This window comes from Rathayibacter sp. VKM Ac-2926 (assembly GCF_022815565.1).
GTDB lineage: Bacteria > Actinomycetota > Actinomycetes > Actinomycetales > Microbacteriaceae > Rathayibacter > Rathayibacter festucae.
Genome location: NZ_JALGRS010000012.1, coordinates 55,557 through 111,811, shown reverse-complemented (window position 1 = coordinate 111,811; position 56,255 = coordinate 55,557). Strand labels below are relative to the sequence as shown.

Genomic DNA, 56,255 nt, shown 5'->3' with positions numbered 1-56,255 from the left:
CGGCCAGGGCGAGGAGGGCGGCGGCGACGGCGACGGCGGTGAGGAGGAGACCGGTGGCAAGATCCATCACCCCGCCGAGGACTCCCTCCGCCCGCCGCGCGTGGACGGTGCTGCGCAGGGCGAGCCGGCTGGCGGTGCGGTAGCGGCGCGACGCCTCCTGCTCGGCGCCGATGCCGCGGAGGACGCGGTAGCCGGCCAGGAGATCGGCGGCGCGCCCCGCGGTGTCGGCCGCCGCCTCCTGCTCGTCCTCGCTGCGGCGGCGCAGCCCGCGCCCGGCGAGCTCCGTCGCCCCGAGCAGCAGCGGGGCGCCGACCAGCACGGCCAGGCCCAGCGGCCAGGAGATGCCGAGCAGGACCGCGCCGCCGAAGAGCACCGCGGCCAGCTGGCCGACCGGGTGGACGCCGATCTCGACGGCGGCCGAGAGCCGGTTGACGTCCGAGGTGGCGAGCGAGAGTGCGACGCCCGGCTGATCGGAGGCGCGGCCGCCCCGCGCGGGCCGCAGCAGCAGGTGCTCGGCGACGAGGCCGCGCAGGCGGTGCTGGACGACCAGCATCCCCAGCTCGGCGAACCGCGAGCCGAAGCGCCAGGAGAAGGAGAGCAGGGCGAAGTCGGCCGCCAACAGCGCGAGGTGGAGCAGCAGCTGCAGCGGATCGCCGGTCGCGACGGCTCGGTCGATCGCCAGCCCCATCAGCACGGGGACGAGCGCCTCGCCGATCTGATGGCTGATCACGAGGACCAGGGCCGGTACGGAGTAGCGGCGGGCGCCGGTGAGGACGCGGAGGGTCAGCCGGGCGGGGGTGGTGGTGCCGTCGCGGCGGATCGGCCGGGCGTCGATCGGCTCGGGCGGCGCCTGCAGCAGCGGACCGCGCGGGTTCCTCGTCCGCGGTCTCCCCTGGCGCTCCCGCCGGCGCCGCGTCATCGGCGCTGCCCGGCGCGCTCGCGGCCGACCGGGGCGACGAGCGGAGCGCCGGTGACCGGATCGGGGATCACGACGCAGCGCAGGCCGAAGACGTGCTCGACCAGCTCCGCGGTGACGATCTCGCGGGGAGCGCCCTGGGCGACGACGGCGCCGTCCTTCATCGCGACGAGGTGGCTGGCGTAGCGCGCCGCCTGATTGAGGTCGTGCAGCACCGCGACCAGGGTCCGGCCCTGCTCGTGCAGGTCGGTGAGCAGCTCCATCAGCTCGATCTGGTGGGCGATGTCGAGGAAGGTCGTCGGCTCGTCGAGCAGCAGCAGCGGGGTCTCCTGCGCGAGCACCATCGCCACCCAGACCCGCTGCCGCTGCCCGCCCGAGAGCTCGTCGACGGGGCGGTCGGCCAGCGCGGCGACGCCGGTCGCGGCCATCGCCGCGGTCACCGCCTCCTCGTCGGCGATCGACCACTGCCGCAGGAACCCCTGGTGCGGGTGCCGGCCGCGCGCCACGAGGTCGGCGACCGTGATGCCGTCGGGGGCGAGCGAGGTCTGCGGCAGCAGCCCGAGCACGCGCGCCACCTCCCGCGGCTTCGCGGCGGCGATCGCCCGGCCGTCGAGCAGGACCTGCCCGGTGCTCGGAGCGAGCAGGCGGGAGAGCGCGCGCAGGAGGGTCGATTTGCCGCAGGCGTTCGGTCCGACGATCACGGTGAAGGAGCCGTCGGGGATCTCGAGGGAGAGCGCACGCGAGATCACGCGGCGGTCGTAGCCGAGGGTGAGGTCGACGGCGGCGAGGCGGGCGGTCATGAGCGTCTCCGTGCTTCGTGGATGAGGAGGCCGACGAGGTAGAGGCCGCCGACGACGACGGTCACGACGCCGACGGGGAGCGAGCCGGGCAGGACGTGCTGGGCGGCCGTGTCGGCGCCGAGCAGCACCAGCGCGCCGACGAGCGCGGAGGGGATCAGCGCGATCCCGGCGGTGCGGGCGAGGCGGCGGGCGATCTGCGGAGCGGCGAGGGCCACGAAGGCGATCGGGCCGCAGGCGGCGGTCACCGCGGCGGTCAGGGCGACCGCGCCGATCACGAGCAGGACGCGGGTGCGCTCCACGGGAGTGCCGAGCGCGCGGGCCGCGTCGTCGCCGAGCTCGAGCTGCCGCATCGGTCGGCCGAGGAGGCCGAGACCGGCGAGCGCCACCGTGATCACGGCGGCCGCGGGCAGCAGCTGATCCCAGCCGACCGGGTTGAGCGAGCCGGCGCCCCAGACGGAGGCGACCATCGCGATCTCCAGCTTCGCCCGCAGGACGAGGTAGGTGCTCAGCGCCTCGAGCATTGCCGAGACGCCGATGCCGACGACGATCAGCCGGAAGCCCTGGACGCTGCGGCGGTAGGCGAGCAGGTAGACGAGCGCGGCGGCGATCAGGCCGCCGAGGACGGAGCCGGCCGCGACGGGCGGCGAGCCGGCGCCGGCGCCGAGCACGATGATCGCGAGCAGGCCGCCGGCGTAGGAGCCGGAGGTGAGGCCGATGATGTCGGGACTGGCGAGCGGGTTGCGGGTGAGCGACTGGAAGACGGCGCCCGCGACTCCGAGTGCCGCGCCGAAGAGGACCGCGCCGAGCACGCGCGGCAGCCGCCACTCGACGACGACCGTGCGGGCGATGCCGGAGCGCTGCCCGAGCAGGGCCGCGACGACGTCGGGGGCCGAGAGCGGCAGCTCGCCGAGCCCGAGCGCGACGACCGCCAGGGCGAGGACCGCGGCGGCGAGCACTGCGCCGACGAGGAGGGTGCGCCGGCGGACCCGCACCGAGAGCGGGCCGCCGCGGAGAACGAGCGTCACAGGGTGCTCGCCTTCGCGCGGCGCACCAGATGGATGAGCACGGGGGCGCCGACGAACGCGGTGACCACTCCGACCGGGACCTCGCCCGGCCAGAGCGCCACGCGGCCGAGCACGTCGGCGAGGAGCAGGAGGGTCGGTGCGAGCAGGACGGAGAGCGCGAGGATCCAGCGCTGGTCGGGGCCGGCGATCCAGCGGGCGACGTGCGGCACCGCGAGCCCGACGAACCCGACCGGCCCGGCGATCGCCGTCGCCGACCCGGCGAGCAGCGTGATCGCGAGGACCGAGAGCAGCCGGGTCCGGCCGAGACGCGTGCCGAGGGAGGCGGCGAGGTCGTCGCCGAGGCCGAGCGCGGTGAGCGAGCGGGCGGCGGCGAGGGCGATCACGACTCCCACGAGGACGAAGGGGGTGGCGGGGAGCACGACGTCGAGGCCGCGCTCGACGAACGACCCGGCGTTCCAGCCGCGCAGGGCGGTGAAGGTGACCGGGTCGAGCAGCATCATCGCGGTGGTGACCCCGCTCAGCACGGCGGCGACGGCGACGCCGGCGAGGGTGAGGCGCACCGGGTCCGGGCCGCCGCGGCCGACCGAGCCGATCAGGGCGACCACGGCCGTGACGACGAGCGCGCCGAGGAAAGCGAACGGCAGGTACTGCGCGGGCGAGCTCGCGCCGAGGGCGACGCCGATCGCGACGAACAGCGCCGCCCCGGCGTCGACGCCGAGGATGCCGGGGTCGCCCAGCGGATTGCGGGTGAGCGCCTGGATCACGGCGCCCGACACTCCGAGCGCGGCGCCGACGACGAGGCCGGCGAGCGTCCGGGGGAGGCGGAGGTCGACGACGACCTGATCGGCGATGGAGCCGTCGTAGGCGGTGAGCGCGTGCCAGAGCTCGGCCGGGCCGAGGTGGTTCGAGCCGACGAGGACGCTCAGCAGTGCGGCGACGACGAGGGCGGTGAGCGAGGCCGCGAGACCGAGGCGGCGGTTCCGCCGGACGGTCGGCACCGCCGCCTCGGTCTCGAGGAGGATCGTCATGGAGTCGTCAGCCCTCGATGCTCTGCGGGGCCTCGCCGGCGACGGCGTCGACGAGCCTCGGCAGGAGCTTCTCGAGGACGAACGTCTGGCTGAGCGGGGTGAGGAAGTAGATCGCGCCCGAGAGCTCGGGGTCGGTGAAGACGGCGTGACCGCCGGTGACCGCGGAGAGGCTCGACGTGGTGCCGAAGTCGAGCACCTCCTGCACCCCCTCGGCCGACTCGGTCGCGAAGACGATCACGTCGGCGTCGATGAGGCCCATGTTCTCGGGGGAGATCAGCGCCTGCTGGTCGGCGCCGGGGGCGTACTGCTCGAGCCCGGGCGTGATGGTGAAGCCGAGGTCGGTGAGGAAGTCGGTGTTGAGGCCGTCGGGGTAGACGTACATGCTGCCGTCGTAGGGCACGCCCTGCGAGAAGGTGGCGGTGAGCCCGGCGAACTCGGGGTGCGCGGCGGCGGCGTCTTCGTAGGCGTCCTCGACCCCGGTGATCAGCGCCTCGCCCTCGGCCGAGCGGCCGACGGCGCGGGCGACCTGGCGGGTCTGGTCCTGCCAGCGGGAGAAGTAGAGGCCGGAGCCCTCGACGCTGGTGACGGTCGGCGCGATCTCGGCGAGCTTGTCGTAGATCTCCTCCGTCATCCCGGCATTGGTGCCGACGATCAGGTCGGGCTCGAGGGCGGCGATCCTCTCGTACTCGGGGCCGTCGGTCTGGTCGAGCACGGTCGGCTCCGCGTCGCCGAGCAGGTCGGTCGCCCAGGGCCAGACGGCGTACGGCTGCTCGCCGTACCACTCGGTGGTGGCGATCGGAGTGACGCCGAGCTCGAGCAGGATGTCCTGCTCGGTGAGCCCCACCACGACGACGCGCTGCGGCTCGGCCGAGACGACGGTCTCGCCGTACTGGTGCTCGACGGTAACCGGGAAGGAGTCGGACGGCTCGGTCGTGTAGTCGGGGTTCTCGGCGCTCGCCGCGGCGGTGCTGCTGCAGCCGGACAGCGCGGCGACGCTCAGGGCGAGTGCCGCGGAGGCGGCGAGGAGGCGGGCGGGCAGGGCGCGAGGGGTCATGGCTCTTCCGTGGATCGGGTGGGCGGGGGAGGCGGACGTCAGGTTAGCCTTGCCTTACTCGATCCGCCATCGCCTCGAGCGGACACCGATCAGGGAGGGGGGACACCGTCGTGTCCGTCAGCGAACATCCGCGGTCCGGTGGTGCGGCTCAGACCGCTGCCGATGCCGTCGAGTGGACAACCGCCGTCTTCTCCGCTTCCCGATCGCGCGTCGTCCGCGGCACCGGCTTCGACGCTCACGTGCACCAGGAGGACCAGCTCGCGTGGATGGCGTCGGGTTCGATGGAGCTCGGCGTCCTCGGCGACCGCTGGCACCTGCGGCGTGAGCAGATGGCGTGGATACCGGCCGGGGTGCCGCACGAGATGGCCTTCGTCGAGCAGGGTGAGCTGATCAGCGTCTATGCGGATCCAGCGCTGCGACCGCGCGGCGACCGGTGGGGTGGAGCGCGGACTCTGCGGCTCGAGGACCTCGCCGGGTCCCTGGTGCTGCACCTGGCCGACGCCGATCCGCCGGCGGCACGTCGCCGGAGGTGCTGGCTGCTGCTCGGGGAGCTGCTCGACGAGGCGCCCGACGACGCGGCGGCGGTGGCGCTCCCGCGAGACCCGCGGGCCCGCGCGGTGGCGACGGCGCTGCTCGAGGACCCGGCGGATCCTCGGGAGCTCGCCGAGTGGGCGGCGCAGATCGGAGTGAGCACCAAGACCATCGCGCGCGCGTTCGCCGCCGAGACGGGCAGCACGTTCCGCGAGTGGCGGGTGCGGGCGCGGATGCACTCGGCGATCGGGATGCTCGTGCGGGGGGACGCCGTGCAGACCGTGGCGCCCGCGGTCGGGTACGACTCGGTGAGCAGCTTCATCGTGGCCTTCCGTGCTCGGCTGGGGCTGACGCCCGCGGTCTACGCGGCGCGGGCGCGGGGCTGATCGGCGGGGTCGGCAGGGCGCGGCCTCGCCGTGGTCGGGGGTGCGGGGCTACCCTTCGACGCATGCACCGGATCTTCACGACGAGCGTCGCCTCCGTGTACCCGCACTACGTGGCGAAGGCCGAGCGGAAGGGGCGGACGAGGGCCGAGGTCGACGAGGTGATCGTGTGGCTGACCGGCTTCTCGGACGAGGAGCTGCACCGCCACCTCGAGGCTGGGACGACCTTCGAGGACTTCTTCGCCGCGGCGCCCATGAACCCGAGCGCGGCCCTGATCACGGGAGTCGTCTGCGGCGTTCGCGTCGAGAGCGTCGAGGATCCGCTGATGCAGCGGATCCGCTGGCTGGACAAGCTGGTCGACGAGCTGGCGAAGGGCAAGGCGATGACGAAGGTGCTGCGCGGCTGACCGGCGGTCACCGCTGCAGACCGCGACTCGTGCCCGAGGCCGCGATGCAGGCGTCCCGCAGTCGGCCGAGATGCTCCCGCCATCCGGCCTCGTGCTCGAGGCGGAGTCCTTCCTCCGCGCGGATCTCGGCGAAGCCCTGCTCGACGATGATCACTTCCGCTCCTTCCGCCGACGCCGCCGTGGTCACGGTCACCGTCACTGTCAGGAAGCCGCTCCACCCGGGCTCGGTCCACTCGAAGGAGAGGCGCGTCGGGGCGTCGACCGCGAGGACGCGGCCGGTCGCCTCGAACGTGCGCCCGCCGTCCGTCCAGGTCTCACGGAGTGGAGAACCGGTCACTGCATCGAACTCGAGGTCGGGCCACCAGGTGGACCGGTCGACGAGGAGACGCCAGACCTCCGGGGGCGTCGCCGGGAGGTCGATCGAGGCCAGAGCGGAGTCGTCGCTCGGTGTGCCCTCACTCATCGCTGCCCGTGCTGCCGTCGGACCCCTGACCCGGTCCTGAGCCGGATACCTGTCCGGCTGGTCTGCGTACCGGCGGACCACGTCGGCGTCGGACGGCCACCACGAGGAGCGCGATCACGGCGACGACGGCGAGCCAGGGGAGGAGGAAGCCGAGGCCGATGAGGGCGCCGTTCGCGGCGACGACCAGACCGTTCCAGCCGGCGAGCAGGCCGTCGAGGAAGCCGGTGGGCCGGGCGGTGACGGGCGACGACTGCGGAAGGATCGTCACCGTGAGGGTCGCCAGCGACACCTGACCCTCGAGGGCGGCGAGCTGCTGCTCGGAGGACTCGAGCGAGGCCTGGCGATCGGCGAGGGCGGACTCCGCGGCGAGGAGGTCGGCGAGGCTGCCGGCCTGGGCGATCAGCTCGGTCAGCCGGTCGACGGAGGCCTGGGCGGCGTCGACCCGCGCGCGGAGGTCGATCGCCTGGGTGGTCACGTCGCGCCGGTCGATCGAAGAGCCGGTCACCGTGCCGAGGGCCGCCAGCGACTCTCGAGCGTCGGCGAGCCGGTCGGCGGGGACTCGGATCGAGACGCTCCCCGCGCCCTCGGGGAGGGGCGCGTACTGCGACGGGTCGAGAGCGGGATCGGTTCCGGCCGCCGACGCGCTGGTGCTGGAGCTGATGGTGGAGCTGGAGCTCTCGACGTAGCCGCCGAGCGCGGCTGCGGTCGCGCTGAGCGCGGCGATCGCGTCGGCGACGGAGCCGGCCTCGAGCGTCGCGTTCGCCGTGGACACGACCTCCCTACCGGTCCCCTCCGCGGACGCGTCGCCGGGTGCCTCCGCCGCGCCCTGTGCCGAGCCGTCGGCGAACTGGGGTGCGGACTCCGCGCCCGACTGCCCGAAGTCGAGACCGCCCGCCTCACTCGAGGACCCTGCCGCGCTCGACGCGGACCCCGCACCGGCGCCGCCTCCGATCAGGGGGCCGACGACGACGGCGATCACGAGGAGGCCCGCGGCGACGCTCCCGATCGCGGCGACGCGTCGGCGACGGGCTCCGCTCTCGCGGCGCGCGGCGCTGATGGAGCGGAAGACCCGCGCCTCGAGTGCCGAGACGCGGTCCTCGTCGAGGGTGTCGAGCTCGGGCGCTGGGCGATCGGACGCGTGGATCTCGGCAGGCTGGAACTCGGAGGCCTGGAGCGCATTCACCCGTTCGTCGGTGGGTTCGGTCATGACGTCTCGGCTCCTCGGAAGTCGTCGACCACGAGTCGGAGGCGTCGACGGACGCGCGACAGGCGGTTGCGGACGGTGGCGTGCGAGACGCCCAGGGTGAGCGCGGCCTCCTCGTAGCCGCGCCCCTCGGTGGCGCAGAGGCGGAAGATCGCGCGGTCGAGCTCGGCGAGCCCGGCCGTCTCGCGGAGGATCGCCTCGGCGAGCGCGGCGGTGACGATCTGCTGCTCGAGGTCGTGCGGCGAGGGCGTCTCGTCGTCGGCCTCGACGGTCCGCTCCCGGTCGCGGAGGCGGGAGCGCAGGCGGTTGGCCGCTTGGAAGCGGCAGATCGTCGCGAGCCAGGGGAGGAGGGAATCGCTCACCAGCTCGAGCCCGCCGAGTCGGCTCCAGGCGAGGACGAAGGTCTCCTGCGCGACGTCCTCGGCGTCCCGGGGGTCGCGGAGGATTCCGTGCGCGAGCCAGTAGACGGGGCGGACGTAGGCGCGATAGAGGGAGCGGAAGGCGAGCTCGCTGCCGGCCGCCGCGCGGCGGACGAGTTCCGCGTCGGTCTCCTCCGGCGGCAGCTCCGACGGCGGCTCTCGCGGCGGCTCGGCCGGCCCAGCCGGCTTCTGCACGGCCGTCGTTCCCCTGACAGACGTGCTCTCCTGAGTGGGCGTCATTCGCGGACCTCCTCTCCCTCTCACTCTGACAGTGTCGGGCGGGCGCGGATCGTCTCAGAATCCGATCCGGCCGCCGAGGAGAGCGCCGCCGCTACGACAGATCCGGGATCACGATCTGCTGCAGTGCCCAGGTGTTGCCGTCGGGATCGGCGAAGTACACGAACTCGCCCCAGGGCTGCGAGTCGACCTCGGACACCTCCGCGCCACGAGCCAGCAGCTCCTCCCGGGCCTTCGCCGCGTCCGCGACGACCATCTGCAGGCCCTTCTGCGAGCCGGGCACCATCTCGGTGATGCCGATGCCGAGAACGATGGAACAGGCAGACCCGGGAGGCGTCAGCTGCACGAAGCGCAGCCCCTCGTGCACGGTGTGGTCGTGATCGGCGACGAAGCCGATCCGCTCGACGTAGAACCGCTTGGCGCGATCGACGTCGGTCACCGGAACGGCGACGAGCTCGAGCTTCATGTCCATGGTGTCTCTCCTGCTCCGTGTCCTTCGAGCGCCCGGCTGAGCTCTCGGGGTCGACGCTAGAGCGGCATCAGGTCGGTTCACGTCCTGATGGAGGAGCAGGATGTCGGCATGGCCGCGACCACCTCCCGTGCACTCGCTCTGCTCGCCCTGCTGCAGACCCATCGGCAGTGGTCGGGGCCGGTTCTCGCGGCGCGCCTCGGCGTGACGGAGCGGACTCTGCGCCGTGACATCGAGCAGCTGCGCGAGCTGGGCTACGCCGTGGCGGCGACCCGCGGCGCACTCGGCGGCTACCGGCTCGAGCCGGGCAGCCGCGTCCCCCCGCTGCTCCTCAGCGACGACGAGGCCGTGGCCGTGGCGGTCGGGCTCCGGCTCGCGGCCGACGAGGGGCTCGCCGACGGCGAGCGGACGACGCTGAGCGCCCTCGCGAAGTTCGAGCAGGTGCTGCCGAGTGCTGTGCGGGAGCGCGTCAGCGCGGTCGGCGGGGTGCTCCGGTCCGCCAGGCCGCGCGCCGCGTCGATCCCGCCGGAGATCCTCGGCCGGATGGCGCTGGCCTGCCGCGACCACGAACGGCTCCGCTTCCACTACGTCGCGGCGGACGGGGCCGAGAGCGACCGCGTCGTCGAGCCGCACGCGGTGGTGTCCACGCATCGCTCCTGGGTGCTGGTCGGCTGGGACCGGCAGCGCGAGGACTGGCGGACGTTCCGGCTCGACCGGGTGAGCCGGCTCCTCGAGACCCGCGTGCACTTCGAGCCGCGGCCGCTCCCCGAGGACGACGCCGCGGCGTTCGTGGCGTCGTCCGGGCGGACGGCGCGGTACGAGCTGGTGGTCGATCTGGTGATGCCGATCGACGAGGTGGTGCGGGTCTTCGGGCGATGGTCGGCGGGATCCGTCGCGCTCGACGCTCGGTGGACGCGCTGGCCGGTGGAGGCGGAGACGGTGGCCGGTCTGCTCGCGGCGCTGGTCTGGATCCCGGTGGGCGTGGAGCATCGGGTGGACGGGGATCCGGACACGCTCTCGGCGGTGCGCGCGGCTCTCGAGCGGATGCACGCCGCTGCGTCGAGGTGACGCCGTCCCTCCACAGGAGAGGAGTCGCGGCGGCTCTCCACGGATCCGCCGACCGGCTCCCACGGCGGGCGGGGAGACGACGACCGTAGCCGCATGACTCCTACCGATCGCCTCGCCACCGCCCGCCACAGCCCCTCCCGGGAGCCGGAGCTCCTCCGCGTGAGCGGGCTGCCCGACCTGCTCGCCGCCGTCCCCTCGATGATCGGCCTCCATCCGGAGGACGCCCTCGTCGTCGTCCCGTTCCTCGGGAACCGGGCGGGAGGCGGTTTCCGCTTCCCGATCCCTCACCGACTGCGCCGAGCGGAGATCGACCAGCTGGCGGGCCGGTGCGAGCGCTTCACGGCGTCGATCTCGCGGGCGACCGCGGTGCTGGCCATCGTCTACACGCGGCAGAGCTACGAGACCGCGCGCGGCATCCCGCTGCTCGACCTCGGCCGCACCGTCCTCCGGCGGCTCGAACGGACCGACCTCGGGATCGTCGGCGTGGCCTGCGTCGCCGCCGACGGCTGGGGGCGCTACACCTCGATCGAGGAGAAGCGCGAGCCGCGCCCGCTCGCCGAGATCGAGGAGAGCCCGACCGGCGTCCTCGCGCGCGCGGCGGCTCCCGAGCCGCTCGACGTGACGGCGCTCGCCGCACTGCCGACGGTCTCGGACTCCGATCGTGCGACGGTCGAGGCGATCGTGCGTCATCCTGCCTCGGGGGCGCACGACGTGATCGGCCTGGTCGAGCGCTGGCTGCACGGCCCGCCGGCACCGCGTCAGGAGGCCACGCTCATCCGGGTGCTGCAGTCCCCGGCGCTGCGCGATCAGGCGACCCTGCAGATCGCGCTCGGCTGCGAGACGGCGTTCGAGGAGCGGCGGCGACAGAAGCGGCTCGAGGGGGAGCAGGCGCGCACCGGCCGCTCGATGGACGAGCTCATCGAGAGCGACGCCGACGCGGGACTCGAGGACGCGCACGACCTGCTCTCCGCGTCGCTGATGATGGGGACGGGGCCCGGCCCGGATCTCGAGCGGACCGAGCGAGCGACAGGTCGGCTCGCTCGGGCAGCAGCGCTCGCGCCCGCCGAGGCGCGGCCGCCGGTGCTGACCGTCCTCGCCTGGTGCTGGTGGGCGCTCGGCGTCTCCTCGATCGCCACCCGGCACCTCGAGGAGGCGCTCCGGATCGACCCGCACTACTCGCTGGCGAGGCTCCACCGGTCGGTGCTCGAGATCCGCGCCGTGCCCGACTGGGTGCTCGACTCCGCGACGCGTTCCCTGGACCGGGCGGCGGCGCACGTGTGACCGGCGCGGCGAGCACGGGGTGACGAGGTGCCGAGGGCTGCTCTTGCCTCCTCGGACGAGCGAGAGTAACGTGCAACCACATGGTTGTAAGAATCGAGGACGAGAGCGACGTCGACCGGCTGTTCCAGGCGCTGGCCGACAGAACGCGGCGCGACATCGTCGCACGGGTGCTGGAAGCGGAGCAGTCCGTGACAGTGCTCGCGGCACGCTACGAGATGTCCTTCGCCGCGGTGCAGAAGCATGTCGCGGTGCTGGAGCGGGCGGAGCTCGTCCGCAAGCGCCGCAGCGGGAGGGAGCAGCTCGTGAGCGGAGAGGTCGCCTCGCTCAGGAGGGCGGCGCGACTGCTCGAGGACTACGAGCTGCTCTGGCGCGATCGCGTCGACCGCATCGCCGACGTCCTCGCCGAGGACGAGGTGCGACCACCGGAGGAACGAAGGAAGGGACGTGCAGGATGACCGTCGTGGAGTCCGTCAAGGACATCGAGAACCTGACCATGACCATCACCGCCGAGTTCGAGGCGCCCGTCGAGCGGGTGTGGCGGATCTGGGTGGATCCGCGGCGGCTCGAGCGCTGGTGGGGACCGCCGACCTGGCCGGCGACCTTCGAGACGCACGAGGCGGTGGAGGGCTCTCGGAGCCGGTACTTCATGACGGGGCCGGACGGGGAGAAGGCCCGCGGCTACTGGGTGGTGACGAAGGTCGAGGAGCCGACGCGGTTCGAGTTCGACGACGGCTTCGCCGACGAGGAGGGGCACCCGGACGACTCGATGGGGGTCACCCACGCGGTGGTCACCCTCGCCGAGGTGGACGGACGCACCCGGATGACCGTCCGCTCCTCCTTCGAGACCCTCGAGCAGCTCGAGCAGATGGTGCAGATGGGCATGGAGGAGGGGATGAACCAGGCGATGGGTCAGATCGACGCGCTGCTCGCGGAGTGAGCAGGGCCGAGAGTTCGCGGCGGTGGGCGCGCCGTCCGGCGACCGGCCGTCTCAGGTCTGCGGCGCCGAGTCGGTGAGGTCGGCGGCGTACGCGGCGACCGATCGGCGATAGCGCGGCAACGTCGGGGCGAGCGCCTCGAGGGCGGTGCGCAGCGCCTCGTCGGTGCGACCGGCGCTGTGCAGAGCGAGCGCGAGGAAGACCTCGCGCGCCGCACCGATCGACGGGTGCTGCTGGGCGGAGGAGAGGAGGGCGATCGCCTCCTCGGTCCGGCCGAGGTTCCGGAGGGTCGAGGCGTACTGGATGCTCAGTCGGGCGAGCCGCTCGTCGTCGAGACCGGCGGCGACGGCGCGCTCGTACTCCTCGGCCGCCTCCGCCTCGTGGCCTGCGCTGTCCAGGGCACCGCCGAGCTCGAAGTGCGCGACTCCGTCGCTGCCCGGGTAGCGCGCGGCGAGCACTCGCATCCGTTCGACGACACCGTCCGGATCCTCGAGGCCGTCGAGCCGGTCGACGGCGCGCTGCCAGAGGAGGAACTCGTCGTCCGCGTCGTCCTCGGACGCCGCTCCGAGCTCCTCGAACAGCGTCACCTGCAGGCCGTCAGGGGAGCGCAGGCGGGAGTTGAGAGAGCGCCACGGCGTCTCCCGCGGGGAGGCGACGAGTTCGGCTCCCGCGGCGGCGAGGGCCGCGGTCGCGGCGGCGGCGTCGTCGACCTCGAAGGCGACGCGGAGGAGGTCGCTCGTGTCGCCGTCCGTCTCGAGGCCGTCGATCATCCGGACCTGCGCGGGGTTCGCCAGCTCGAGGGTGGCGATGCCGGCCTCGAGGATCGCGACGCGGGCGTCGCCGTCGCCGTCGAAGGCGGCGCGCTCGGTCAGACCGAGGGCGTCCCGGTAGAAGCGGAGAGCCGCGTCGAGGTCGTCCACCTGGACGACGAGACGCAGCTGGCGGACGGCGGAGGAAGTGGAGGCGGTCACGTGCCGACGCTACCGGGTCTCGATACGCCCGCTGCGCGGGCTACTCGATCAGCATGGGCTCGCTCATGCGGATGCGGTGTCATCCGACGCCGTGGGGGAGTCGGGCGCGGTGAGGGTCTCACTGCTGGTGCCCTCGACCTCGGCGGCCGCGGCGCGGCGGCCGGCCTCGATCACGGCGGTGGAGGCGGCGGCGCCGGCGACGAGGGCGAAGAGCGCCCAGCCGGCGCCCCACTTCCGCTTCCCCACGAGGCCGTCGAAGGAGAGCGCGCCGGGGCCGTCGGCCACGATCGCGGTCGCGGCGGCCGCGAGCAGGCCGTTGTACTCCCAGCCCCCGCCGCTGTTCCAGAGGCCGTTCGCCCAGTGCACCTTGCGGACGGCCGTGACCATCGTCGCGATCAGCCCGGCCGCCGCGACCGGCGTCGCCAGGCCCAGGGCGAGCGCGGCGCCCCCCGCGGTCTCGGTGACGGCGGCGGCGACCGCGTTCCGGCGCGCCGGGTGCAGCTCCAGGCTCTTCATCATCTGTTCGGTGCCGTCGAGGCCCGGGCCGTCGAACGAGCCGCGGAGCTTCTGCAGTCCGTGTCCGACGAACAGACCGCCGACGGCGAGACGGAGAACGAGCGAGCCGACCTTCATGGTGACCTCCGGGAGGGGTGGGGTGGTGTGGGACGTGTAGAGCGAGCGTCGCGGCTGGACCGGGCCGGGTCAAGGGGTCGCGCCGACCTCTGGAATCGAGCAGACAAGGCCTAGGCGGTCAACCGGTTCGCCTCCTATGATCGGAGCAGATCGACTCGAAGGAGAGCACGCATGACCGGACGCCTCACTGGCAAGACCGCCCTCGTCACCGGAGCCGGCTCCGGCATCGGCCGGGCCGTCGCGGAGCGCTTCGCGCGCGAGGGCGCCCGGGTCGCCTTCACCGACCGCGACCTCGCCGCCGCGGAGGACGCAGCGGCCGCCTTCCCGGACTCCGTCGCCGTCCGGCTCGACGTCTCGGACGAGAGCAGCGTCGAGCAGGCCTTCGCCCGCCTCGCGGCCGACGGCTTCGCGGTCGACGTGGTCGTCGCGAACGCCGGCGTGCAGCTCTTCGGCCAGGACGCGAAGATCGCCGACCTCGACCTCGACGTCTGGCGCCGCACGATCGACATCAACCTCACCGGCACCTTCCTCACCGTCAAGCACGCCGTCCGTGCACTGCGAGGCCGCGGCGGCTCGATCGTCCTCACCGGCAGCCCGACCGGGCTCAACGGCGAGGGTCAGGACTTCACCGCCTACAGCAGCTCGAAGGCCGGCATGCACGGCCTTGCCCGCACCGTCGCCGCCGCCTACGCGGGCGAGGGGATCCGCGTGAACACGGTCGTCCCCGGCTACACGGAGACCCCGCTGGTGACCGCGATCTCGGGCGACGCCGAGGCCCGCGCGGCGATCACCTCGCGGATCCCGCTCGGTCGGCCCGGCTCCGCGGCGGACGTCGAGGGAATCATGGTCTACCTCGCCAGCGACGAGTCGAGCTACGCCACCGGCGCGCTCTTCCGCGTCGACGGCGGCATGACCACCCTCTGATCGTGCCCGCGATCGAGATCCGGCCCGCCGCGCAGACGGTCCCGGCCGGGCTCCTCCAGGACGCCGAGCGCGACGAGCGGGCGGTCCGCTGCGGCCCGTGGTCGCTGCGGTTCTCCGACGGCCGGCTCGACGACCTCCGGTTCGGCACGGCGCGGATCCTCCGCGGGGTCCGCTTCGTCGTCCGCGACGAGGACTGGGGGACCTTCGCGACCGTCCGCGCAGCGCTCGAGATCGAGGGCGGCACTCTCGTGGTCGAGGGCGAGAGCGCTCAGGGCGAGGCCCGCGTCACCTGGACCCTGCGCGCCGACTTCTCCGGAAACTCGCTCACGATCGCACTCGAGGCACGCGCGAGCACGCCCTTCCTCCGCAACCGCCTGGGGCTGATCGTGCTGCACGGCACGGAGAGCGCCGGAGCGACCGTCGAGGCGCGCCACCCGGGCGGCACCACCGACCGCTTGGCCTTCCCCGAGCGGATCGCGCCCCATCAGCCCGCGCAGGACCTCGCCGGTCTCGCCTGGACCGCCGACGGCGTCCCGGTCGAGCTGACCCTGGAGGGCGACGTGTTCGAGACGGAGGATCAGCGCAACTGGACCGACGCGTCGTTCAAGACCTACTCGACGCCGCTGAGTCTGCCGTTCCCGGTGCCGGTCGCCGCGGGGGAGATCGTCCGGCAGAGCCTGCGGATCGACTGCGGCGGCGCGCCGCCGACCGTCACACGGGAATCGATCGCGTCCCCCTCCGTCCTGCGGACCGGCAGGGCCGGGTACCCGCTCCCCGAGATCCGCACCTCCGCCGCGAGCGCGTCGACGGGCCTCCGGCCGGATGTGCGACCGGCGCTCGATCTGCTGGTCGAGTGCGACGTGCGCTGGACCGGCTGGCGTCGCGCGTTGCAGCGCGCGCTCGAGGACGCCGGCGGACGCCCTGTCGATCTGCGCGTCGTCGCGTCCGGGCCGGAGGACGTCCGCACGGTCCTCGACGAGCTCGGCGACGCGCCGCTCGCCCGCCTCGGCGTCTTCGCCGCCCAGGGTCACCGCAGCACACCCGAGCTGCTCGAGGCGGCGCGACGGGCGGCGGCCGAGCGCGGCGCCGAGGTCGTCGGCGGGGTCCGCTCGCACTTCACCGAGCTCAACCGCGGCGCGGACGCCCTCGCGAACGGGGAGGCGTCGCTCGCCTTCAGCATCACCCCCTTCATGCACGACCGCTCGGGGCACCAGCTCGTCGAGTCCCTCGGCGTGCAGCGCACGGTGGTCCGCGACGCGGCGGCGATCGCGGACGGCCGACGCCTGCACATCGGTCCGGTCACGCTCGGTGCGCGGATGAACGCGGTGTCGACCTCGCCGTTCGACCCCGGCGCCGCCGACATCGACGGGTCCGGCTACGGCCCGGAGATCGTCCCGGGAGCGACCGACGAGCGCCAGCACGCGCCTGAGTTCGCAGCCTGGGTCGTCGGCAGCGTCGGCGCGCTCGCGGTCCCGGGCGTCGCCTCGCTCGCCTACTTCGAGCAGTGGGGACCGCGCGGTGTCGTCACGGCGGCCGGCGTCACGGCCGCCGGCACAGTGCTCCAGTGGGCGGCGGCCCTCACCGGGTCACCTCGTCTGGACGCGGACGCGCCGGGACTCGTCGCGCTCGGAGCTTTCGCCGCAGACCGCCGGGTGGTGCTGCTCGGCAATGCGGGCGGCACCGCGGTGGCGGTCGATCCGACGGGGATCGAGCGCTGGGAGGCGGCCGGGGGAGCGGACTGCGAGTCGTTCGTGCTCGAACCGGGCGGAGCCGCGCGGGTGCTGCTGACGCCGTAGCCGCGTCCGCGGACCGACGTCTCGCGCCGCAGGAACCGCTCGACGCGGGCGTCCCGCGGCGCGTCGACCGACGTGCGACGCCAGAGCCCGCCCCGACCACACGGTGATGAGGATCCGTCGGTATCGTCGTCGGCGGCGCGCGAGCGCGGGACCCCCGCCCGCGCCGCGCGCCCCTGAACGAGAGGGACCTCCGTGAAGCATCGACGCCGCGCCCACCTGACCGCCGCACGCTCCGCACTGGCACTGTCGGCCCTGGCGCTGTCCGGCGTGCTGGCGCTCGCCGGCTGCTCCGCCCCCGCCGAGGACGCGAAGACCGAAGAGCCGACCTCTCCGCTGATCGACTACCTCGGTGCGCTCTACGGCGGGGACCTCTCGCCCGAGGAGCAGGAGGAGAAGTACAGGGAGCAGGACCGCAAGCGCGAGGAGCTCGTCGCGACCTGCATGCAGGAGTCGGGCTTCGACTACACCCCGAGCGTGCAGTCGGCGTCGTTCTCGTCGTCCGACGCCGACGCCTACAAGCCGGACGATCGCGAATGGGTCGCGCAGTACGGCTACGGCGTCGTCGACTCTCCCGGTCGCTACGACTCGGCCGAGCCGGAGGACGAGTACGTCGACGCCAACTCCGAGTACTACGACAGCCTCTCGGAGTCCGAGAAGGCGGCCTACTCCGAGGCGCTGCACGGCCCGGCGGAGCCGGAGGACGCCGCTGCCTCCGAGGACGGGTCGTACGAGTACGACTGGACGACGGCGGGCTGCTTCGGCGCCGCCCAGCACGAGCTCGAGGGGGAGGATCCGGCGTCGGCGGAGAAGCACAAGCCGGTGATGGACGCGCTGAACGAGTTCTACACCGATCTGCAGTCGGTCCCCGAGCTGGCGGATCTGGATGCGGCGTGGTCCGCCTGCCTGAGCGACGCGGGCTACCCCGGCTTCGCCGCCCCCTACGACGCCGTGAACTCGATCAGCGACAAGCTGACGGCGGTCTACGACGCGGCCGGCGACCAGGTGATCGAGCCCACCGACCCGAAGCTCGTCGCGGTGAAGGACGAGGAGATCGAGCTCGCCCTCGCCGATCTGGACTGCCGGGAGAAGACCGACTACTCAGCGGTGCACAAGAAGGTCCAGGACGCGCTGGAGCAGCAGTTCATCGACGACCACCGCGCCGAGCTCGACGCGCTGAAGGCCGACGCCGAGCAGGGCGAGTAGATGCGCGTTCCCCGCCGCTCGGGCTCCGGCGATCCGACGCCGTCCGACTCGGCGCCGACCGGTCGGCCGACCTCCGATCCGACACCGACCGATCCGCTCGACCTCCTCGCGGTCACCGGGCCCGCCGACGGTCCCGACAGCGGGTCCGACGCTCCGGGACGTCGCAGCCGCTTCGCCGCACTCGCCGCCGTCGTCTCGCGCAACCGCGTCCTCTGGATCGTGGCCGCCGCCGCTCTGCTGAGCCTCGTCGCGGGCCTGCTCGTCGGGAGGCTCGTGGTCTCGCCCGCCGAGGCCGCCGCGAACGCGGAACCGCCCGCCCCCGGCCTGATCACCGCGCCGGTCGAGTCCGGCGAGCTGAGCAACGACGTGACCCTCCGCGGCGAGGTGCGCTACGCGGACGCCGTCGAGGTGACCATCGACACGACGGGGATCCAGGGCGCGGCGGTGGTGACCGGTCAGGTCCCGGCGGCCGGCACCGAGCTGTCGCCGCTGTCGATCGCGCTGGAGATCGCCGGCCGCCCCGTCATCGTCCTCCCCGGCGATCTGCCGGCCTACCGGACCCTGCGGTTCGGGGTGTCCGGGCCTGACGTGGTGCAGTTCAAGTCGGCGCTGCGCGGCCTCGGGATCGACGCCGGCGACCCCGCCGACGACGTCTTCGACGAGACGGCCGCGAACGCGGTCACCGAGCTCTACGCCCAGGCCGGCTACGCGGCGCCCGCGACGCAGGAGGACGGCGAGGACGTCGTCCGCGCCGCCCAGGAGACGCTGCGCGCGGCCGAGCAGGGGCTTGTCGCCGCGCAGAAGGAGCTCGACGCCGCTCGGGCGGGCTCCTCGCCCGTCGAGGTCCGCGAGGCGGACAACGCGGTCGCGAGCGCACGACGCGAACTGGAGGCCGCCCGCGCGGCCGAGCCGCCGGACGGCCTCCGGATCGCGGACCTCGACGACGCGCTCGGCCTCGCCGAGCTCCGGCGGGCCCAGCTGGGTGCGAGCACCGACACCGGCGCCCAGCGCGGCGCCGTCGAGTCGGCGCAGTCCCAGGTGACGCAGGCGCAGGAGGACCTGACTCGAGCCCGCCAGTCCGTCCTGCCGGCGCTCCCCGCGGGGGAGGTGCTGTTCCTCACGTCGCTCCCGCGGCGGGTGGACGCCGTCACCGCCAAGCGCGGCGGCGTCCTGTCCGGGGCGGCGATGACGGTCTCCGGCGCGCAGGTCGAGCTCTCCGGCTCCGCCGCCGAGGCCGACGCGCGGCTGCTCTCGGTCGGCCAGAAGGCCTCGTTCGAGCTCCCTGACCGGTCGTCGCACGGCGCCACGGTGTCGGGCGTCGATCCCGCGAAGGACGGCAAGGGGCGCTGGACGGTGACGCTCACCCCCGATCCGCTCTCGCCCGAGCAGGTCGAGCAGCTGCGCGACACCAACGTCAAGGTCACGGTCGCGGTCGGAGCGACCGAGGGTGCCGTGCTCTCGGTCCCGGTCGCCGCGCTGTCCACCGGCTCCGGCGGCGAGAGCCGGGTCGAGGTCGTCGACGGTGATCCGCGCGATCCGGGCGCCGCCACCCGGCTCGTCGTCGTGACCACCGGTCTCGCCGCGAAGGGCGCGGTCGAGGTGTCGCCGGTGGACGGGACGCTCGACGAGGGCGACCTGGTCGTGGTCGGCCGGTGACCGCTCCGCTGGTCGAGCTGCGGGACGTCACCCGCTCGTTCCCCGGCCCGCCCGAGGTGCAGGCGCTGAAGGGCGTCAGCCTCCGGATCGACGAGGGCGACTACGTCTCGATCGTCGGCCCCAGCGGCTCGGGCAAGTCGACGATGCTGAACATCCTCGGGCTGCTCGACCGGCCGAGCGTCGGCGAGTACCGGCTCGACGGTGCGCTCACCGGAGCGCTCGACGAGAACACGCGCGCGGCCGTGCGGGCGCAGCGCATCGGCTTCGTGTTCCAGTCCTTCCACCTGCTGCCGCGACGCACGGTGCTCGAGAACGTGATGCTGCCGATGCTCTACAGCGGGACACCGCGGGCCGACCGCGAGGCGCGCGCCCGCGACGCCCTGCTCCGGGTGGGCCTCGGGCACCGGCTCGGCTTCCTGCCGACGACGCTCTCGGGAGGCGAGCGCCAGCGCGTCGCCGTGGCCCGCGCCGTGGTCGCCCGCCCGAGCCTCCTCCTCGCTGACGAGCCCACCGGCAATCTGGACGGCTCGACGACCGCGGACGTGATGCGGCTCTTCGAGGAGCTGACGGACACCGGACTCACCCTGGTCGTCATCACGCACGACCTCGCCGTCGCCCGGCGGGCGCGCCGGTGCCTCCGCATCGCCGACGGACGGATGCAGGAGGTGACCGCATGAGCCCGGCACTCGCGGCGCTGCGCCGGCGGCTCGGGCGCCGGCGACCGCGCTCGGCCGCCGCGTCCGCGCTGCTGCGGCCCGTCCGCCGAGCGGACCGCTTCACCGCCGCCGACCTGCTCGCCGAGGCCACCTCCGACATCGGCACGCGGCCGGCCCGGCTGGTGATGACCCTGCTCGGCACGGTGCTCGGCATCGGCGCCCTCGTCGCCACGATCGGCTTCGCGCAGACGACCGCCGACCAGCTCGCCCGCCGGTTCGACGCGTTCGCCGCCACCCAGGTCGTCGTGCAGCCGGCCGAGGCGAAGGACTCCACCGGGGACAGCGTCGCCACCGGGCGCCTGCCCTGGGACGCCGTCGACCGGGTGCTCCGGCTCGCCGGCATCGAGCAGGCGGCCCTCGTCGGCGAGGTGTCCCTCCGCGAGGGCGCGACCGTCACCGCCGTCCCCGTCAACGACCCCTCGGCGCCCGCCGCCGCCCCGCCGCGGGTGTTCGCCGCCTCCGCCGATCTCCTCGGCACCCTCGAGGGCGAGGTGACCGCCGGGCGGATGTTCGACTCCGGGCACGACGCGCGCGCCGACCGCGTCGTCGTCCTCGGCACCCGCGCGGCCGAGCGGCTCGGTGTCGAGCGCGTCGACTCCCGGCCGTCGATCCTGATCGACGGGGTCGCCTACTCGGTCCTCGGGATCTTCGCCGACGTCCAGGCCCGCGCCGAGCTGCTCGACGCGGTCGTCCTCCCCACCGGCACCGCGCGGGCCGACTTCGCGCTCGCGACGCCGGGAGACCTCCAGGCGCGCATCGACATCGGCGCCGGCCCGCAGGTCGCGGCGCAGGCACCGCTGACCCTCGCCCCGGACGCGCCCGACTCCGTCTCCGTCTCGGCGCCCGGCGGTCCGTCCGAGCTGGCCGGGGACGTCCGCGCCGACGTCGACCTCGTGTTCCTGATCCTCTCGGTGGTGGTGCTGCTCGCGGGCGGCGTCGGCATCGCCAACGTCACCACGCTGTCGGTGATGGAGCGCGTCGGCGAGATCGGCCTGCGCCGGGCGCTCGGCGCCACGCGACGCCGGATCGCGCAGCAGTTCGTCGTCGAGTCGGCCGTGATCGGCCTCCTCGGCGGTCTGCTCGGTGCGGCGACCGGCGTACTCGCGGTGCTCGCGGTCTCGCTCGCGCAGCAGTGGACCCCGGTGCTCGACCCCGGGGTGGCGTTCGGCGGCGCGCTCCTCGGCGCGCTGATCGGACTGCTCGCGGGCAGCGTGCCGGCGCGGCGCGCCTCCCGCATCGAGCCGATCGCGGCCCTCCGCGGGACGTGAGCGCCGCCGCCGGCGCCCGGGTCGCGATCGGGGCGCCGGCCCCGTTCCGCTGCCCGGGTGCCGCCGGAAGCGGCGACGCTCAGGCGTCGAGCGTCCAGCCCGGGCGCACCCAGTGGCAGGTGTAGCCGCCGGGGTGCTTCCGGAGGTAGTCCTGGTGCTCCTCCTCCGCGTCCCAGAACTCGCCGGCCGGCTGGACCTCGGTGACGACCGGGCCCGGCCAGCGGCCGGAGGCGTCGATCTCGGCGATCGTCTCGCGGGCGACGCGCTCCTGCTCGGGCGAGAGGGCGACGATCACGGAGCGGTAGCCCGTGCCGATGTCGTTGCCCTGCCGGTTCCGGGTGGTCGGATCGTGCGCCTGGAAGAAGAACTCGAGCAGGTCGCGGTACGAGGTCTTCTCGGGGTCGAACTCGATCTCCACCGCCTCGGCGTGGTCGCCGTGGTGGCGGTAGGTCGCGTTCGGAGTGGTCCCGCCGGAGTAGCCGGCACGGGTCTCGAAGACGCCCGGCAGGTCCCGGATCAGCTCCTGCAGGCCCCAGAAGCAGCCGCCGGCGAGGATCGCGCGCTCCTCGGCCATCAGACGGCGACCGTCTCGGACAGCGGCGAGTGACCGCCGGAGCGGGTGGCCGGAGCGGAGGGCAGTTGGGTGGACCGGGCGCGGGCGCCGGTGTCGTGCAGGGGAATGAGCATGGGTTCTCCTTGTCCTCGTCCATTCCACCACCTGAGCGCGGTCCTCGGGGGACCGGCGCAGGACCTAGCCGAGCAGCGTGTAGGTGGAGGCGTCCAGGTACACGGTGCCGTCGGTGCAGACCTCGATCGCGGCGGGCGCGCGGACGGCGGCATCGGCCGCGTCGATCACCTCGGCGACCAGGAACGTCGACGTCGCGGTCGGGCAGCCGAAGGCGCCGGGGGAGTGCCAGGCGACCCGGACGTCCGCCTGCGCCGCCGGAGCGAGGGCGAGCAGGCCGTCCGGGTTCGGGCCGTCGGCGGAGGCGACCGCGCCGAGGCGGCTGCCGTCGGCCCCGGCGGCGTAGACCCCGGGGATGCCGGCGAGCGTGCAGGTCCGGTCGGTCGTGTTCGTGAAGATCAGGTCGAAGGCGCTGCTCCCCGCGCCGGACGCGTCGGGGTCGGCGCGGTACTCGAGCGAGAGGTCGCTTCCGACGCAGCGGACGGTCGAGGGCTCGGGCGCAGGCTCGGGCGCCGGTGCCGGCGGCTGCGACGAGGTCGGCAGCGGGGCGGGAGTCTCGGATGCCGCCGTCGGCGCGGCGGTCGGCTCCGCGGTCGGGACGATCGAGGCGGGTGCCGACGCCGTCGCCGTGGGCGAGGCGGTGGGCGTCACCGTGGCCGTCGCGCTCGGCCGCGGCAGCGGCGAGGTGGAGGAGGCGATGTCGGCGCGCCCCGCGCAGCCGGTGACGAGGAGGCCGACCGCGGCGAGGGTCAGGGCCGCCGCGGCACCGCGGCGCAGGAGGTCGCTCATGGGCCGAGTCTGCCACCGCGGGGCGCGATCAGCAGCCCCGGACCGAGGGCCCCGGACCGACGGCCCTCGATCAGCTCCCGGTGTCCGCCAGGCGCCGGGACGCGGTGCTCATGTGCGCCTCCATCGCCCGCGCGGCGGCGGACGGGTCGCGGGCCTCGATCGCCTCGAGCACGGCGCGGTGCTCGGTGAAGGCGTCGAGGGCCTGCTCGGGGCTGCTGAGCGCGCGCTCGACCCAGAGTCGCAGCAGCGAGCGGATGGTCTGCAGCAGATCGCGCAGCACCACGTTCTCGGCGCTGACCGCGATCTGCAGGTGGAAGCGCACGTCGGCCTCGACGAACGCCGCGATGTCGTCGAGGTGCGACTCCATCGCCGCCAGATGCGCGCGCAGGCGCTCGAGTCCCTCGTCGTCGATCCGGAGCGCCGCCAGCATCGCGGCCTGCACCTCCAGGGTGCCGCGCACCTCGATCAGCTCGGCCGTGCGCCCCGCGGAGAGCATCAGGCCCCAGCTCAGCGTGGTCGGCAGAAGCTCGGAGGTGCTGTCGCGCAGGTAGGTGCCGGAGCCGGGCCGCACCGTGACGATGCCGAGGATCTCCAGCGCCGCGAGCGCCTCGCGCACCGCCGACCGGCCGACGCCGAGGCTCTCGGCGAGCTGGCGCTCCGGGGGGAGGCGGGACCCGGGCACGAGATCACCGCGGGTGAGCAGCGAGGTGAGCTGCTTGGCCACCTCGGCGACGGCGGTGCCGCGGGGGAGGACCTGCAGCTCCAGGCGCACGAGGGACGGATCGTCTTCGGGGTACGCCGGCATGGTCCGACCGTAGCAACCGCGCCGGCACCCCACCCGCAGCGACGCGACCGGAGAACCGGTTGACAAGCGGCACCCGGCACGGCATTCTCTAATTGGTCAACCGGTCAGCCAATTCCCCCGAAGGCGGCCCGAGCCCACCGCACCACCCAACACAGTCGTTGACACGGATCAGGAGATCGACGTGGACCTTCCCTCCCGCACAGGCGGAACCGCGACGGCGGACGCCGCCGTCGAGAAGAGCGCCATCAGGAAGGTGTCGATCCGGCTCGTGCCGTTCGTCGCCCTGATGTTCTTCATCAACTACCTCGACCGGACGGCCATCGGCTTCGCCGCGCCGAACGGCATGGAGGCGGACCTCGCCCTCTCGGCGGCCCAGTTCGGCTTCGCCTCGGGCGTCTTCTTCATCGGCTACATCCTGCTGGAGGTGCCGAGCAACCTCGCGCTGCACCGCTTCGGCGCTCGCCGCTGGCTCGCCCGCATCATGGTCAGCTGGGGCATCGTCGCGCTGCTCTTCACCTGGGTGCAGAACTTCGAGCAGCTCGTCGCCCTGCGCTTCCTGCTCGGTGTCGCCGAGGCGGGCTTCTTCCCGGGCGCGATCCTCTTCCTCAGCCTCTGGGTGCCGGCCAAGCACCGCTCGAAGATCCTCGCGCTCTTCTACCTGGCGCAGCCGCTCACGACGGTCATCGGCGCTCCGCTCGCCGGCCTGCTGATCGAGCAGGACGGCATCCTCGGCCTCGAGGGCTGGCGCTTCATGTTCCTCGGCGTCTCGCTGCCGGCGATCGTCATCGGTGTCATCGCCTGGTTCTACCTCAAGGACAAGCCCTCCGACGCGAAGTGGCTGACCCGCGAGGAGCAGGTCTGGCTCACCACCGCGCTCAAGCGCGAGGAGGACGTGAAGACCAAGGGCGTCACCACCCACCCCAAGATGTCGTCCGCTTTCAAGAGCGGCCGCGTCTGGATGCTGAGCTTCGTCTACTTCGGCTTCATTTACGGCCTCTACGCCCTCGCCTTCTTCCTTCCCACGATCATCGAGGGCTTCCAGGAGCAGTACGGCACCACCTTCGGCATCTTCGAGAAGGGCCTGATCACCGCGATCCCCTATGTGCCAGCGGCCATCGCCCTCTACCTCTGGTCGCGCGACGCCACCCGCCGCGGCGTCCGCACCTGGCACATCGTGATCCCCGCGATCGCCGGTGGCCTGTCCATCCCGCTCGCGCTCTTCGCCGGCTCCCCGGCGGCCACGATCGCCGTGATCACCGTCACCGCGATGGCGATCTTCTCGGCGCTGCCCAACTTCTGGACCTTCCCGACCCGGTTCCTCACCGGCGCGGCGGCCGCGGCGGGCATCGCGCTGATCAACACCGTCGGAAACCTGGCCGGCTTCTCGGCCCCGTACATCACGGGCGCCCTGAAGGACGCGACCGGCGGCTACGAGGTCCCGATGTTCATCGTCGGCTTCTTCCTGCTGCTCTCGGCCGTGCTGATGTCCCTGCTGGCGCGCCGCTACAAGGACGCACCGCTCGACGCCCCCAGCGTCGACGTGATCGCGCACTGAGCACCCCGCGCGATTTGCCGACCGTCCGACGCCCGACGCCCCTCCTCGAACAGGACTCCTGATGACCCGGCTCTACAACGACCCGTCCGACTTCGCCGACGAGATGATCGACGGCTTCGTCGCCGCGAACCGCCGCTTCGTGCGGCGGGTGCAGGGCGGCGTGGTGCGCTCGACCGTGAGTGCGCCCGGCTCGGTCGCCCTCGTGGTGGGCGGCGGCTCCGGCCACTACCCGGCGTTCGGCGGACTCGTCGGGCAGGGTCTCGCGCACGGCGCGGCGATGGGGAACCTCTTCGCCTCGCCGTCCGCGCAGCAGGTGCACTCGGTCGCCGCGGCGGCCGAGCACGGTGGCGGCGTGCTGCTGAGCTACGGCAATTACGCGGGCGACGTGCTGAACTTCGACGCGGCCGAGCGGCGCCTGCGCGACGAGGGGATCGACGTCCGCACCGTGACGGTGACGGACGACGTCTCGAGCGCGAGCGTCGCCGAGAAGCACAAGCGCCGCGGGATCGCCGGCGACCTGACGGTCTTCAAGGTCGCTGGCGCCGCCGCGGAGGAGGGTGCGTCGCTGGACGAGGTCGAGCGCATCGCCCGCCTCGCCAACGAGCGCACCCGCTCCTTCGGCGTGGCCTTCTCCGGCTGCTCGCTGCCCGGGGCGTCCGAGCCGCTGTTCACCGTTCCGGAGGGGCGGATGGCGGTCGGCATGGGCATCCACGGCGAGCCCGGGATCCGCGAGGACGACGTGCCGACGGCCGACGGTCTCGCCGAGCTGCTGGTCTCGTCCCTGCTCGCCGAGCTGCCCGACGGCGTCGACGCGGCCGAGGGCTCGCGCCTCGTCGTCGTGCTGAACGGGCTCGGATCGGTGAAGTACGAGGAGCTGTTCGTCGTCTACGCCGGCGTCGAGCGGCGCCTGCGCGAGCGCGGCCTCGAGGTGCTCGAGCCCGAGGTCGGCGAGCTCGTCACCAGCTTCGACATGGCCGGCGTCTCGCTCACCTTCTTCTGGGTGGACGACGAGCTGGAGCGCCTGTGGGCCGCGCCGGCCGAGGCGCCTGCGTATCGCAAGGGCTCGGTCCGCCCCGCCGAGCAGGCGGCGGTGACCGAGCAGGAGACGGCCGCGGTCGTCATCGGCGAGGCGAGCGACGACTCCCGCGACGCCGCCCGCACCGTGCTCGCCGCCCTCGAGGCGACGCAGTCCACGATCGACGAGAACGCCGACGAGCTCGGGCGGATCGACGCGGTCGCCGGCGACGGCGACCACGGCATCGGCATGCAGCGCGGCGTGCACGCGGCGGTCACCGCCGCCCGGGCCGCGCTCGAGGCCGGCGCCGGGGCGGGGACCGTGCTCGCCCACGCCGGCGACGCCTGGTCCGACCGGGCCGGCGGCACCTCCGGAGCGCTCTGGGGCGCCGCGCTCGCGGCGGTCGGCTCGGCGCTCGGCGACACCGCCGCGCCCACGGCCGCCGCGGTGGTCGAGGGCGTCGACGGCGCGCGCGCCGCGATCCTCCGCTTCGGCGCGACGCCGGGGGACAAGACGATGGTCGACTCCCTCGTGCCCTTCGCCGACGTCCTCGGCGAGGCCGTCGCCGCGGGCGACGAGCTGCCCGCGGCGTGGACCCGGGCCGCCGAGGCCTGCACCGCCGCCGCCGCCGCGACCGCGCGGCTGCTGCCGAGGATGGGCCGCGCCCGGCCGCACGCCGAGAAGAGCCTCGGCACCCCCGACGCGGGCGCGCACTCGCTCGGGCTGATCGTCACCGCGATCGGCGCGGTGCTGCGCTCCGGTGCCGCCGCCGCCCCCGGCTCTGTCGGCAGCGGCGCGTAGCGTCGACCCCGTCCCCGAATCCGCTTCCAGCAAGGAGAGAACACCCATGAGCGCACCCTTCCGCCTCGTCGTCGGCTCCGACGACGCCGGTCTCGACTACAAGGAGATCGTCAAGGCCGACCTGGAGAAGGACTCCCGCGTCGCGTCCGTCGTCGACGTCGGCGTCGACGCCTCGTCGCACACGCCCTACCCCAGCGTCGCCATCGCCGCCGCCGAGATGGTCGCCCGCGGCGAGGCCGACCGCGCGATCCTGATCTGCGGCACCGGGCTCGGCGTCGCGATCGCCGCCAACAAGGTGGCCGGCATCCGCGCCGTCACCGCGCACGACTCGTTCTCGGTCGAGCGCTCGATCCTCTCCAACGACGCGCAGGTGCTCTGCATGGGCCAGCGCGTCGTCGGCATCGAGCTGGCCCGCCGCCTCGCGAAGGAGTGGCTCGGCTACGAGTTCGACACGTCCTCCGCCTCCGCGGAGAAGGTGCGCGTGATCGAGGCGTACGAGGCCGGCAACCCGGTCGCCGACGACGCCGCCACGGTCGGCTCGTGCTGAGCCGCGCCGCCGGGGACGCCCCGGCGTTCACCGTCGGCGTGAGCCTCAAGATGTACTTCGGCCACGCGCGGACGCTCGAGTGGATGCGGCGCATCGCCGAGATCGCGCGGACGCACGAGGCGACCGCCTCCGGAGCCGTCGAGCTGTTCGTGGTGCCGACCTTCCCTGCGCTGGTGCCGGTCGGCGCCCTCGCGGCGGAGGCGGGCGTCGCGCTCGGTGCCCAGGACCTGTTCTGGGAGGACGCGGGAGCGTTCACCGGCGAGGTCAGCGGAGCGGAGCTGCGCGAGGTCGGCTGCCGGCTGGTCGAGATCGGCCACGCCGAGCGGCGCGCGCTCTTCGGCGACGACGACGAGCGCGTGCGCGCGAAGGTCGCGGCGGCGTTCCGCAACGACCTCGTGCCGCTGCTCTGCGTCGGCGAGACCGAGCGCGGCTCCGTCGAGGACGCCGTCGAGCTCGTGCTCGCGCAGATCGGCTCCGCCCTCGCGGACGCGGACGAGGCCGGCGCCGTCGGCCCGATCCTCGCCGCCTACGAGCCCGTCTGGGCGATCGGCGCCCCCCAGCCCGCCGAGCCGGCCTTCATCGCCGGCGTCGTCACCGCACTCGAGGCGGCCCTCGCGGAGCTGCCCGGCCGCGCCGGCAGCCGCGTCATCTACGGCGGCAGCGCCGGACCCGGGCTGCTGACCGCGCTCGAGGGCCGCGTGCCCGGGCTCTTCCTCGGCCGCTTCGCGCACGACCCCGAGGCGGTCGGCGCGATCCTCGACGAGGCGCTCGCCCTCGCCCGCTCCACCGAGGGGGCCCGCCCGTGAGCCGCCTCGGACTGAGCAGCTACGCCTTCTTCTGGCGCTCCTCCGACCGCGTCCCCGAGCCTCTCGGCGTCGAGGACATGGTCCGCGAGACCGCCGCCCTCGGCGTCGACCTGCTGCAGCTCTGCGACGTGCCGGCGCTCGAGGAGTACTCGGACGAGCAGCTCGGGTCATTGCGCACGGTCGCCGCCGCCGAGGGGGTCGCGCTCGAGCTCGGCACCCGCGGCACCGATCCCGCGCACCTGCGCCGCTGGCTCCGCCTGGCCCGCGCGCTCGACGTCGTGCTGCTGCGCAGCATGTGGACGTCGGGGGAGGACCGGCCGGACCGCGCCGAGACGCTGCGGCGCCTGCGCGAGATCGCGCCCGAGCTGGAGGAGGCCGGCGTCACGCTGGCCCTGGAGACGTACGAGCAGGTGAGCACCGCCGACCTCGTCGACGTGATCGCGACACTCGATCACCCGCGGATCCGGATCTGCCTCGACCCGGCGAACACCGTCGCGAACCTCGAGCTGCCGGCGGACGTCACCGCGCGCTGCGCGCCGTACGTCGCGAACTGGCACGTGAAGGACTTCGACTTCAGCCGCAATCCCGGCTGGGTCGGCTTCGTCTACACCGGCACGGCGCTCGGCGACGGCCGCCTCGACTACGACGGCATGCTCGCGCTGCTCCGGCCGGCCGAGCGCGGCATCACCCAGATCATCGAGTTCTGGCTCCCCTGGCAGGACACCGTCCCCGCCGCGGAGCAGGCGCTCGTCACCACGCGGCTCGAAGCCGAGTGGACCCGCACCACCCTCGACCAGCTCAGGAGAAGGAACTCATGACCGACACCACCGCCACCACCGCCCCGGGCACCGCCGCCTCCGCCCTCACCGTCGCCGTCATCGGCGCCGGCGGCAAGATGGGCATGCGGGTCTCGAACAACCTGCAGAAGTCCGACTACAACGCCCTCTACAGCGAGGCCTCGCCCGCCGGTCAGGAGCGCACCCGCGAGGCGGGCCGCGAGATCACCGCGACCCCGGACGCCGTGAAGGACGCCGACGTCGTCATCCTCGCCGTCCCCGACGTCGTGCTCGGCGCGGTCTCGGAGGACGTGATCCCGCAGATGAAGAGCGGCGCGATCATCCTCACCCTCGACCCGGCCGCCGCCTACGCGGGGCTGCTGGCGAAGCGCGAGGACATCCACTACGCCGTGGCGCACCCGTGCCACCCGTCAGTGTTCCTCGAGCGCACCACTCCGGAGGAGTGGGCCGACACGTTCGGCGGCATCGCGGCGCCGCAGGAGGTCGTCGCGGCCCTCGAGGACGCGGACGACGACGTGCGGGCCATCGCGGAGAAGGTCATCTCGACCATCTACGCGCCCGTCATCGCCGTGCACTGGGTGACCGTCAAGCAGCTCGCCGTGCTCGAGCCGACCCTGGTCGAGACGATCGCCTGCATGGTCGGCGAGTTCCTCAAGGAGGCGCTGGACGAGACCGTCAACGGCGTCGGCGTTCCCTACGAGGCGGCCCGCGCGATGCTCTACGGCCACACCTGGATCGCGCTGACCAACGGCCTGCGCGGCTCGAACCCGTTCTCCGAGGCGTGCCACATCGCCATGGGCTACGGCCGCGAGGCGCTCATCAAGGACGACTGGAAGAAGATCTTCGACGACTCGGAGCTCGACTCCGTCATCGCCAAGATGCTGAAGATCGACGCCGTCAAGCGCTGAGCGGCGGGGGCTGCGGGGTCTCGATACGCCGCTGCGCGGCTACTCGACCAGCATGAGAAGGACGCTGCGCGGCTACTTCATCAGCATGCAAGGGGCGAATCTCATGGTGGTCGAGTAGCCCTCGAGAAGGGCTGCCTCATGCTGATCGAGTAGCCCTCGCAGAGGGCGTATCGAGATCCGCCGTCGTCCGGTGGGTGGGTCTCGATACGCCGCTGCACGGCTACTCGACCAGCATGTCCTTCATGGTGATCGGGTAGCCCTCGAAGAGGGCGTATCGAGATCCGGGTCCTAGAGGCGGACGATCATCTTGCCGGTGTTGCCGCCGCGCATCATCGAGAGGAAGGCGTCGACCGCGTGGTCGATGCCGTCGACGACGGTCTCGTCGTAGGCGATGCTCCCCTCCTGGAACCAGCCGCCCATCAGGCGGTTGAACTCCGGGGCGTGGTCGAGGTACGCCGACAGGGTGAAGCCGCGCAGGGTCAGCGCGCGGGTGATGATGTTGGCCATGTTGTCGGGTCCGGCCGGCTTCTCGGTGCTGTTGTAGCCGGCGATCGCGCCGCAGAGCGCCGCGCGTCCGCCGTCGTTGAAGGCGTCGAGCGCCGCCTCGAGGTGGTCGCCGCCGACGTTGTCGAAGTAGACGTCGATGCCCTCGGGCGCCGCCGCGGCGAGCTGCTCGCGGACGGGACCGGCGTGGTAGTCGAACGCGGCGTCGTAGCCGTACTTCTCGGTCAGCAGCGCGACCTTCTCGGCCGAGCCGGCCGAGCCGATGACGCGCTTCGCGCCGAGCAGGCGCGCGATCTGGCCGGCCGCCGAGCCGACGGCTCCCGCGGCGCCGGAGACGAAGACGGTGTCGCCCTCCTTCAGCCCCGCGATGGTGGTGAGGCCGACGAAGGCGGTGAGGCCGGTCATGCCCAGGACGCCGAGTCGCAGCGACAGCGGGGCGTCGGGGATCTCGGGGACGACGCGGAACGCCGAGGTCTCCGCCTGCACGATGTCGCGCCAGCCGAGCTGGTGCAGCACGACGGCGCCGACCGGGAAGTCCGGGTCGCTCGACACGGTGACGCGGCCGATCGCACCGCCGGTCATCGTCTCGCCGAGTGCGTACGGCGGGGTGTAGCTCTTGACGTCGTTCATCCGACCGCGCATGTACGGGTCGACGGAGAGGAAGGCGTTCTCGACGCGGATCTCGCCGGCCGCGGGTTCGTCGTACTCGACCTGCGCCGTGCGGAAGTCCTCGGCGACGGGCCAGCCGACGGGGCGGCGGACGAGCTGGATCTGGGTGCTGGTGACGGTGGTCATGGAGCCTTCCGGGGGGTCGTGGGGGTGGGGATCAGGAGGCGGCGAGGCCGATGCCGAGCGCGAGGACCGCGAGCAGTCCGGGTGCCATCTGCGTGAGCGCCGCGCGCCGCTTGCCGGGGGAGGAGAGCAGCAGCACGAGGGCTGCGGCGACCATCGATCCGGTGCCGGTGAAGACGAGGGCGGCGCCGACGGCCGTGGCGCCCGAGGTGAGCACGATCACGCCGACGATCGTCACGATCGCGAGGAACAGGTTGTAGAAGCCCTGGTTGAAGGCGAGCTCCTTCGTCGACTCGGCCTCTCCGGCGGTGGTGCCGAAGGTGGAGCGGGCGCGCGGGGTCGTCCAGAGCAGCGACTCGAGCACGAAGATGTAGACGTGCAGCAGCGCCGCGAGGGCGGCGAGAACGAGTCCGGTGACGATCACGACGGGACCTCCTGATTGTGTATCGCTCGGTTCACTACCGAACGGCCTCACTCTATACTGGAACGACTGGTTCACAACAGTCCGGTTCTTTCCGGCAGTCAGCAGAGGGAGTCGCCGTGGGACGCACGCAGAGCTTCGACACCGACCAGGTGGTCCGGTCGGCGCGCTCCGTCTTCTGGGACCGCGGCTTCGAGGAGGCGTCACTGCCCGAGCTCGAAGCGGCGACCGGACTCGGCCGGTCCAGCCTGTATCACGCGTTCGGCAGCAAGCGCGGGCTCTTCGACGCGGCGGTGCAGAGCTACCTCGACGAGATCGTGCGGCCGAGGCTGGAGCCGCTGACGCGCGACGAGGTCTCGCCGACGGCCCTCGGGGACTACTTCTCGGGGCTGCGGGACGCGCTCGCCGATCCGCGAACCGTGTCGGCGCAGAGCGGGTGCCTCCTCCTCAACGCGGCAGGGGCGCCGATCGCGCGCGACGACGCGGTGCGCGAGGTGATCGCGGAGTACCGGGCGGAGCTGCAGCGGGCGATGCTCGCGGGGGCGGCGGCGCGGTGGCCGGGGGAGCCCGCCGAGTGGCGGGGGCGGCAGGCGGGGGTGCTGGTGTCGCTGCTGGTGACGGCGCTGGTGCTGGCGCGGGTCGATCCGGGGCAGTCGGTGGCGACGGCGGAGTCGGCGCTCGGGCTGGTGCGGGGGGACTGACGGCCCCGGGTGCTGACTGCTGGCGTGCTCGTCGCTTCGCGACATCGCTTCGTCGGTGCGAACGGGGTGGTCCCGGCACCTCGTCGCGGCTCCTTCCCGCGCGCCTGCGGCGCGCCCGCCAGGCCCGAGCCAGGAGCCGCGACGAGGCACCACGACCACCCCTCCGGTCGGAGGAGGTGGCGGCGGCCGTGTGCTCGGGCCGGAGGGGAACGCCAGGGATCGGGCGGCGTGGGCGGATGTTCGGCTCGTGGAACCGCGTTCGGCTTGCGGGAACGGGCCGACTCGACGTGCCGAGGGGTGTTCCGCGTGCCGGAGGTAGCCAGTGGGGACCTTCGGCTCGCGGATCGAGGGTCGGCTCGTGGAATCCAAGGGTTTCGGCGTGCCGGGGTTGGGTTCGCGTGCCGGAGGTGGCGGCGCCGCGGGTTCGGCTCGTGGAAGTGCGTCTGGCTCGCGGGAGCGGGCTGTTCCGACGTGCCGAGGGTCGTTTCGCGTGCCGGAGGTGGCGGGGCGGCGGGTTCGGCTCGTGGAAGTGCGTTCGGCTCGCGGGGTCGGCCCGTTCGGGCGTGCTGAGGCTCGTTTCGCGTGCCGGAGGTGGCGGGGCGGCGGGTTCGGCTCGTGGAAGTGCGGCCGGCTCGCGGATCGGGCTGTCCCGACGTGCCGAGGCTCGTTTGGCGTGCCGGAGGTGACGGGCCGGGCGGTTCGGCTCGTGGAATGACGTTCGGCTCGCGGAATCGGGCCGCTTCGGCGTGCCGGAGGTGGTTTCGCGTGCCGGAGGTGCGGGGCGGGCGGGTTCGGCTCGTGGAATCACGTTCGGCTCGGGGAATCCGGGGGAGTCGGCGTGCCGGGGGTGGGTTCGCGTGCCGGAGGTGGTGGTACGGAGTCCCGGTACGACGAAGGGCCGACGGGGAGGTCCCCCGCCGGCCCTCAGGAGGGGTGCGTCAGTCGGTGCCGGCGTCGAAGGCGGCGCCCTCGGAGGCGAGGTCGGTGGCGCGGCCGAGGGCGTCGGCGGCGGCGGAGCCGTTGCCCTCGGTGATCGCCTCGGACTCGCCGATCTCGAGGTGGCCGACCAGCTCGGCGGTCGAGCCGCCGACCAGGCCCGCGGCGGCGTACTGCTCGAGGCGCGAGCGGGAGTCCGCGATGTCGAGGTTGCGCATGGTCAGCTGGCCGATGCGGTCCTCGGGGCCGAACGCGGCGTCGCCGACGCGCTCCATCGACAGCTTGTCGGGGTGGTAGCTCAGCGCGGGGCCGGTGGTGTCGAGGATCGTGTAGTCGTCGCCGCGGCGCAGGCGCACGGTGACCTCGCCGGAGACGGCGGAGCCGACCCAGCGCTGGATGGACTCGCGCAGCATCAGCGACTGCGGGTCGAGCCAGCGGCCCTCGTACATCAGGCGGCCGAGGCGGCGGCCCTCGGAGTGGTACTGCGCGATGGTGTCCTCGTTGTGGATCGCGTTCAGCAGGCGCTCGTAGGTCAGGTGCAGCAGCGCCATGCCGGGCGCCTCGTAGATGCCGCGGCTCTTGGCCTCGATGATGCGGTTCTCGATCTGGTCGGAGTTGCCCAGGCCGTGGCGTCCGCCGATCGCGTTGGCCTCGAGGACGAGGGCGACCGGGTCCGAGTACTCGACGCCGTTGAGCGCGACCGGCCGGCCGGCCTCGAAGCGGACGCTGACCGTCTCGGCGGCGATCTCGACGTCCTCGCGCCAGGCGGCGACGCCCATGATCGGCTCGACCAGCTCCATGCCGCTGGAGAGCTCCTCGAGGCGCTTGGCCTCGTGGGTGGCGCCCCAGATGTTCGCGTCGGTGCTGTACGCCTTCTCGGTGGCGTCGCGGTACGGGAAGCCGCGGGCGACGAGCCACTCCGACATCTCGGTGCGGCCGCCGAGCTCGTTGACGAACTGCACGTCGAGCCAGGGCTTGTAGATCCGCAGGCGCGGGTTGGCCAGCAGGCCGTAGCGGTAGAACCGCTCGATGTCGTTGCCCTTGTAGGTGGAGCCGTCGCCCCAGATGTCGACGCCGTCCTCGCGCATCGCGCGGACCAGCAGGGTACCGGTGACGGCGCGGCCCAGGGGGGTGGTGTTGAAGTAGGTCTTGCCGCCGGAGCGGATGTGGAAGGCGCCGCACTGCAGCGCGACGAGCCCCTCCTCGACGAGGGCGCTCTTCGCGTCGACGAGGCGCGAGATCTCGGCGCCGTACTGCGCGGCGCGCGCGGGCACGCTGTCGATGTCGGGCTCGTCGGCCTGGCCGATGTCGGCGGTGTAGGTGCAGGGCACCGCGCCCTTCTCGCGCATCCAGGCGACCGCGACCGATGTGTCGAGCCCTCCCGAGAATGCGATTCCGACGCGCTCGCCCACGGGCAGACTGTTCAAGACCTTCGACATGGCTCCGATTTTAGGAGACTCGCGGGGGTCCTCGTGACGCGGCCGGCCGCACGACATCTGTTGGGTAGTTCTACCCAAAAGGATGGACGGGCGGGGAGGGCGCGTGGGAGGCTCCGCCTGGCCCGCTCGACGATGCGCGGGCCTCCTCTGCATCCGCACTGTGAAAGGCGCTTCATGCCACAGCCCCCCGCCCGCCGCCTCGCAGCACTCACGCTCGCGTGCCTCCTCGCGGCGGGAGGTGCCGCCGCGCTCGCTCCGACCGCGTCCGCGCTCTCGTCCTCGGTGGCGGACCCGACGGACACTCCGACGCCCACCCCGACGCAGGAGCCGACTCCGACGCAGGAGCCGACTCCGACGCAGGAGCCGACTCCCGAGCCGACGCCGACGCCGACCGCGACGCCCGAGCCGACGCCCACCGCGACGCCGACTCCGACGGCCACTCCGACCGTCACGCCCACCGCCACTCCCACGGCGACGCCCACTGCCACTCCGACCTCGACCCCGCGCCCGACGCGGACGCCGACGCCGACCCCCACTCCGACGCAGCCCCCGGCCGCGGCGACCGACCGCCTCGCCTCCGACTCGACTCTCACCGCCGGTCAGCGGATCGTCTCGCGCAACGGCCAGTTCCGCTTCGTGATGCAGACCGACGGCAACGCGGTCGTCTACGACGCCGCGGGCCGCTCGACCTTCAGCACCGGCACGTCCGGCACCGGCAACCGCATCACGATGCAGGCCGACGGCAACCTCGTCGTCTACACGACGGCGAACCGCGCGCTCTGGCAGTCGGGCACCGGCGGCAACCCCGGCGCGTTCCTGGTGATGCAGAACGACGGCAACCTCGTCGTCTACCGCACCAACGGCACCCCCGCCTGGGCGACCTCCTACCAGGCCGCTCCGCCGGCCGTCGTCGGCGACACCCTCCGCGGTGGCGCCGAGCTGCGTGCCGACCAGCAGATCACCTCGACCGACTCGCGCTCGCGCGCGGTCATGCAGGGCGACGGCAACTTCGTCGTCTACAGCGGCGGCTCCGCACGCTGGAGCGCCGGCACCTCGGGCGCGGGCAACCGCCTCGCGATGCAGGGCGATGGCAACGCGGTCGTCTACTCCGCCGGCGGCGGAGTGCGCTGGCAGTCGGGCACCTCGGGCAACCCGGGTGCGCGCATGGTCATCCAGAACGACGGCAACCTCGTCATCTACGCGGCCTCGGGCCGTGCCGTGTGGTCGAGCTACACCCCGCCCGCGCCGCCGGCGCCCGTGATCCGCGACGTGCTGAACGGCGGCGGCGAGATCCGCTCCGGCCAGCAGCTCGTCTCGAGCGACGGCGGCTCGCGCGCCGCGATGCAGAGCGACGGCAACTTCGTCGTCTACCGCGGTGGCGAGGTCCGCTTCTCCACCGGCACGTCCGGCAGCGGCAACCGCCTCGCGATGCAGACCGACGGCAACGCGGTGGTCTACTCGGCTGGCGGCGCTGTGCGCTGGCAGTCGGGCACCTCGGGCAACCCGGGCGCGCGCATGGTCATGCAGAACGACGGCAACCTGGTGATCTACTCGGGCAACCGCGCCGTGTGGTCGAGCTACACGCCGCCGGCGCCGCCCGCGCCGCCGGCTCCGGCCCCGCCCGCGTCGGGTAACGGTCAGAGCCAGCTGAACGGCAACAACAACCTGTACGGCAACCAGAACCTGGTCGCCGGCGAGTTCCGCGCCGCCATGCAGTCGGACGGCGTCTTCGCGGTCTACGGCGCCGGACCACTGCTGCGCTGGAACGCCGGCGTCTCCGGGGCGGGCAACTACCTCGCTATGCAGACCGACGGCAACGCCGTGATCTACTCGAGCGGCGGGTCCGTCCGCTGGCAGTCGGGGACCTCCGGCAACCCGGGCGCCCGCATGGTGATGCAGACCGACGGCAACCTCGTCATCTACAGCACCGGCGGGCGAGTGCTCTGGCAGACGAACACCAGCCGGCCGCCGTACCCGGGCAACGACCCGAAGGACTGCAGGGACTTCCGGTCTCAGGCTGAGGCGCAGGCCTGGTACCAGGCGCACTTCCTCGACTACGGGGACATCGCCCGCCTGGACGAGAACCGACCTCCGAACGGCGTCGCCTGCGAGGACTACAAGTACTGACAATCGATCGACGTCGAAGGCCGTCTCCCGAACTCGGGAGGCGGCTTTCGCCATGTGCCGGGTCGTGAAGCAAGCACTGTGCGACGACAGTCTCTGCCGGGGCGCAGCGAGCTTCCCGCCGTGTCAGGATGCCGTGTCCGCACCGATGCGCTCCCGTTCGAAAGGCCCTCGCCCGTGTTTTTGCCCCCTCGGAGCCGCCTCGCGGCCGCCGTCCTCGCCGCCGTCGTCGTCTCCGCCTCCGGGGTCGCCGCGGCGCCCGTCCTCGCCGCGCCCGCCACGTCGTTCTCCGTGGTCCGCCTCGCCGCCGCCGTCACGGTCGGCGACACCCTCGCGCCCGGCACCGCCCTCCACGTGGACGAGCAGCTCGCCTCGGCGAACGGGCAGTACCGCCTGGTCATGCAGGGCGACGGCAACGTCGTGCTCTACTCCGCGTCGGGCGGCGTCGAGTGGACGACCGGCACTCGCGGGTCGGGCAACTACTTCACCTTGCAGAACGACGGCAACATCGTCGTCTACACCGAGGGCGGCGCGCCGCTGTGGGCCAGCGACTCCAGCGGTCACGAGCAGCCCGACCGGCTCGTGCTGCAGGACGACGGCAATCTCGTCTCCTACGCGCGCTTCGACGGCGGCGGGCCGCTGTGGTCGAGTCGCGGCGCCGACACGCTCGGCTCCGACCGGCGCCTCGAGCGCGGCCAGTCGATCACCTCGCAGAACGGTGCCTACCGGACCGTCTTCCAGCGTGACGGCAACCTGGTCACCTACGGCCCGAACGGCGTGCGCTGGAACGCGGAGACCAGCGGCGGCCTGCGCCTCCTGATGCAGGCCGACGGCAACCTCGTCATCGACGACTTCTACCGACCCCTCTGGTTCACCGGCACGGGCGGCAATGCAGGCGCCCGCCTGGTCATCCAGAACGACGGCAATCTCGTGATCTACTCGACCGCGGGCCGTGCGCTCTGGTCGAGCGATGCCGCCGCGCCGGCTCCGGCGAAGCGCGACACCCTCACCGCGGGCCAGGAGCTCGCGGTCGGCGAGCAGCTGACCAGCGCGGATGAGCGGTTCCGTGCCGTCCTGCAGGGCGACGGGAACTTCGTGCTCTACGACATGGTCGTCAGCACCATCGACGACAGCGGTGTCCGCCGCGACAAGGTGATCTGGAGCAGCGGCACCTCGGGAGCAGGCAACCGCCTCGTGCAGCAGACCGACGGCAACGTCGTGATCTACAGCGCCGGTGGCCGCGCGCTGTGGCAGACCGGGACCTCGGGCAACCCTGGAGCCCGCTTCGTGCTGCAGAACGACGCGAACCTCGTCGTGTACAGCGCGAGCGGTCGGGCGCTCTGGACGTACCAGCAGCCGGGGACGTTCTACTTCTTCCCGGTCCTGTAGGGGGCGGCCGGACGATCCCGCAGTGCGGCGGCAGCCGGAAGGGCAGGGCGCGACAGCGCGCCTTCATGCTGGTCGAGTAGCCCCGGAGGGGCGTATCGAGACCCGGCGTGTTCAGCAGGGTGGGTCTGCAGGCTCGGCTTCGGGCGGTGGTGGATCTCGATACGCCCGCTGTGCGGGCTACTCGATCAGCATGCAAGCGGTGCGGCGAGCATGGTGGTCGTGGCCCTCATCGTGGTCGAGTAGCCCCGGAGGGGCGTATCGAGACCCGGCGTGTTCAGCGGGGTGGGTCTGCAGACTCGGCTTCGGCGGCGGGGGCTCCGGCGCGCAGGCCGACTGCGGGGAGGAGCACGTTGTCGACGAGGGAGATCAGGTAGTCGCGGTCGACGGGCTCGCGCATCAGGAGCACGCGGTAGGAGACCATCGACGGGGTCAGGACGGCGAGCATGTCGACGTCGACGTCGGCCGGGATCTCGCCGCGGTCGATGGCGCGGCGCAGCAGCGTCCGGTTGGCGCGGGCGCGCGGCTCGACGATGGCCTGGCGGACGGCGTCGGCGAGCTCCGGGGCCTTCGAGATCATCGCGACGACGCCCGACATGATGCGGAGCTTGCGCTCGGCGTCCTCGATCGCGCGCGGGCGGATCAGGGCGACCAGGTCGCCGCGCAGGGTGCCGGTGTCGGGGAGCGCGTCCTGGTCGAGGTCGGCGCCCTTCAGGCAGGCGACGGCCTCGAGCACGAGCTCAGCCTTCGACTCCCAGCGGCGGTAGAGCGTGGCCTTGCCGGCCTTCGCGCGGGCGGCGACCATGTCGATCGTCATGCCGTCGTAGCCGGTCTCGGCGAGCACGTCGAGGGCGGCGGTGAGGATCTCGCCGTCGCGGTTCGGGTTGCGGCGGCGGCCGGGGCGTGCCGGGGCGTCGCAGGTGGCGGCGGGGGGAGTGGGCGGCGTCATCGCGGCTTCTCCAATCGGTTCGGGAGGGCCGTGCGAACGGCCCGTGTGAACACCATGCTAATTGAAGAACTCCGCAGTTCCGAAACTAGCGAGTCTCGTATATGGTCTCCTCCATGTCGCAGACCACATCACTGCCGGAGTCCGCCGCCCCCGCGGTTCCGGCCCCGTCCTCCCGCCGCTGGTGGACGCTCGTCGCCGTCGGGCTCGCCCAGCTCATGGTCGTGCTCGACTCCACCGTCGTGAACATCGCCCTCCCCGCCGCCCAGGCCGACCTCGGCTTCTCGGACGGCGACCGCCAGTGGGTCGTCACCGCCTACTCGCTCGCCTTCGGCAGCCTCCTGCTGCTCGGCGGGCGCCTCTCCGACCTGATCGGCCGCAAGCGCACCTTCGTCATCGGCCTGATCGGCTTCGCGATCGCCTCCGCGCTCGGCGGAGCCGCCCCCAACTTCGAGCTGCTCATCGCGGCCCGCGCCCTGCAGGGCGTGTTCGGCGCCCTCCTCGCGCCGACCGCCCTCGCCGTGCTCACCACCACCTTCACCGTCCCGAAGGAGCGCGCCCGCGCGTTCGGCGTCTTCGGCGCGATCGCGGGGGCCGGCGGCGCGGTCGGCCTCCTCCTCGGCGGCGTGCTGACCGAGAGCTTCGACTGGCGCTGGAACCTCTACATCAACGTCGTGATCGCGGTCGTCGCGGTCATCGGCGCGATCGTCTTCGTGCCGACCATCGACCGGGTCGGCCCGCGCCCGCGGCTCGACGTGCCCGGGACGATCCTCGTCTCGGCCGCCCTCTTCGGCCTGGTCTTCGGCTTCGCCAACGCGGAGACCGACGGCTGGGACTCGCCGATGACCTGGGTGCCGCTCGCCGCGGCCGTCGTGCTCCTCGTCGGCTTCGTGCTCCGCCAGCGCAGCACCGAGCACCCGCTGCTGCCGCTGCAGATCGTGCTGGACCGCGACCGCGGCGCCGCGTACCTCTCGGTGCTGATCGCCGGCGCGGGGATGTTCGGGATCTTCCTCTTCGTCACCTACTACCTGCAGGTCTCGCTCGGCTACTCGCCGATCCAGACCGGGCTGTCGTTCCTGCCGATGATCGGGATGCTCGTGCTCGCCGCGCAGCTCTCGACCAACCTGCTGCTGCCGCGCTTCGGACCGAAGATCATGGTGACCTTCGGCATGCTGCTCGGCGTGGTCGGCATGCTGCTGCTCACCCGCCTCGACCTCGACAGCGGCTACGCGGCCGACGTGCTGCCGGCGCTGATGGTGCTCGGCTTCGCGATGGGCTCGATCATGCCCGGCTCGATGCAGACCGCCACCCGCGGAGTCGACATGCGCTTCGCCGGCGTCGCCTCGGCGATGGTCAACACCAGCCAGCAGGTCGGCGGCTCGATCGGCACCGCGCTGCTGAACACGCTCGCGGCGACGGCGGTCACCGACTACCTCCTCAGCCACACCCCGACCACGGCGGCGACCGCGGCGGAGGCCGCCGTGCAGAGCTACGCGGTCGCCTACGGCTGGGGCGCGGGCTTCTTCGCCCTCGGCGCGGTGCTCTCGGTGCTGCTGTTCCGCCGCCGCTCGGCGGGCCTGGCGGTCTCGTCCGGGGCGTCCGCGGAGCCGGTGCTCGCGCACTGATCCGCCGAGTCGCGCGGCCCCTTCCACGACCGTCCGACAGGGCGGGCCGGGGGAGGGGCCGCCTCGTCGTGCGGCCGTGATCGGATCGTGAGAACGCCGTCGGCGGGCCGTCGTGCGCGACTGCCAGGATGAGCGGGCCCGCACTGCCGCGGGCGATCGATTCACCGGGGGAACCACATGATCCTGTCCACTCGAGGCCGCCTCGCGGCCGTCGTCCTCGCCACCACCCTGACCTGCGGCGCCGTCGCCGGTCCCGCGCTCGCAGCTCCGCCGGCGCTGCACGCCGAGACCGCCGCCGCGGCCGTCGCGACCGGCGATCGGCTCGCCGTCGGAGCGACGCTGAAGGCCGGTGAGGAGCTCCGGTCGAACCTCGGCAGCCAGGGCGTCTTCCGCTTCGTGATGCAGACCGACGGCAACGTGGTCGTCTACGACCCGAACGGTGGGGCGTTCTGGGTCAGTGGCACCTCGGGTGCCGGCAACTCGCTCACGCTGCAGCGCGACGGAAACATCGTGATCTACTCCGCGCAGGGCGCGGCGCTGTGGGCCAGCGGCAGCAACGGCCGCGGGGAGCCGTCGTTCCTCGCGATCCAGGCCGACGGCAACCTCGTCTCCTACTCCGCCACGGCGGCACCGCTCTGGGCGAGCCGCGGCGAGAGCATCCTCGTCGACGGTCGTCAGCTCGACCGCGGTCAGGCGCTCGCCTCCGCCGACGGCCGCTACCGCGCCGTCTACCAGAACGACGGCAACCTCGTCGTCATCGGGCAGAGCGGAGTCCGCTGGAGCGCCGGCACGAGCGGCGGCACGCGACTCGCCCTCGAGGCGGGCGACCTCGTCAGCTATCAGGGCGGAGCGGCGGTGTGGTTCACCGGCACGTCCGGCTTCAACGGTGCCCAGCTGGTGCTCCAGAACGACGGCAATCTGGTGCTCTACTCGAGCTCGTTCCGCGCTCTCTGGTCGAGCGACGGCGGAAGCCCGGCGTACCGCGACTCGCTGGTGCCCGGCGCGCAGCTCTCCGTCGGCCAGTTCCTCCGCTCGCGAGGCGGGGACGTCCGCACGGTGCTGCAGAGCGACGGCAACGTCGTCGTGTACTACGGCAGTCCCTCCGGCGACGTCGCCCTGTGGAGCACGGGGACCTCCGGCGCGGGCAACCGCTTCGTGATGCAGAACGACGGCAACGCGGTCGTCTACAGCGCCTCGGGCCGAGCGCTGTGGTCCTCCGGGACCGGCGGCAATCCGGGATCGGTGCTGACGATGCAGAACGACGGCAATCTCGTGGTGCGCAGCGCCGACGGCCGGGCGCTCTGGGACTGGCAGCCGAACGGGTACGTAGGCATCTCCGGCGCCTGATCCGAGAGGCGTTCGCACGGAGACGGCCGGGGCGCTCCGCAGCAGCGGAGACCTCGGCCGTTCCCCTGCGCAGGGGAGATGTCCGCGTGTTGCGCCGTCGGTCGCCCCGGGTCGGGTGCGTGCGTAGCGTCGGGGGATGCCCGAGACGCTCGACATCGTCCACCTGCGCACGCTCGTGGCGATCGCCGACTGCGGTGGGTTCGGCCGGGCGGCCGTCGCCCTCCACATCAGCCAGCCGACGGTCTCGCAGCACGTCCGCACGCTCGAGCGGCGGCTCGAGCGCACCTTCATCGAGAAGGTCGGGCGCCGGGCCCGCTTCACGCCGGCCGGCGAGCGCCTCCTGGTGCAGGCCCGCCGGATCCTGGCCGTGCACGACGACGCGCTGGAGCTGCTCGACGCGGCGAGCGAGAACCCGCTCGCCCTCGGCCTGACCGAGCCGGCCGCGGAGCAGCTGCTGCCGCGCCTCCTCGAGACGCTGCACCGCGCCTTCGACGACCGGCCTCTCACCTTCACACTCGACCGCTCCACCCACCTGGCGGAGGCGGTGGCCCGCGGCGTCGTCGATCTCGCCGTCATCCTCGGCGTGGGCGGCGACCTGCCGGGCCGCCAGGTCGCGACGCTGCCGCTCGACTGGTACTCGGCACCCGGCTGGCAGCCGCCGGAGGACGCGCCGATCCCGCTCGTCGCCTACTCCGAGCCGTGCGGGATGCGCCAGCGCGCGCTGCAGCAGCTCGGCGCCTTCGGCCACGAGGTGCGGGTGGTCGCCGAGTCGGCGGGGCTGGAGGGAGTGATCGCGGCGGCCCGCGCCGGTGTCGGAGTCGCGGTGCTGCCGACCGCGCACCGCGGCGCGGTCGCCGAGGGACTCGTCGAGCGGCACGACCTGCCGGCGCTCGGCTCGGTCAACCTGCGCCTCGTCTCGCGGCGCGGCCTCGCACCGGACGTCGAGGACACGGCGCTCGCCGCGCTCGCGGAGGTCTTCGGCACCGTGCGGGCGCGGCCGGTCGCGGTGCCCGCGGGCGCGCGAGTGTGATGTCCGTCGCCGGCCGCCGACGCGGGTGTGACGAAGAGTTACCAACGATCGGGATCGCCGATCGGAACGCATCCGGAATCGTCGTTGGACGCCCGGAGCACCCCGCCCGTAGCGTCGGAGCCATGACCTTCCCGCCCGCCCTCACCGCCGCCGCGCCGCTCGGCGCGACCGGTGCAGCGAGCCGCGGGAGCGTCGGCACTCGAATGTCCTCGGACGGGAACCCCTTCGCGCCGGTGCGCGGATGTTCCTGTCCGGTCTCCCGCTGACGCCTCCGCGTCGCCCGACTCCTCCGCCCGACGGCCTGGCCCTCGCCGCCTGTCCCGGCATGTGCGCGCCGCCGCCCGCCGCGCGTCCCTCTCTCCGCGCCCTCCCGCGCTCCTCCGGCGTGCCCGCGCGCCTCCGGTGCGCCTCCGCACCGTCTCGAAAGGACCTCCCATGACCGTCGAGTTCATCTCCGCGATCAACGTCAACCACTCCAACGAGGTCAACGGCCTGGCCGACCCGGCCGTCGACGTCGCCTACCTGCGCCGCTACTCCCGGATCCTCGAGGACGGCGGCTTCGACTACACGCTGGTGCCCTACGGCTCGGCCGGGCACGACCCGTTCACCATCGCCGCCGCGGTCACCCAGTACACCGAGCACCTGAAGCCGATCGTCGCGCTGCGGCCCAACACGGTCTACCCGACCGTCGCGGCGAAGGCGCTCGCCACTCTCGACCAGCTCTCGGGCGGCCGGGCCGTCGTGCACTTCATCGCCGGCGGGAACGACCACGAGCAGGCCCGCGAAGGCGACCGGCTGAGCAAGGCCGAGCGCTACGCCCGGCAGGAGGAGTACCTCCGCATCCTCCGGAAGGTCTGGTCGGCGACCGAGCCGTTCGACCACGAGGGGGAGTACTACCGCTTCGAGGACTTCGTCTCGCGGGTGCGGCCGGTGCGCGGCACCATCCCGATCTCGGTCGGCGGCTCGAGCGACGAGGCCTACCGCCAGGGCGGCGCACTCGCGGACGTCTTCGGGCTCTGGGGCGAGCCGCTGGCCGACACCCAGCAGCAGATCGACCGGATCGCGGACGCGGCGCTCGCCGCCGGCCGCGCCGACACCCCGCGCACCTGGGTCACCTTCCGGCCGATCATCGCGCCGACCGAGGAGCTCGCCTGGGAGAAGGCGCACCGGATCCTCGGCATCCTGCAGAGCCGCGGCGGCACGACGAACCCGCGGAAGGGCGAGAAGGGACTCTGGGTGCAGACGCCGAGCGCCACCGGCCCGGCGAACGTCGGCTCGCAGCGCCTCCTCGACATCGCGCGGCGGAAGGACCTGCACGACCGGGCGCTCTGGACGCCGACCGCGACCGCCACCGGGGCGGCCGGCGCCTCCACCGCGCTCGTCGGCACGCCGGAGACGGTCGCCGCGGCGATCCTCGACTACGTCGACCTCGGCGCCGACCTGATCTCGATCCGCGGCTACGACAACCTGAACGACGCGGTCGACTACGGCCGGTACGTCATCCCGCTGGTCCGCGAGGAGCTCGCGCACCGCGAGGCGACCGGGCGCCGCGGCGAGGTCGTCGCGCAGCCGCCGCTCGAGGTCGAGCTGGCCGGGGCGATCGCGTGACGCTGCTCACGGGAGCGCCCGCCACGGTGCTCCGCGAGCCGGTCCCGCCCGCGCCCGACCTCTCCGACCCCGCGCTGGCGCGGGTCACCGCCCGCCTCGCCGAGACCGCCGAGCACTACGACCGCACCGCCGAGTTCCCCTGGCAGGGGATCCAGGCCGTGCACGAGGCGGGACTGCTCTCCCTCGGCGTCGGCACCCGCTACGGCGGCACGCCCGCCACCACCGTCGACCTCGTCCGCGTCTTCGGCGCGCTCGGCGAGGGCGACCCGGCGGTCGCGCTGATCTCGGCGATGACCGTGCTGCAGCACGCCGCGCAGGACCGCGCCGCGCTCTGGCCGGAGGAGCTCTACCGCTCGGTGCTCGCCGACTCCGCCGAGCGCCCTGTGCTGCTGAACGCGGTGCGCGCCGAGCCCGAGTGGGGCGCTCCGGCCCGGGGCGGCCTGCCCGTCACGACGATCCGCCGCGACGGCGACGGGTGGCTGCTCGAGGGCCGCAAGGGCTTCGCCACCGGCTCGGAGGGGCTGGCGTACCACCTGGTCTGGGCGGTCGATCACGGCGGGGCGTCGGGCGAGCCCGAGCTCGCGCACGCGATCGTGCCCGGCGACGCCCCCGGGGTCCGGATCGAGCGGACCTGGGACCACCTGGGCCAGCGGGCCTCGAGCACGCACGACGTGGTCTACGAGCAGGTCCGCCTGCCGTTGGAGCACTTCCGCGGCACGCCCCGCTCGCAGCTCGCGCCCGAGGCCGGAGCGGCCGGCGGCTTCGGTCTCGCGGTCGCGGCACTCTACGTCGGCGTCGGACGGGCGGCGCAGAGCTTCTTCGTGCGCTTCGCGAACGACCGGGTGCCCACCTCGCTCGGCCGGCCGATCGCCACGACGGAGCGGATCCGCTCGGTCGCCGGCGAGATCCAGGCGCAGCTGGTGCAGGCCGAGGAGGTGCTGCTCTCGCTGGCCGCGCGAGTGGACGCGGGCGATCCGCGCGCCGCCGAGCGCCTCGTGGTCGGCAAGCTGCTCGCCACCCGCTCGGCCGTCACCGCGGTCGAGACGGCCGTCGCCGCGCTCGGCAACCCCGGGCTCACCCGGCACCACCCGCTCGAGCGGCACCTCCGCGACGTCCTCGCCTCCCGGGTGCACCCGCCGCAGGACGACGCCGCCCTCCTGATCGCCGGCACGCGCTCGCTCGCGGCCGCCGCGCTCTGACAGCCCGCACTCCGACACCCCGCACTCCGACACCCCGCACTCCGACTTCTCTGCACGGGAGACCACCGCCATGACGTTCCACCGCTCACGCCCCCTCCGACGATCGGGCACCGCCGCCGCGCTCGCCCTCGCCTCCGCGCTGGCCCTCTCCGCCTGCTCGGGCGCCTCGGGCGCGGGCGCCGTCTCCGACGACGCGACCCCCGTCGACGGCGGCCGGCTCTCGCTCGCCTTCTTCCCCGACAACGCCGCGTTCTCCTGCGTCGACCCGTTCCAGACCTACTGGATCGAGCACCGCACGGTGATCCGCAACGTCGCCGACTCGCTCACCGACCAGGATCCGGAGACCGGCGAGATCCAGCCCTGGCTCGCGACCGACTGGAGTGTCAACGACGCGGGCACCGAGTACACCTTCGACCTGCGCACCGACGTCACCTTCTCGGACGGCACGACCTTGACCGCGGAGAGCGTGAAGACCTCGTTCGACAACGACAAGGCGACCCTCGCGCAGCTGCCCTCGGCCTACGGAGGCGTCTACCTCGCCGGCTACTCGGGCACGGAGGTCGTGGACGCCGACACCGTGAAGGTCGTCTTCTCCACGCCCAACGCCGCGTTCCTGCAGGGCACCTCGACCACCAACCTGGCGATCCTCGCCGCCTCCTCCTACGAGAAGACGCCCGAGGAGCGCTGCCTCGGCGGGATCGTCGGCTCCGGCCCGTTCACGCTGACCGGCTACACCCCCGGCACCGGCATCACGCTGGACAAGCGCGACGGGTACGCCTGGGGCTCGGCCCTGCGCGAGAACACGGGGGAGGCGCACCTCGACGGGATCGACATCAGCTACGTTGCGGAGGACAGCGTCCGCGTCGGGCAGCTGACCAGCGACGAGATCGACATCGCCTGGCCGCGGAACCCGATCTCGGAGAACGACCAGGCCGTGATCACGGGCTCCGGCGACACGGTCGAGAGCCGCTCGCTGCCGGGCCCCGCGAGCAACTACTACCCGAACGTCGCCGAGGGGAAGATCCTCTCGGACGAGAGGGTGCGGCAGGCCGTGCAGAAGGCGATCGACCGCGACACCTACGCGACGACGGTCTTCGGCTCCGGCTACCCGGCCGCGACCAGCATCTACAACACGACGACTCCGTTCTACGAAGACGAGTCGTCGAAGCTCGCCTTCGACGCCGAGGGCGCGGGCGAGCTGCTGGACGAGGCGGGCTGGAAGCTCGGCGACGACGGCTACCGCTCGAAGGACGGGCGGCGGCTCACGCTCTCGGTGCCGATCGTCACCCAGTTCGGTGCCGGCGATCAGCTGATCCAGGACCAGCTGAAGCAGGTCGGCATCGAGCTCGAGCTGAACGTGATCACCAACGCCCAGCGCGCCGACGTGCTGAACAGCGGCGACTACGACCTGATCTCGACCTACTACACGCGGGCCGACCCGGGAGTGATCCAGTGGATCATCGACTCCCGCTACGCCGGCTCGAAGGCGCAGGCGACGAACGGCCTCGACGCCGAGCAGGCCGCGACCGTGCAGGCCCTGCTCGACGAGGGCGTGCAGACGGTCGACACCGCGGCGCGCGCCGAGGTCTACGGCGAGCTGCAGGACTACCTGATCGACAACGCATTGGTCTTCCCCTTCGCCGAGCGGGTCCAGCTGGCGGGCGTCTCATCGGCGGTGCACGGCTTCCGCTTCACCTCGGAGGCGTTCGGCGACTTCGCCGACGCCTGGATCCAGCCGTGACCGCGCTCGGCTCGGCCCCCGTGGCCGCGGCACCGGGGGCAGCACCGGGGAGGCCGGGCACCCGCTCGGCCCCCTCGGGCCTCGGCCGCTACCTCCTCGGCCGGCTCGGTCAGGCGGTGCTGGTGCTCTGGGCCGCCTACACGGTGACCTTCGCGGTGCTCTGGCTGCTGCCGAGCGACCCGCTGGCGCTCCTGCTGTCGGCCAACAACGTCGAGGTGGACTCGCTCACCCCGCAGCAGCTCGCGGAGGCTCGGGCCCGCTACGGGCTGGATCAGCCGGTCTGGCAGCAGTACGCGACGATGCTCGGCGACGCACTGCGGGGCGACTTCGGCACCTCGATCACCAAGGGGATCCCGGTCACCGACCTGATCGCGGAGAAGCTGCCCGGCACCCTGCAGCTCAGCGCCCTGGCGATCGGCCTCGCGCTGATCGGCGGCACCGTGCTCGCCTACCTCGCGGCGTACGTCCGCTGGGCGCCGCTGAAGACGGTGCTCGGCCGGCTGCCCTCCGCGGGTGTGGCGTTCCCCGGCTTCTGGATCGGCCTGCTGCTCATCCAGTTCTTCGCCTTCTCGCTGCACCTGCTGCCCTCCACCGGCAGCGCGACCCCGGCGAGCCTGATCCTGCCGGCGGTGACCATGGCAATCCCCACCTCCGCGATGCTCGCCCAGGTGCTGATCCGCAGCTTCGCGGACGTCGAGGCGGAGGCCTACATCACCACGGCCCGCGCCAAGGGCCTCTCCCGCGGCGCGGTGCAGTGGCGGCACGCCTTCCGCAACGCCTCGCTGCCGACGCTGACGATCCTCGGCATCCTGGCCGGCAACACCGTCACGGGAGCGATCGTCGCCGAGACGATCTTCGCCCGGCAGGGCATCGGCACGCTCGCCCAGGAGTCGGTGCTCACCCAGGACGTGCCGGTCGTCCAGGCGATCGTCGTGCTGGCGGCCGTCGTGTTCGTCGGCATCAACCTCCTGGTCGACCTGCTCTACCCCCTCCTCGATCCGCGCATCACCTCGACACCGAAGGCGAGCCGACCATGACTCTCGAACTCACCCGGCCCGAGGCGCTCGTCGTCCCCGAGCCGCTCACCCGCGCGGCGCACGGCCGGGGCGCCCGCCGCGTGCGGGTCCTCCGCCTGCTGCTGCGCCGCCCGGGCTTCGTCCTGGCGCTGGTCTTCGTGCTGTTCGTCCTGGCCTCGGCGATCGCTCCGGCGCTGTTCACCGGCGTCGACCCGACGGCGACCGCGCCGGCCGACAAGCTGCAGGCGCCGAGCCTCGTGCACCTCTTCGGCACCGACGAGCTGGGCCGCGACCTGTTCGCGCGGGTCCTGCACGGCGGGGCGCTGACGGTGCAGGCGACGGTGATCGCCCTCGCGATCGCCCTGGTCGGCGGGCTGACACTCGGCGTGGTCTCCGGCTCCGCGGGCGGCGCGGTGGACGCGGTGATCATGCGGATCGTCGACGTGCTGCTCGCGATCCCCGGGCTGCTGCTCGCCCTGGCGATCGTGACGGCGATCGGCTTCGGCACGCTGCCGGTGGCGCTCGCCGTGGGCATCGGCATCCTGCCCGGCTTCGCGCGCACCACCCGCGCCGAGGTGCTCCGCGTGCGCACACTGCCCTACGTCGAGGCCGCGCGCACCGGAGGGGCCAGCCGGCTGCGTGTGCTCGTGCGGCACGTGCTGCCCAACTCCTGGGGGCCGGTCGCCGTGCTGGCCGTGCTCGATCTCGGCACCGCGATCATCGCGATCGCCGCGCTGAGCTTCCTCGGCTTCGGCGCGGCCCCGCCCGCGGCGGAGTGGGGGACGCTGATCTCCAGCGGCCGCAACTACCTCGTCACCAGCCCGTGGCTGTCGCTGCTGCCGGGGCTCTTCGTCGGGCTGCTGGTCTTCGCGCTCAACCACGTGGCCAAGAGCCTCGAGGAGGTGCAGCGATGAGCGCCGGGGTGGTCCCCTCCGCAGGGCCCGCCGCGTCCGGCCCGCTCGTGCGGCTCGACCGCCTCAGCGTCGCCTACGGCGAGCGCACGGTCGTGCACGAGGTCTCGCTCGAGATCGCGGCCGGCGAGATCGTCGCCGTGGTCGGCGAGTCCGGCTCGGGCAAGTCGACGACCGCGAACGCCGTGCTCGGCCTGCTGCCCTCCGGCGGCCGGATCACCGGCGGCTCGATCGCAATCGCCGGCGAGGACGTGACCCGTGCGGCCGAGAAGCGGCTCCGGCATCTGCGCGGCCGGTTCGTCGGCCTCGTGCCGCAGGACCCGATGGTCGGGCTCAACCCGACGCTGCGCATCGGCGCCCAGGTGGCGGAAGCGGTGCGCCTGCGCGGCGTCGACCGCCGCTCCGTCGACGCCGAGGTGCTCGAGGCGCTGCGGCAGTCGGGCATCGACGATCCGGAGCTGCGCGCCCGGCAGTACCCGCACGAGCTGTCCGGCGGGCTGCGCCAGCGGGCGCTGATCGCGATCGCGCTGGCCGGGCGCCCGCGGCTGATCATCGCCGACGAGCCGACCTCGGCCCTGGACGTCACCGTGCAGAAGCGCCTGCTCGATCACCTGCAGTCGCTGGTCCGCGAGCAGGGCATCGCGCTGCTGATCATCACCCACGACCTCGCCGTCGCCGCCGACCGGGCCGACCGCGTCCTCGTGCTGCGCGAGGGCCGGGTGGTGGAGCAGGGCCCGCCCGCGCAGATCCTGGTCGCGCCGCGCGAGGAGTACACCCGCGAGCTGCTCGCGGCGGCGCCGGGACTCGGCGGCGAGCTCGTGCCGCGCTTCGAGCACGTCGAGCCGGCTCCGGAGATCGTGCGGGTCGAGAGCGTGGTGAAGGACTTCGCGCTGCCGGGCCGCCGCCCGCCGTTCCGGGCGCTCGACGACGTCTCGTTCTCGATCCGCGCGGGGCAGACCCTCGCGCTGGTGGGGGAGTCGGGCTCGGGCAAGACGACCGCGCTGCGGATCGCCCTCGGTCTCGAGCGGGCGTCGAGCGGCCGGGTGCTCGTGGAGGGGGAGGACCTCACCGCGGCGAGCGACCGGCAGTGGCGGCCGCTGCGCCGGCGGATCCAGCTCGTGCAGCAGAACCCCTTCGCCGCGCTCGACCCGCGCTTCACGGTGCTGGAGTCGGTCGTCGAGCCGCTGGTCTCGTTCCGGATCGGCGACCGCGCCTCGCGGCTGGAGCGGGCTCGCGAGCTGCTCGACCGGGTCGGGCTGCCCGGCTCCTTCCTCTCCCGGCTGCCGGCCGAGCTGTCCGGCGGTCAGCGCCAGCGGGTCGCGATCGCCCGCGCGCTCGCCCTCGGGCCGGATCTCGTGCTCCTCGACGAGCCGGTCTCCGCGCTGGACGTGTCCGTGCAGGCGCAGATCCTCGAGCTCCTGGTCGAGCTGCAGCGCGACCTCGGCGTCGCCTACCTCTTCGTCTCGCACGACCTGGCCGTCGTCGCCGAGGTCTCGCACGAGGTCGTCGTCCTCGACCGCGGGCGGGTGCAGGAGGCGGGGACCACCGCCCGCGTCTTCGGCTCGCCCGCCGCGGAGTACACCCGCACCCTGCTCGCGGCGATCCCCGGCCGAGCGGCGGTGCGCCCGTGAGCGGCCGCTTCCTCGTGATCGGCGGCGGGGCCGTCGGCTCGGTCCTCGCCGCGCAGCTGCACCTGGCAGGGCAGCCGGTCCTGCTCGTGGCGCGCGGGGAGCACCTGCGGCTCCTCCGCGAGAACGGGCTGCGGGTGCGCCGGCCCGCGGGCGACGAGATCGTCCGGCTGCCCGTCGCCGCCGGCCCCGCGGAGGCGGCGCCCGCGCGCGGCGACGTCCTCGTGCTCGCGGTGAAGGCGCAGGACGCGGAGGCGGCGCTCGCCGAGTGGGCCTGGACGCCGCTCGCCCGGGCCGGGGCCGGGGCCGAGCTGCCGGTGCTGACCCTGCAGAACGGACTCGCCACGGAGGACAGCGCGCTGCGCCGCTTCGCCGCGGTCTACGGGGTGTCGATCGGCATCGCCGCCAGCTTCCTGGTGCCCGGCGAGGTCGTCTCGCCCTCCTTCCCGACCGTGGGCGTGCTCCGGATCGGCCGGCACCCCGACGCCGCCGATCCGCGCGCGGAGGAGTACGCCGCGATCCTCCGCGACGCCGGTTTCGCCGCCCGCGCCGTGCCCGACATCGGCGCCTGGAAGGCCCGCAAGCTGCTCGCCAACGCGGCGAACGGCCTCGACCTGTTCGAGGGCCCGGCCGAGCAGCGCGCCGCCGCGCGCGTCCTGCTCGTCGCGGAGGCGCGCGCCGCCCTCGCCGCCAACGGCCTCGCGGTCGCTCCCGACGACGGCACGCGCCTCGCCGTCGATCCCGTGCCCGGCCACACCGCCGGCCGGCTGTCGACCTGGCAGAGCGCCGCCCGCGGCACGAGCAGCGAGATCGACCACCTCACCGGCGAGATCGTGCTGCTCGCGCGGCGTGCCGGCGTGCCCGCCCCCGTCAACGAGCGCCTGCAGCTCCTGCTCGGCCTGCACGGCCGCGCCGCGGCCGCCGCGCCGCTCCCGCTCGCGGACCTGCTCGCCCCCGTCCCCGTGCTCGTCGAGTAGCCCCGTCCTCATGCTGGTCGAGCAGCCCCACCAGGCCAGCCTCATGTTGGTCGAGTGGCCCCGCAGGGGCGTATCGAGACCCACCCCCTTCGAACACTCACCCGCCGGTACGCCCGCCCTACCAAGGAGCCCCCCATGACCCTCACCCACCCGCCCACCACCGCCCCCGCCGCCCGCGCCTTCGACGAGCCCGAGGGCATCGCCCCGCGCGGCATCCTCGTCGTCCTCGGCGGCCGCGGCGAGACTCCCGCCGTCTACGAGCGCTTCGGCAGCCGCATCGCCCGCGACGCCTACCGTGTCCGCGCCTTCGGCGACGCCACGGCCCCCGGCGTCCGCGACGCCGCGCTCGCCCTCCTCCGCGACCCCGCGACCATCGCCCCGCTCGTCCTCGTCGGCTCCGACGCCGGCGCGGCCGTCGCCCTCGAGCTCGCCGCGACGGAGCCGGTCGACGCCGTCGTCCTCGCCGGACTGCCCGTGCGCGCCGAGAGCGGCGGGGGGATCGGCGAGCGGACCGCCTGTCCGAACCACGCCGGCGTCCTCGAGCGCGAGACCGACTCCGCCGCGCGCGACGCCGCACTGCCGCCCGAGCTGCTCACCGTCGCCGCCAGTGCCGTCACCGTTCCGCTGCTCGCGCTGCACGGCGCGGCCGACGCGATCAGCCCGCTCGCGGAGGCGGTCGCCGTCTACCGCACCGCCCCGCGGGCCGAGATCCACGTCCTCGCCGACGGCCGCCACGACGCGCTGAACGACGCGACGCACCGCTCGGCCGCGGCGACGGTGGTCCTCTTCCTCGAGCGGGTGAAGGCGTCGGCCGCCGCCGCGCCGATCATCGAGCGGATCGCGGAGTGAGCGCGCTCGGCCCCGCCGTCGACCCCACCCCTGTCGAGATCACCGCCGACGTCCCCACCGCCGACCGCTCCGGCTGGTCCCCCGGCGGCACCCCACTCGGCGTCGTGCGCGCCCGCTCGGTCGACGACGTCCGCGCCGCGCTCCGGCACGCCTCCGCCCACGGCATCCCCGTCGTCACCCGCGGCGCCGCCAGCGGACTCGCCGGCGGCGCCAGCGCGGGGGAGGGCGTCCTCGTCCTCGACGTCTCGGGCCTCGACCGCATCCTCGAGATCGACCCCGTCGACGGCGTCGCCCGCGTCGAGCCGGGCGTCATCACCGCCGATCTCGACCGCGCCGCCGCCGTGCACGGCCTCCTCTACGCTCCGGACCCCGGCAGCGTCGAGATCGCGACGATCGGCGGCACCATCGCCACCAACGCCGGCGGCCTGCGCGGCGCGAAGTACGGAGTCACCCGCGACGCCGTCCTCGCGCTCGACGTCGTCCTGGCCGACGGCTCGCTCGTCCACCTCGGCCGCGACACCGTGAAAGGCGTCGTCGGCCTCGACCTCACCGCGCTCGTCGTCGGCTCCGAGGGCAGCCTCGGCGTGGTCGTCGGCGCGACCCTCCGCCTGCTGCCCCGGCCGCGGGCGACCGCGACCGCCGCCGCCTTCTTCGCCGACGTGGCCGCGGGCGCCGAGGCCGCCGTCGCCCTCGCCCGTGCGGGTCTGCGCCCGAGCGTGCTCGAGCTGGTCGACGACCGCACGCTCGAGGCCATCGACGCCCTGCGCGGCTCGACCCTGGCCGGCCGCGGCGGCGCCTTCCTCCTGGTGCAGACCGACGGCTTCGGCGCCGCCGAGGAGATCGCCGAGGTGCGCGCGGTGCTCGCCGCGACCGCGCTCAGCGTCGAGACCACCCTCGACCCGGCCGAGGGTCTCGCCCTCGCGAGCGCCCGCCGCGACGCCCTGCCCGCGATCGAGGCCCGCGGTCGCGTGCTGATCGAGGACATCGCCGTGCCCCGCTCCCGCCTCGCCGAGGCGATCCGCCGCGTGCACGCCATCGCCGCGGACACCGGCGCCGACGTCTACGTCTTCGCCCACGCCGGCGACGGCAATCTGCACCCGATCATCCGCCTGCGCGACGACTCCGAGCGGTCCCGCAGCCAGGCCGACGCCGCGGCCGAGGCCATCTTCGCGCTCGCCCTCGACCTCGGCGGCACCGTCAGCGGCGAGCACGGCGTCGGCGCCCTCAAGCGCGACTGGGCCCGCCGCGAGCTCGGCCCCGACGTCGTCGCCCTGCAGCGCGCGGTGCAGCGGGTCTTCGATCCGCAGGGCATCCTGAATCCCGGTACCGCGCTGTGAGCGCACCCCTCGAGAGGACCGACATGACCACCACCCTCCGCTCCGACGTGCTCGTCACCCCCGACGAGCTGGCGGCGGCACTCGCCTCACCCGAGCCGCCGCTCGTCCTCGACGTGCGCTGGCGTCTCGACCGCCCCGACGGCCGCCCCGCGTACCTCGAGGGCCACGTCCCCGGCGCCGTGTACGTCGACCTCGACCACGAGCTCGCCGCGCACGGCGCCCCCGAGGACGGCCGCCACCCCCTGCCTCCGATCGAGGCGCTGCAGAGGTCGGCGCGCCGCTGGGGCCTGCGCCAGGGTCAGGCCGTCGTCGTCTACGACGACCTGAAGAACCTCTCCTCCGCGCGGGCCTGGTGGCTGCTGCGCGCCGCCGGAGTCGCCGACGTGCGCCTCCTCGACGGCTCGCTCCGCGCCTGGACCGCCTCGGGCCGTGCGCTCGAGACGGGCCCCGTGGAGCCTGAGGGCGGCGACGTCGAGCTGGCCTACGGTGCCCTGCCGGTCCTCGACATCGACGAGGCCGCCGCGCTGCCGTCCTCCGGCGTCCTCCTCGACGCCCGCGCCCCCGAGCGCTACCGCGGCGACGTCGAGCCGATCGACCCCCGAGCCGGCCACATCCCCGGTGCTCTGAACGCCCCCGCGACGGGCAACGTCGACGCCGACGGCCGCTTCCTCGACGCCGCCGCCCTGCGCACCCGCTTCGAGTCCCTCGGCGTCCGCCCCGACGCCCCCGTCGGCGTCTACTGCGGCTCCGGAGTCACGGCCGCCGCCGACGCCGTCGCCCTCACCCTCGCCGGCTTCGCCCCGTCCCTCTACCCCGGCTCCTGGTCCCAGTGGTCGAACACCCCCGCCCGCCCCGTCGCCACCGGCCCGGACGCCTAACCCCCTTCCCGCTGGCCGAGCAGCGCGCAGCGCACCCCATGCTGGTCGAGTAGCGCGCAGCGCGTATCGAGACCCGCCCGCGACCAGACCATCAGCCGAGAGCCCCGCTCACCACTCATCACTCCGCAGAAGTCGTCGTACCGGGCACTCGAGTACGACAACTTCTGCCGACTCGCGGCCGCAGCCGCGGTCTGCGCCGCCGACTCCTCAAGAGTTACGGTAGTCGCGCCCGGCTACCGCAACTTCTGCGTACTCGCCGGCGCCGCGTGCGCCTGCGTCGAGTCGGCTCCGCAGGAGTTGTCGGAGCGGGCGCTCGGGTACGACGACTTCTGCGCACTCGCGGCCGCGAGCGCGGTCAGCGCCGCCGACTCCTCAAGAGTTGCGGTAGTCGCGCCCGGCTACCGCGACTTCTGCGCACTCGCCGGCGCCGCGTCCCCCGCGTCGAGCCCGCTCCGCCGCCGACTCCTCCGAAGTTGCGGTAGTCGCGGTCGGCTACCGCAACTTTTGAGGAGTGGGCCGGCCGACCCGGGCGTCAGCCCAGGCGGGAGTGCTCGCCGAGGTGGTGCCACGTCCGGTTGTGGTACACCAGCGGCGCCGTGGCGTCGGAGTCGTCGGGGACGTGCGCCTCGAGGGCGTGCACGGCGACGATGGTCGACGAGCCGGCCTCCATGCGGTTGATGACGGTGCCGCGGATCCACGCGGAGGCGCCGGGGAAGTACGGCTCGCCGGTGGGCAGCCTCGACCAGATCGAGGTGTCGGCGAAGC

General features: G+C 73.6%; 53 protein-coding genes (2 of these 53 cut by a window edge). 34 read left to right on the top strand and 19 right to left on the bottom strand.

Going from position 1 to position 56,255, the window contains the following annotated elements:
* The 5 genes in view from MT351_RS16120 to MT351_RS16100 are tightly spaced (at most 7 nt apart) and all read right to left on the bottom strand, a layout consistent with a single transcriptional unit that may run on beyond the window.
* Positions 1-919, bottom strand: partial view of an ABC transporter ATP-binding protein gene (locus MT351_RS16120; RefSeq protein WP_243582649.1) — the 5' portion only. 728 nt of this gene lie to the left of the window's left edge; 919 of the gene's 1,647 nt are visible here — the first part of the coding sequence; it begins with the start codon at positions 917-919; its stop codon lies beyond the left edge, outside the window.
* On the bottom strand, positions 916-1,716 hold the full coding sequence (locus tag MT351_RS16115; RefSeq protein ID WP_123735970.1) for an ABC transporter ATP-binding protein: 801 nt from the start codon (positions 1,714-1,716) through the stop codon (positions 916-918). Before MT351_RS16115 ends, MT351_RS16120 begins: the two co-directional genes overlap by 4 nt.
* Positions 1,713-2,741 carry an iron chelate uptake ABC transporter family permease subunit gene (locus tag MT351_RS16110; RefSeq protein WP_243582648.1) on the bottom strand — a complete coding sequence of 343 codons (1,029 nt, stop codon included), beginning with the start codon at positions 2,739-2,741 and terminating at the stop codon, positions 1,713-1,715. Before MT351_RS16110 ends, MT351_RS16115 begins: the two co-directional genes overlap by 4 nt.
* Complete coding sequence (locus tag MT351_RS16105) at positions 2,738-3,769, bottom strand: iron ABC transporter permease (protein WP_243582647.1); 1,032 nt, start codon at positions 3,767-3,769, stop codon at positions 2,738-2,740. Before MT351_RS16105 ends, MT351_RS16110 begins: the two co-directional genes overlap by 4 nt.
* Before the next feature lie 7 nt (positions 3,770-3,776).
* Positions 3,777-4,823, bottom strand: coding sequence for an ABC transporter substrate-binding protein (locus tag MT351_RS16100; RefSeq protein ID WP_243582646.1), 1,047 nt, complete (start codon positions 4,821-4,823; stop codon positions 3,777-3,779).
* Between the two features lie 239 nt (positions 4,824-5,062).
* On the opposite strand from MT351_RS16100, the gene MT351_RS16095 reads away from it, so the two are divergent.
* Both MT351_RS16095 and MT351_RS16090 read left to right on the top strand, forming a co-directional pair.
* Positions 5,063-5,740, top strand: coding sequence for an AraC family transcriptional regulator (locus MT351_RS16095; protein WP_243582645.1), 678 nt, complete (start codon positions 5,063-5,065; stop codon positions 5,738-5,740).
* Positions 5,741-5,802: 62 nt separating this feature from the next.
* Positions 5,803-6,144, top strand: a complete 342-nt coding sequence (locus MT351_RS16090; RefSeq protein WP_123732924.1) for a DUF2200 domain-containing protein — start codon at positions 5,803-5,805, stop codon at positions 6,142-6,144.
* A 7-nt stretch (positions 6,145-6,151) separates the two neighbouring features.
* On the opposite strand, the gene MT351_RS16085 is transcribed toward MT351_RS16090, so the two are convergent.
* From MT351_RS16085 to MT351_RS16070, 4 genes are all read right to left on the bottom strand, one after another.
* The gene (locus tag MT351_RS16085) at positions 6,152-6,607 is read right to left on the bottom strand and encodes an SRPBCC domain-containing protein (RefSeq protein ID WP_132438468.1); all 456 of its coding nucleotides are present in this window, start codon (positions 6,605-6,607) and stop codon (positions 6,152-6,154) included.
* Positions 6,600-7,814 carry a DUF4349 domain-containing protein gene (locus MT351_RS16080; RefSeq protein WP_123735963.1) on the bottom strand — a complete coding sequence of 405 codons (1,215 nt, stop codon included), beginning with the start codon at positions 7,812-7,814 and terminating at the stop codon, positions 6,600-6,602. The genes MT351_RS16085 and MT351_RS16080 overlap by 8 nt, the downstream gene beginning before the upstream one ends.
* Positions 7,811-8,374 (bottom strand): RNA polymerase sigma factor, encoded by a 564-nt coding sequence (locus MT351_RS16075; RefSeq protein WP_243582660.1) that lies wholly within the window; start codon positions 8,372-8,374, stop codon positions 7,811-7,813. The genes MT351_RS16080 and MT351_RS16075 overlap by 4 nt, the downstream gene beginning before the upstream one ends.
* A gap of 187 nt (positions 8,375-8,561) precedes the next feature.
* A complete protein-coding gene (locus tag MT351_RS16070; protein WP_123735961.1) occupies positions 8,562-8,939 on the bottom strand; it encodes a VOC family protein in 378 nt (125 codons plus the stop codon).
* A 108-nt stretch (positions 8,940-9,047) separates the two neighbouring features.
* On the opposite strand from MT351_RS16070, the gene MT351_RS16065 reads away from it, so the two are divergent.
* From MT351_RS16065 to MT351_RS16050, 4 genes are all read left to right on the top strand, one after another.
* Entirely contained in the window at positions 9,048-10,004 is a 957-nt protein-coding gene (locus MT351_RS16065) for a YafY family protein (RefSeq protein WP_243582644.1), read from the top strand.
* 93 nt (positions 10,005-10,097) lie between these two features.
* A complete protein-coding gene (locus MT351_RS16060) occupies positions 10,098-11,285 on the top strand; it encodes a DUF4192 family protein (RefSeq protein WP_123735960.1) in 1,188 nt (395 codons plus the stop codon).
* 80 nt (positions 11,286-11,365) lie between these two features.
* Positions 11,366-11,740, top strand: coding sequence for a helix-turn-helix domain-containing protein (locus tag MT351_RS16055; RefSeq protein WP_123735959.1), 375 nt, complete (start codon positions 11,366-11,368; stop codon positions 11,738-11,740).
* A complete protein-coding gene (locus tag MT351_RS16050; RefSeq protein ID WP_123735958.1) occupies positions 11,737-12,222 on the top strand; it encodes an SRPBCC domain-containing protein in 486 nt (161 codons plus the stop codon). Before MT351_RS16055 ends, MT351_RS16050 begins: the two co-directional genes overlap by 4 nt.
* A 51-nt stretch (positions 12,223-12,273) precedes the next feature.
* Here the strand turns inward: MT351_RS16050 and MT351_RS16045 are convergent, their stop codons facing one another.
* Together MT351_RS16045 and MT351_RS16040 are read right to left on the bottom strand one after the other, a co-directional pair.
* On the bottom strand, positions 12,274-13,191 hold the full coding sequence (locus tag MT351_RS16045; RefSeq protein WP_243582643.1) for a tetratricopeptide repeat protein: 918 nt from the start codon (positions 13,189-13,191) through the stop codon (positions 12,274-12,276).
* Positions 13,192-13,254: 63 nt separating this feature from the next.
* On the bottom strand, positions 13,255-13,824 hold the full coding sequence (locus tag MT351_RS16040) for a DoxX family protein (protein ID WP_132438461.1): 570 nt from the start codon (positions 13,822-13,824) through the stop codon (positions 13,255-13,257).
* 171 nt (positions 13,825-13,995) lie between these two features.
* Between MT351_RS16040 and MT351_RS16035 the strand changes: the two genes are divergently transcribed.
* The 6 genes from MT351_RS16035 (at position 13,996) to MT351_RS16010 (ending at position 21,387) form a co-directional block, all read left to right on the top strand.
* Entirely contained in the window at positions 13,996-14,748 is a 753-nt protein-coding gene (locus tag MT351_RS16035) for an SDR family NAD(P)-dependent oxidoreductase (protein WP_123735956.1), read from the top strand.
* 2 nt (positions 14,749-14,750) lie between these two features.
* The gene (locus tag MT351_RS16030) at positions 14,751-16,544 is read left to right on the top strand and encodes a hypothetical protein (protein ID WP_132438460.1); all 1,794 of its coding nucleotides are present in this window, start codon (positions 14,751-14,753) and stop codon (positions 16,542-16,544) included.
* A gap of 192 nt (positions 16,545-16,736) precedes the next feature.
* The gene (locus MT351_RS16025) at positions 16,737-17,747 is read left to right on the top strand and encodes a hypothetical protein (RefSeq protein WP_132438459.1); all 1,011 of its coding nucleotides are present in this window, start codon (positions 16,737-16,739) and stop codon (positions 17,745-17,747) included.
* Positions 17,748-19,403, top strand: coding sequence for a TolC family protein (locus MT351_RS16020; protein WP_207901650.1), 1,656 nt, complete (start codon positions 17,748-17,750; stop codon positions 19,401-19,403). It begins immediately after the preceding gene.
* The gene (locus MT351_RS16015) at positions 19,400-20,080 is read left to right on the top strand and encodes an ABC transporter ATP-binding protein (protein ID WP_123735953.1); all 681 of its coding nucleotides are present in this window, start codon (positions 19,400-19,402) and stop codon (positions 20,078-20,080) included. The genes MT351_RS16020 and MT351_RS16015 overlap by 4 nt, the downstream gene beginning before the upstream one ends.
* On the top strand, positions 20,077-21,387 hold the full coding sequence (locus MT351_RS16010) for an ABC transporter permease (RefSeq protein WP_123735952.1): 1,311 nt from the start codon (positions 20,077-20,079) through the stop codon (positions 21,385-21,387). The genes MT351_RS16015 and MT351_RS16010 overlap by 4 nt, the downstream gene beginning before the upstream one ends.
* Positions 21,388-21,466: 79 nt before the next feature.
* Here the strand turns inward: MT351_RS16010 and msrA are convergent, their stop codons facing one another.
* The 3 genes from msrA to MT351_RS15995 form a co-directional block, all read right to left on the bottom strand.
* Positions 21,467-21,961 (bottom strand): peptide-methionine (S)-S-oxide reductase MsrA, encoded by a 495-nt coding sequence (gene msrA / locus MT351_RS16005; protein WP_123735951.1) that lies wholly within the window; start codon positions 21,959-21,961, stop codon positions 21,467-21,469.
* Between the two features lie 177 nt (positions 21,962-22,138).
* Positions 22,139-22,861, bottom strand: a complete 723-nt coding sequence (locus MT351_RS16000; protein WP_243582642.1) for a DUF4232 domain-containing protein — start codon at positions 22,859-22,861, stop codon at positions 22,139-22,141.
* A 70-nt stretch (positions 22,862-22,931) separates the two neighbouring features.
* A complete protein-coding gene (locus tag MT351_RS15995; RefSeq protein ID WP_123735949.1) occupies positions 22,932-23,666 on the bottom strand; it encodes a FadR/GntR family transcriptional regulator in 735 nt (244 codons plus the stop codon).
* A 286-nt stretch (positions 23,667-23,952) separates the two neighbouring features.
* On the opposite strand from MT351_RS15995, the gene MT351_RS15990 reads away from it, so the two are divergent.
* From MT351_RS15990 to MT351_RS15965, 6 genes are all read left to right on the top strand, one after another.
* Complete coding sequence (locus tag MT351_RS15990) at positions 23,953-25,221, top strand: MFS transporter (protein ID WP_221181106.1); 1,269 nt, start codon at positions 23,953-23,955, stop codon at positions 25,219-25,221.
* 61 nt (positions 25,222-25,282) lie between these two features.
* The gene (locus MT351_RS15985; RefSeq protein WP_132438456.1) at positions 25,283-27,037 is read left to right on the top strand and encodes a dihydroxyacetone kinase family protein; all 1,755 of its coding nucleotides are present in this window, start codon (positions 25,283-25,285) and stop codon (positions 27,035-27,037) included.
* 46 nt (positions 27,038-27,083) lie between these two features.
* Positions 27,084-27,584: a ribose-5-phosphate isomerase gene (locus MT351_RS15980; protein WP_127887006.1), complete on the top strand. Its 501-nt coding sequence runs from the start codon at positions 27,084-27,086 to the stop codon at positions 27,582-27,584.
* Positions 27,578-28,390, top strand: coding sequence for a triose-phosphate isomerase family protein (locus MT351_RS15975; protein ID WP_243582641.1), 813 nt, complete (start codon positions 27,578-27,580; stop codon positions 28,388-28,390). The genes MT351_RS15980 and MT351_RS15975 overlap by 7 nt, the downstream gene beginning before the upstream one ends.
* Positions 28,387-29,208, top strand: a complete 822-nt coding sequence (locus tag MT351_RS15970; RefSeq protein WP_243582640.1) for a sugar phosphate isomerase/epimerase — start codon at positions 28,387-28,389, stop codon at positions 29,206-29,208. The genes MT351_RS15975 and MT351_RS15970 overlap by 4 nt, the downstream gene beginning before the upstream one ends.
* Positions 29,205-30,095, top strand: a complete 891-nt coding sequence (locus tag MT351_RS15965) for a phosphogluconate dehydrogenase C-terminal domain-containing protein (RefSeq protein WP_123735945.1) — start codon at positions 29,205-29,207, stop codon at positions 30,093-30,095. Before MT351_RS15970 ends, MT351_RS15965 begins: the two co-directional genes overlap by 4 nt.
* 288 nt (positions 30,096-30,383) lie before the next feature.
* Here MT351_RS15965 and MT351_RS15960 read toward each other — a convergent pair whose 3' ends face one another.
* Positions 30,384-31,394, bottom strand: a complete 1,011-nt coding sequence (locus tag MT351_RS15960; RefSeq protein ID WP_243582639.1) for an NADP-dependent oxidoreductase — start codon at positions 31,392-31,394, stop codon at positions 30,384-30,386.
* Between the two features lie 31 nt (positions 31,395-31,425).
* On the bottom strand, positions 31,426-31,815 hold the full coding sequence (locus MT351_RS15955; protein WP_243582638.1) for a DUF1304 domain-containing protein: 390 nt from the start codon (positions 31,813-31,815) through the stop codon (positions 31,426-31,428).
* 116 nt (positions 31,816-31,931) lie between these two features.
* Here MT351_RS15955 and MT351_RS15950 point away from each other — a divergent pair, with 116 nt between their 5' ends.
* Positions 31,932-32,513 (top strand): TetR/AcrR family transcriptional regulator, encoded by a 582-nt coding sequence (locus MT351_RS15950; protein ID WP_243582637.1) that lies wholly within the window; start codon positions 31,932-31,934, stop codon positions 32,511-32,513.
* A gap of 938 nt (positions 32,514-33,451) precedes the next feature.
* On the opposite strand, the gene argG is transcribed toward MT351_RS15950, so the two are convergent.
* Positions 33,452-34,888, bottom strand: a complete 1,437-nt coding sequence (argG, locus tag MT351_RS15945; RefSeq protein ID WP_123446074.1) for an argininosuccinate synthase — start codon at positions 34,886-34,888, stop codon at positions 33,452-33,454.
* A gap of 174 nt (positions 34,889-35,062) precedes the next feature.
* Between argG and MT351_RS15940 the strand changes: the two genes are divergently transcribed.
* Positions 35,063-37,015: a hypothetical protein gene (locus tag MT351_RS15940; RefSeq protein WP_243582636.1), complete on the top strand. Its 1,953-nt coding sequence runs from the start codon at positions 35,063-35,065 to the stop codon at positions 37,013-37,015.
* Between the two features lie 174 nt (positions 37,016-37,189).
* Positions 37,190-38,401, top strand: a complete 1,212-nt coding sequence (locus MT351_RS15935; protein WP_243582635.1) for a hypothetical protein — start codon at positions 37,190-37,192, stop codon at positions 38,399-38,401.
* 274 nt (positions 38,402-38,675) lie between these two features.
* Here MT351_RS15935 and MT351_RS15930 read toward each other — a convergent pair whose 3' ends face one another.
* A complete protein-coding gene (locus tag MT351_RS15930) occupies positions 38,676-39,347 on the bottom strand; it encodes a TetR/AcrR family transcriptional regulator (protein ID WP_243582634.1) in 672 nt (223 codons plus the stop codon).
* 113 nt (positions 39,348-39,460) lie between these two features.
* Between MT351_RS15930 and MT351_RS15925 the strand changes: the two genes are divergently transcribed.
* The 13 genes from MT351_RS15925 to MT351_RS15865 all read left to right on the top strand — a co-directional run bounded on the left by MT351_RS15925 (position 39,461) and on the right by MT351_RS15865 (position 55,490).
* Positions 39,461-40,969: an MFS transporter gene (locus MT351_RS15925; protein WP_243582633.1), complete on the top strand. Its 1,509-nt coding sequence runs from the start codon at positions 39,461-39,463 to the stop codon at positions 40,967-40,969.
* A 177-nt stretch (positions 40,970-41,146) separates the two neighbouring features.
* Positions 41,147-42,316: a hypothetical protein gene (locus tag MT351_RS15920; protein WP_132436436.1), complete on the top strand. Its 1,170-nt coding sequence runs from the start codon at positions 41,147-41,149 to the stop codon at positions 42,314-42,316.
* A 136-nt stretch (positions 42,317-42,452) separates the two neighbouring features.
* Positions 42,453-43,346 (top strand): LysR family transcriptional regulator, encoded by an 894-nt coding sequence (locus MT351_RS15915; RefSeq protein WP_132436434.1) that lies wholly within the window; start codon positions 42,453-42,455, stop codon positions 43,344-43,346.
* Between the two features lie 435 nt (positions 43,347-43,781).
* Positions 43,782-44,954, top strand: a complete 1,173-nt coding sequence (locus MT351_RS15910; protein ID WP_243582632.1) for an LLM class flavin-dependent oxidoreductase — start codon at positions 43,782-43,784, stop codon at positions 44,952-44,954.
* On the top strand, positions 44,951-46,153 hold the full coding sequence (locus MT351_RS15905) for an acyl-CoA dehydrogenase family protein (RefSeq protein ID WP_243582631.1): 1,203 nt from the start codon (positions 44,951-44,953) through the stop codon (positions 46,151-46,153). Before MT351_RS15910 ends, MT351_RS15905 begins: the two co-directional genes overlap by 4 nt.
* A gap of 70 nt (positions 46,154-46,223) precedes the next feature.
* Positions 46,224-47,894 (top strand): ABC transporter substrate-binding protein, encoded by a 1,671-nt coding sequence (locus MT351_RS15900; RefSeq protein WP_243582630.1) that lies wholly within the window; start codon positions 46,224-46,226, stop codon positions 47,892-47,894.
* Complete coding sequence (locus MT351_RS15895; RefSeq protein WP_243582629.1) at positions 47,891-48,931, top strand: ABC transporter permease; 1,041 nt, start codon at positions 47,891-47,893, stop codon at positions 48,929-48,931. The genes MT351_RS15900 and MT351_RS15895 overlap by 4 nt, the downstream gene beginning before the upstream one ends.
* On the top strand, positions 48,928-49,824 hold the full coding sequence (locus tag MT351_RS15890; protein WP_243582628.1) for an ABC transporter permease: 897 nt from the start codon (positions 48,928-48,930) through the stop codon (positions 49,822-49,824). The genes MT351_RS15895 and MT351_RS15890 overlap by 4 nt, the downstream gene beginning before the upstream one ends.
* Positions 49,821-51,452, top strand: coding sequence for an ABC transporter ATP-binding protein (locus MT351_RS15885; RefSeq protein WP_243582627.1), 1,632 nt, complete (start codon positions 49,821-49,823; stop codon positions 51,450-51,452). Before MT351_RS15890 ends, MT351_RS15885 begins: the two co-directional genes overlap by 4 nt.
* Positions 51,449-52,426 (top strand): ketopantoate reductase family protein, encoded by a 978-nt coding sequence (locus tag MT351_RS20375; RefSeq protein ID WP_165909062.1) that lies wholly within the window; start codon positions 51,449-51,451, stop codon positions 52,424-52,426. The genes MT351_RS15885 and MT351_RS20375 overlap by 4 nt, the downstream gene beginning before the upstream one ends.
* Positions 52,427-52,561: 135 nt before the next feature.
* Positions 52,562-53,275: an alpha/beta hydrolase gene (locus MT351_RS15875; RefSeq protein ID WP_132436418.1), complete on the top strand. Its 714-nt coding sequence runs from the start codon at positions 52,562-52,564 to the stop codon at positions 53,273-53,275.
* The gene (locus MT351_RS20370; RefSeq protein WP_243582626.1) at positions 53,272-54,612 is read left to right on the top strand and encodes an FAD-binding oxidoreductase; all 1,341 of its coding nucleotides are present in this window, start codon (positions 53,272-53,274) and stop codon (positions 54,610-54,612) included. The genes MT351_RS15875 and MT351_RS20370 overlap by 4 nt, the downstream gene beginning before the upstream one ends.
* A gap of 23 nt (positions 54,613-54,635) precedes the next feature.
* Positions 54,636-55,490 carry a sulfurtransferase gene (locus tag MT351_RS15865; RefSeq protein WP_243582625.1) on the top strand — a complete coding sequence of 285 codons (855 nt, stop codon included), beginning with the start codon at positions 54,636-54,638 and terminating at the stop codon, positions 55,488-55,490.
* Between the two features lie 532 nt (positions 55,491-56,022).
* Here MT351_RS15865 and MT351_RS15860 read toward each other — a convergent pair.
* On the bottom strand, positions 56,023-56,255 hold the 3' portion of the coding sequence (locus tag MT351_RS15860; RefSeq protein WP_123736014.1) for a flavin reductase family protein. The gene runs 358 nt beyond the window's last position; 233 of the gene's 591 nt are visible here — the last part of the coding sequence; the start codon falls outside the window, past its right edge; it ends in the stop codon at positions 56,023-56,025.

Bases quoted from the DNA above. Each gene is read 5' to 3' on its own strand.
- MT351_RS16010 (WP_123735952.1), top strand. From the start codon at position 20,077: ATGAGCCCGGCACTCGCGGCGCTGCGCCGGCGGCTCGGGCGCCGGCGA.
- MT351_RS16055 (WP_123735959.1), top strand. From the start codon at position 11,366: ATGGTTGTAAGAATCGAGGACGAGAGCGACGTCGACCGGCTGTTCCAG.
- MT351_RS15930 (WP_243582634.1), bottom strand. From the start codon at position 39,347: ATGACGCCGCCCACTCCCCCCGCCGCCACCTGCGACGCCCCGGCACGC.
- MT351_RS15965 (WP_123735945.1), top strand. From the start codon at position 29,205: ATGACCGACACCACCGCCACCACCGCCCCGGGCACCGCCGCCTCCGCC.
- MT351_RS16085 (WP_132438468.1), bottom strand. From the start codon at position 6,607: ATGAGTGAGGGCACACCGAGCGACGACTCCGCTCTGGCCTCGATCGAC.
- MT351_RS15940 (WP_243582636.1), top strand. From the start codon at position 35,063: ATGCCACAGCCCCCCGCCCGCCGCCTCGCAGCACTCACGCTCGCGTGC.
- MT351_RS15925 (WP_243582633.1), top strand. From the start codon at position 39,461: ATGTCGCAGACCACATCACTGCCGGAGTCCGCCGCCCCCGCGGTTCCG.
- MT351_RS15915 (WP_132436434.1), top strand. From the start codon at position 42,453: ATGCCCGAGACGCTCGACATCGTCCACCTGCGCACGCTCGTGGCGATC.
- MT351_RS16080 (WP_123735963.1), bottom strand. From the start codon at position 7,814: ATGACCGAACCCACCGACGAACGGGTGAATGCGCTCCAGGCCTCCGAG.
- MT351_RS15960 (WP_243582639.1), bottom strand. From the start codon at position 31,394: ATGACCACCGTCACCAGCACCCAGATCCAGCTCGTCCGCCGCCCCGTC.
- MT351_RS15995 (WP_123735949.1), bottom strand. From the start codon at position 23,666: ATGCCGGCGTACCCCGAAGACGATCCGTCCCTCGTGCGCCTGGAGCTG.
- MT351_RS16035 (WP_123735956.1), top strand. From the start codon at position 13,996: ATGACCGGACGCCTCACTGGCAAGACCGCCCTCGTCACCGGAGCCGGC.
- MT351_RS15875 (WP_132436418.1), top strand. From the start codon at position 52,562: ATGACCCTCACCCACCCGCCCACCACCGCCCCCGCCGCCCGCGCCTTC.
- MT351_RS16100 (WP_243582646.1), bottom strand. From the start codon at position 4,823: ATGACCCCTCGCGCCCTGCCCGCCCGCCTCCTCGCCGCCTCCGCGGCA.
- argG (WP_123446074.1), bottom strand. From the start codon at position 34,888: ATGTCGAAGGTCTTGAACAGTCTGCCCGTGGGCGAGCGCGTCGGAATC.
- MT351_RS16050 (WP_123735958.1), top strand. From the start codon at position 11,737: ATGACCGTCGTGGAGTCCGTCAAGGACATCGAGAACCTGACCATGACC.
- MT351_RS15920 (WP_132436436.1), top strand. From the start codon at position 41,147: ATGATCCTGTCCACTCGAGGCCGCCTCGCGGCCGTCGTCCTCGCCACC.
- MT351_RS16105 (WP_243582647.1), bottom strand. From the start codon at position 3,769: ATGACGATCCTCCTCGAGACCGAGGCGGCGGTGCCGACCGTCCGGCGG.
- MT351_RS16090 (WP_123732924.1), top strand. From the start codon at position 5,803: ATGCACCGGATCTTCACGACGAGCGTCGCCTCCGTGTACCCGCACTAC.
- MT351_RS15985 (WP_132438456.1), top strand. From the start codon at position 25,283: ATGACCCGGCTCTACAACGACCCGTCCGACTTCGCCGACGAGATGATC.
- MT351_RS16065 (WP_243582644.1), top strand. From the start codon at position 9,048: ATGGCCGCGACCACCTCCCGTGCACTCGCTCTGCTCGCCCTGCTGCAG.
- MT351_RS15885 (WP_243582627.1), top strand. From the start codon at position 49,821: ATGAGCGCCGGGGTGGTCCCCTCCGCAGGGCCCGCCGCGTCCGGCCCG.
- msrA (WP_123735951.1), bottom strand. From the start codon at position 21,961: ATGGCCGAGGAGCGCGCGATCCTCGCCGGCGGCTGCTTCTGGGGCCTG.
- MT351_RS15890 (WP_243582628.1), top strand. From the start codon at position 48,928: ATGACTCTCGAACTCACCCGGCCCGAGGCGCTCGTCGTCCCCGAGCCG.
- MT351_RS15990 (WP_221181106.1), top strand. From the start codon at position 23,953: ATGTTCTTCATCAACTACCTCGACCGGACGGCCATCGGCTTCGCCGCG.
- MT351_RS16070 (WP_123735961.1), bottom strand. From the start codon at position 8,939: ATGGACATGAAGCTCGAGCTCGTCGCCGTTCCGGTGACCGACGTCGAT.
- MT351_RS15900 (WP_243582630.1), top strand. From the start codon at position 46,224: ATGACGTTCCACCGCTCACGCCCCCTCCGACGATCGGGCACCGCCGCC.
- MT351_RS16060 (WP_123735960.1), top strand. From the start codon at position 10,098: ATGACTCCTACCGATCGCCTCGCCACCGCCCGCCACAGCCCCTCCCGG.
- MT351_RS15980 (WP_127887006.1), top strand. From the start codon at position 27,084: ATGAGCGCACCCTTCCGCCTCGTCGTCGGCTCCGACGACGCCGGTCTC.
- MT351_RS15865 (WP_243582625.1), top strand. From the start codon at position 54,636: ATGACCACCACCCTCCGCTCCGACGTGCTCGTCACCCCCGACGAGCTG.
- MT351_RS16115 (WP_123735970.1), bottom strand. From the start codon at position 1,716: ATGACCGCCCGCCTCGCCGCCGTCGACCTCACCCTCGGCTACGACCGC.
- MT351_RS15910 (WP_243582632.1), top strand. From the start codon at position 43,782: ATGACCGTCGAGTTCATCTCCGCGATCAACGTCAACCACTCCAACGAG.
- MT351_RS16000 (WP_243582642.1), bottom strand. From the start codon at position 22,861: ATGAGCGACCTCCTGCGCCGCGGTGCCGCGGCGGCCCTGACCCTCGCC.
- MT351_RS16020 (WP_207901650.1), top strand. From the start codon at position 17,748: ATGCGCGTTCCCCGCCGCTCGGGCTCCGGCGATCCGACGCCGTCCGAC.
- MT351_RS16040 (WP_132438461.1), bottom strand. From the start codon at position 13,824: ATGAAGGTCGGCTCGCTCGTTCTCCGTCTCGCCGTCGGCGGTCTGTTC.